General features: G+C 64.6%; 50 protein-coding genes (1 of these 50 only partly in view). 19 read left to right on the plus strand and 31 right to left on the minus strand.

The window, feature by feature from the left end; all coding sequences use genetic code 11:
• Positions 1–180: 180 nt before the first annotated feature.
• From P0D73_RS05885 to P0D73_RS05900, 4 genes are all read left to right on the plus strand, one after another.
• Positions 181–1182: an anti-sigma factor family protein gene (locus P0D73_RS05885; protein ID WP_408430284.1), complete on the plus strand. Its 1002-nt coding sequence runs from the start codon at positions 181–183 to the stop codon at positions 1180–1182.
• A gap of 69 nt (positions 1183–1251) precedes the next feature.
• Entirely contained in the window at positions 1252–2103 is an 852-nt protein-coding gene (locus P0D73_RS05890) for a hypothetical protein (protein WP_408430287.1), read from the plus strand.
• A 31-nt stretch (positions 2104–2134) separates the two neighbouring features.
• Positions 2135–3028 (plus strand): c-type heme family protein, encoded by an 894-nt coding sequence (locus P0D73_RS05895; RefSeq protein WP_408252733.1) that lies wholly within the window; start codon positions 2135–2137, stop codon positions 3026–3028.
• 3 nt (positions 3029–3031) lie between these two features.
• On the plus strand, positions 3032–4420 hold the full coding sequence (locus tag P0D73_RS05900) for a serine/threonine-protein kinase (protein WP_408430290.1): 1389 nt from the start codon (positions 3032–3034) through the stop codon (positions 4418–4420).
• On the opposite strand, the gene tagF is transcribed toward P0D73_RS05900, so the two are convergent.
• The 16 genes from tagF to P0D73_RS05980 all read right to left on the minus strand — a co-directional run bounded on the left by tagF (position 4417) and on the right by P0D73_RS05980 (position 25931).
• Positions 4417–4962 (minus strand): type VI secretion system-associated protein TagF, encoded by a 546-nt coding sequence (gene tagF, locus P0D73_RS05905; RefSeq protein ID WP_132374474.1) that lies wholly within the window; start codon positions 4960–4962, stop codon positions 4417–4419. The genes P0D73_RS05900 and tagF overlap by 4 nt on opposite strands.
• Complete coding sequence (gene tssM, locus P0D73_RS05910; protein WP_408430293.1) at positions 4959–8513, minus strand: type VI secretion system membrane subunit TssM; 3555 nt, start codon at positions 8511–8513, stop codon at positions 4959–4961. The genes tagF and tssM overlap by 4 nt, the downstream gene beginning before the upstream one ends.
• Positions 8510–9847, minus strand: coding sequence for a type VI secretion system protein TssL, long form (gene tssL / locus P0D73_RS05915; protein WP_408430296.1), 1338 nt, complete (start codon positions 9845–9847; stop codon positions 8510–8512). The genes tssM and tssL overlap by 4 nt, the downstream gene beginning before the upstream one ends.
• Before the next feature lie 65 nt (positions 9848–9912).
• Positions 9913–11247 carry a type VI secretion system baseplate subunit TssK gene (tssK, locus tag P0D73_RS05920; protein ID WP_408430299.1) on the minus strand — a complete coding sequence of 445 codons (1335 nt, stop codon included), beginning with the start codon at positions 11245–11247 and terminating at the stop codon, positions 9913–9915.
• A gap of 4 nt (positions 11248–11251) precedes the next feature.
• A complete protein-coding gene (tagH, locus tag P0D73_RS05925; protein ID WP_408430301.1) occupies positions 11252–12772 on the minus strand; it encodes a type VI secretion system-associated FHA domain protein TagH in 1521 nt (506 codons plus the stop codon).
• A gap of 9 nt (positions 12773–12781) precedes the next feature.
• On the minus strand, positions 12782–14758 hold the full coding sequence (locus P0D73_RS05930; protein WP_408311330.1) for a type VI secretion system Vgr family protein: 1977 nt from the start codon (positions 14756–14758) through the stop codon (positions 12782–12784).
• Positions 14745–17345 (minus strand): type VI secretion system ATPase TssH, encoded by a 2601-nt coding sequence (gene tssH / locus P0D73_RS05935; RefSeq protein WP_408430304.1) that lies wholly within the window; start codon positions 17343–17345, stop codon positions 14745–14747. Before tssH ends, P0D73_RS05930 begins: the two co-directional genes overlap by 14 nt.
• Before the next feature lie 4 nt (positions 17346–17349).
• Positions 17350–18378, minus strand: a complete 1029-nt coding sequence (gene tssG / locus P0D73_RS05940) for a type VI secretion system baseplate subunit TssG (protein WP_408176718.1) — start codon at positions 18376–18378, stop codon at positions 17350–17352.
• Entirely contained in the window at positions 18363–20216 is a 1854-nt protein-coding gene (gene tssF / locus P0D73_RS05945; protein ID WP_408430309.1) for a type VI secretion system baseplate subunit TssF, read from the minus strand. Before tssF ends, tssG begins: the two co-directional genes overlap by 16 nt.
• A 49-nt stretch (positions 20217–20265) precedes the next feature.
• On the minus strand, positions 20266–20772 hold the full coding sequence (gene tssE, locus P0D73_RS05950; RefSeq protein WP_408176715.1) for a type VI secretion system baseplate subunit TssE: 507 nt from the start codon (positions 20770–20772) through the stop codon (positions 20266–20268).
• Between the two features lie 6 nt (positions 20773–20778).
• The gene (locus P0D73_RS05955) at positions 20779–21270 is read right to left on the minus strand and encodes an Hcp family type VI secretion system effector (RefSeq protein ID WP_132374464.1); all 492 of its coding nucleotides are present in this window, start codon (positions 21268–21270) and stop codon (positions 20779–20781) included.
• Positions 21271–21323: 53 nt separating this feature from the next.
• The gene (gene tssC, locus P0D73_RS05960) at positions 21324–22841 is read right to left on the minus strand and encodes a type VI secretion system contractile sheath large subunit (RefSeq protein ID WP_132374463.1); all 1518 of its coding nucleotides are present in this window, start codon (positions 22839–22841) and stop codon (positions 21324–21326) included.
• A gap of 10 nt (positions 22842–22851) precedes the next feature.
• Positions 22852–23373, minus strand: a complete 522-nt coding sequence (tssB, locus tag P0D73_RS05965) for a type VI secretion system contractile sheath small subunit (RefSeq protein ID WP_408176714.1) — start codon at positions 23371–23373, stop codon at positions 22852–22854.
• Between the two features lie 47 nt (positions 23374–23420).
• On the minus strand, positions 23421–24461 hold the full coding sequence (tssA, locus tag P0D73_RS05970; RefSeq protein ID WP_408430313.1) for a type VI secretion system protein TssA: 1041 nt from the start codon (positions 24459–24461) through the stop codon (positions 23421–23423).
• A gap of 159 nt (positions 24462–24620) precedes the next feature.
• Positions 24621–25124, minus strand: a complete 504-nt coding sequence (locus tag P0D73_RS05975; protein ID WP_408311314.1) for a DUF3455 domain-containing protein — start codon at positions 25122–25124, stop codon at positions 24621–24623.
• 51 nt (positions 25125–25175) lie between these two features.
• Positions 25176–25931 carry a superoxide dismutase gene (locus tag P0D73_RS05980; RefSeq protein ID WP_408430316.1) on the minus strand — a complete coding sequence of 252 codons (756 nt, stop codon included), beginning with the start codon at positions 25929–25931 and terminating at the stop codon, positions 25176–25178.
• Between the two features lie 172 nt (positions 25932–26103).
• Here P0D73_RS05980 and P0D73_RS05985 point away from each other — a divergent pair, with 172 nt between their 5' ends.
• From P0D73_RS05985 to P0D73_RS05995, 3 genes are all read left to right on the plus strand, one after another.
• Positions 26104–26361: a hypothetical protein gene (locus P0D73_RS05985; RefSeq protein ID WP_408282305.1), complete on the plus strand. Its 258-nt coding sequence runs from the start codon at positions 26104–26106 to the stop codon at positions 26359–26361.
• Between the two features lie 10 nt (positions 26362–26371).
• Positions 26372–26821, plus strand: a complete 450-nt coding sequence (locus P0D73_RS05990) for an ester cyclase (RefSeq protein ID WP_408430318.1) — start codon at positions 26372–26374, stop codon at positions 26819–26821.
• Positions 26822–27215: 394 nt separating this feature from the next.
• Positions 27216–27596 (plus strand): DUF1090 domain-containing protein, encoded by a 381-nt coding sequence (locus tag P0D73_RS05995; RefSeq protein ID WP_408176706.1) that lies wholly within the window; start codon positions 27216–27218, stop codon positions 27594–27596.
• Positions 27597–27632: 36 nt separating this feature from the next.
• Here the strand turns inward: P0D73_RS05995 and P0D73_RS06000 are convergent, their stop codons facing one another.
• Complete coding sequence (locus tag P0D73_RS06000; protein ID WP_408176705.1) at positions 27633–28583, minus strand: GlxA family transcriptional regulator; 951 nt, start codon at positions 28581–28583, stop codon at positions 27633–27635.
• A 160-nt stretch (positions 28584–28743) separates the two neighbouring features.
• On the opposite strand from P0D73_RS06000, the gene P0D73_RS06005 reads away from it, so the two are divergent.
• On the plus strand, positions 28744–30084 hold the full coding sequence (locus P0D73_RS06005) for an epoxide hydrolase family protein (protein ID WP_408430320.1): 1341 nt from the start codon (positions 28744–28746) through the stop codon (positions 30082–30084).
• 83 nt (positions 30085–30167) lie between these two features.
• Here the strand turns inward: P0D73_RS06005 and P0D73_RS06010 are convergent, their stop codons facing one another.
• The 9 genes from P0D73_RS06010 to P0D73_RS06050 all read right to left on the minus strand — a co-directional run bounded on the left by P0D73_RS06010 (position 30168) and on the right by P0D73_RS06050 (position 39911).
• Positions 30168–30851: a hypothetical protein gene (locus P0D73_RS06010; RefSeq protein WP_408176703.1), complete on the minus strand. Its 684-nt coding sequence runs from the start codon at positions 30849–30851 to the stop codon at positions 30168–30170.
• Positions 30848–32254 carry a selenium-binding protein SBP56-related protein gene (locus P0D73_RS06015; RefSeq protein ID WP_408430322.1) on the minus strand — a complete coding sequence of 469 codons (1407 nt, stop codon included), beginning with the start codon at positions 32252–32254 and terminating at the stop codon, positions 30848–30850. The genes P0D73_RS06010 and P0D73_RS06015 overlap by 4 nt, the downstream gene beginning before the upstream one ends.
• A 327-nt stretch (positions 32255–32581) precedes the next feature.
• Positions 32582–33460 carry an ABC transporter permease gene (locus P0D73_RS06020; RefSeq protein WP_408176700.1) on the minus strand — a complete coding sequence of 293 codons (879 nt, stop codon included), beginning with the start codon at positions 33458–33460 and terminating at the stop codon, positions 32582–32584.
• Complete coding sequence (locus P0D73_RS06025; RefSeq protein ID WP_408430324.1) at positions 33457–34287, minus strand: ABC transporter ATP-binding protein; 831 nt, start codon at positions 34285–34287, stop codon at positions 33457–33459. Before P0D73_RS06025 ends, P0D73_RS06020 begins: the two co-directional genes overlap by 4 nt.
• A 70-nt stretch (positions 34288–34357) precedes the next feature.
• On the minus strand, positions 34358–35410 hold the full coding sequence (locus P0D73_RS06030) for an ABC transporter substrate-binding protein (RefSeq protein WP_408430327.1): 1053 nt from the start codon (positions 35408–35410) through the stop codon (positions 34358–34360).
• A gap of 69 nt (positions 35411–35479) precedes the next feature.
• On the minus strand, positions 35480–36388 hold the full coding sequence (locus tag P0D73_RS06035; protein WP_408252783.1) for a TauD/TfdA dioxygenase family protein: 909 nt from the start codon (positions 36386–36388) through the stop codon (positions 35480–35482).
• A 184-nt stretch (positions 36389–36572) separates the two neighbouring features.
• Entirely contained in the window at positions 36573–37151 is a 579-nt protein-coding gene (locus P0D73_RS06040) for a c-type cytochrome (RefSeq protein ID WP_408430329.1), read from the minus strand.
• Positions 37144–38421 carry a sulfite dehydrogenase gene (soxC, locus tag P0D73_RS06045; RefSeq protein ID WP_408430332.1) on the minus strand — a complete coding sequence of 426 codons (1278 nt, stop codon included), beginning with the start codon at positions 38419–38421 and terminating at the stop codon, positions 37144–37146. Before soxC ends, P0D73_RS06040 begins: the two co-directional genes overlap by 8 nt.
• The gene (locus tag P0D73_RS06050) at positions 38421–39911 is read right to left on the minus strand and encodes an MFS transporter (protein WP_408430335.1); all 1491 of its coding nucleotides are present in this window, start codon (positions 39909–39911) and stop codon (positions 38421–38423) included. The genes soxC and P0D73_RS06050 overlap by 1 nt, the downstream gene beginning before the upstream one ends.
• 291 nt (positions 39912–40202) lie before the next feature.
• Here P0D73_RS06050 and P0D73_RS06055 point away from each other — a divergent pair, with 291 nt between their 5' ends.
• The 6 genes from P0D73_RS06055 (at position 40203) to P0D73_RS06080 (ending at position 46407) form a co-directional block, all read left to right on the plus strand.
• Positions 40203–41270 (plus strand): ABC transporter substrate-binding protein, encoded by a 1068-nt coding sequence (locus P0D73_RS06055; RefSeq protein WP_132374446.1) that lies wholly within the window; start codon positions 40203–40205, stop codon positions 41268–41270.
• An 18-nt stretch (positions 41271–41288) separates the two neighbouring features.
• Positions 41289–42149 carry an ABC transporter permease gene (locus P0D73_RS06060; RefSeq protein WP_408176690.1) on the plus strand — a complete coding sequence of 287 codons (861 nt, stop codon included), beginning with the start codon at positions 41289–41291 and terminating at the stop codon, positions 42147–42149.
• 43 nt (positions 42150–42192) lie between these two features.
• Positions 42193–43071, plus strand: coding sequence for an ABC transporter permease (locus tag P0D73_RS06065; RefSeq protein ID WP_408430339.1), 879 nt, complete (start codon positions 42193–42195; stop codon positions 43069–43071).
• 34 nt (positions 43072–43105) lie between these two features.
• The gene (locus P0D73_RS06070) at positions 43106–43981 is read left to right on the plus strand and encodes an ABC transporter ATP-binding protein (RefSeq protein WP_408430342.1); all 876 of its coding nucleotides are present in this window, start codon (positions 43106–43108) and stop codon (positions 43979–43981) included.
• A 43-nt stretch (positions 43982–44024) separates the two neighbouring features.
• The gene (locus tag P0D73_RS06075; protein ID WP_132374442.1) at positions 44025–45398 is read left to right on the plus strand and encodes an LLM class flavin-dependent oxidoreductase; all 1374 of its coding nucleotides are present in this window, start codon (positions 44025–44027) and stop codon (positions 45396–45398) included.
• A gap of 61 nt (positions 45399–45459) precedes the next feature.
• Complete coding sequence (locus P0D73_RS06080) at positions 45460–46407, plus strand: TauD/TfdA dioxygenase family protein (RefSeq protein WP_408282262.1); 948 nt, start codon at positions 45460–45462, stop codon at positions 46405–46407.
• Between the two features lie 91 nt (positions 46408–46498).
• Here P0D73_RS06080 and P0D73_RS06085 read toward each other — a convergent pair whose 3' ends face one another.
• Together P0D73_RS06085 and P0D73_RS06090 are read right to left on the minus strand one after the other, a co-directional pair.
• Positions 46499–47812 carry a replication-associated recombination protein A gene (locus P0D73_RS06085; protein WP_132374440.1) on the minus strand — a complete coding sequence of 438 codons (1314 nt, stop codon included), beginning with the start codon at positions 47810–47812 and terminating at the stop codon, positions 46499–46501.
• 73 nt (positions 47813–47885) lie between these two features.
• The gene (locus tag P0D73_RS06090; RefSeq protein ID WP_132374439.1) at positions 47886–48317 is read right to left on the minus strand and encodes an Lrp/AsnC family transcriptional regulator; all 432 of its coding nucleotides are present in this window, start codon (positions 48315–48317) and stop codon (positions 47886–47888) included.
• 225 nt (positions 48318–48542) lie between these two features.
• Here P0D73_RS06090 and ocd point away from each other — a divergent pair, with 225 nt between their 5' ends.
• The 3 genes from ocd (at position 48543) to P0D73_RS06105 (ending at position 52291) form a co-directional block, all read left to right on the plus strand.
• A complete protein-coding gene (gene ocd / locus P0D73_RS06095) occupies positions 48543–49604 on the plus strand; it encodes an ornithine cyclodeaminase (protein ID WP_408430344.1) in 1062 nt (353 codons plus the stop codon).
• 52 nt (positions 49605–49656) lie between these two features.
• Entirely contained in the window at positions 49657–50601 is a 945-nt protein-coding gene (gene ctlX / locus P0D73_RS06100) for a citrulline utilization hydrolase CtlX (RefSeq protein WP_408176683.1), read from the plus strand.
• A gap of 124 nt (positions 50602–50725) precedes the next feature.
• Positions 50726–52291 (plus strand): phospholipase D family protein, encoded by a 1566-nt coding sequence (locus P0D73_RS06105; RefSeq protein WP_408430348.1) that lies wholly within the window; start codon positions 50726–50728, stop codon positions 52289–52291.
• An 81-nt stretch (positions 52292–52372) separates the two neighbouring features.
• Here P0D73_RS06105 and P0D73_RS06110 read toward each other — a convergent pair whose 3' ends face one another.
• From P0D73_RS06110 to P0D73_RS06120, 3 genes are all read right to left on the minus strand, one after another.
• Entirely contained in the window at positions 52373–53203 is an 831-nt protein-coding gene (locus tag P0D73_RS06110) for a polysaccharide deacetylase family protein (protein WP_408176680.1), read from the minus strand.
• Positions 53200–54315: a glycosyltransferase family 4 protein gene (locus tag P0D73_RS06115; protein WP_408282252.1), complete on the minus strand. Its 1116-nt coding sequence runs from the start codon at positions 54313–54315 to the stop codon at positions 53200–53202. Before P0D73_RS06115 ends, P0D73_RS06110 begins: the two co-directional genes overlap by 4 nt.
• Positions 54316–54875: 560 nt before the next feature.
• The gene (locus P0D73_RS06120; protein WP_408282492.1) at positions 54876–55493 is read right to left on the minus strand and encodes a DJ-1/PfpI family protein; all 618 of its coding nucleotides are present in this window, start codon (positions 55491–55493) and stop codon (positions 54876–54878) included.
• A gap of 166 nt (positions 55494–55659) precedes the next feature.
• Here P0D73_RS06120 and P0D73_RS06125 point away from each other — a divergent pair, with 166 nt between their 5' ends.
• Positions 55660–56994, plus strand: coding sequence for an aminotransferase-like domain-containing protein (locus P0D73_RS06125; protein WP_408176913.1), 1335 nt, complete (start codon positions 55660–55662; stop codon positions 56992–56994).
• Positions 56995–57290: 296 nt separating this feature from the next.
• Positions 57291–57381, plus strand: the start of a protein-coding gene (locus P0D73_RS06130; protein ID WP_408176912.1) for a branched-chain amino acid ABC transporter substrate-binding protein. The gene runs 1019 nt beyond the window's last position; only the first 91 of its 1110 coding nucleotides appear in the window; its start codon is at positions 57291–57293; the stop codon falls past the right edge of the window.

The following is a 57381-nucleotide window of genomic DNA, read 5'->3' on the forward strand; positions in this document are numbered from 1 at the left end:
CCGCCAATACACAGCCGCGCACCCCGCCGCTCAACGGCGAAGGCGCTCGCGTCGGCCCGAAAAAATCTTCAAGGCCCGACGGAATAATGTCGAGCCACGGGTGTTATGTCATTAGCCCTTATGGCGTCATGCAGGTTTGGGAGGGGTGTCCCATTCCCGCCAAGAGCGAAGACAGGCCTTATGAATCTGGACGACATCGAATTGATGGGCTACGTGGACGGCACACTGCCGGCCCGCGAGTGCGTAGCCGTGGAGCGCGCGCTGAGTGGCTCTCCCGAGGCCACGCGACGCGTCGCGTGGCTCATGAGGTCGCGCCTGCCGTACGCGCAAGCGTTCGCGCAGCAGACTCTGCCGCCGGTGCCCGAAAGCCTCAGCGTGCGGATCGGCGACATGGCACGCGCGGCGAAAAAGCCTGCGCAGGATTTCGCGTGGAGCGAGCCGCAGAGCCCGCAAGGCGCGGCCGCGCCGGTCGGGCGCGATGCGAGTGCCAACGACGCCGTCATGCCGCATCCTGACGGCGCCGCGGCGTCAGCGCCGATCCGCTCGCGCTTGCGTATCGCGCCCGCGTGGCTTGCCGTCGCATTCGTCGCGGGGGCGTTCGCCTGCGGCTTCGTGCTGCGCCTCGGCAGCGGCGTGGGGCCCGCGTCGACGGCAGGCGCATCGTTGGCGTCGGTGGGAACGGGGGTGTCGCCCTGGGTCGCGGCCGCCGCCAGCTATCAGCAGCTCTATTCTCGCGACACGCTCGCCAACATCGAAGCCGATCCCGCGCTGGTGGCGAAAACCACCGCGCAGATTCACGACGACGATGGCCTCGCCGTTCGCATTCCGGATCTGAGCGCCTACGGCCTCACCTTCAAGCGCGTGCAGCGCCTGCGCTTCAACAACAAGCCGCTGGTTCAGATCGTCTATCTGCCCGAACGGGGTGCGCCTGTCGCGTTGTGCGTGATGAAGGAGGCCAAGCCCGACGCGCGCACGGCAACGCAACAGGTTGCGTCGATGACGGTCGTCACGTGGCGTCAGTCCGAACTCGGTTACGCATTGATCGGCCCGCGCGAAGGCATCGATATGAATGCGCTGAGCAATAGCATTTCCAGCCACCGCGCCGCGCCGCTGTACGGTTCGCTGCCCGCGCCCATTCCGCTTGCCGCCCTCGACACGCCGCTTCTTCCCGCCACGGAATAATTTCGCCGCTTCGCTGTTGTGTTGAAGAGACCGGCGTTGCCCGGCATCGTCAACTTGCGAGCAAAGCACATGGTTTTTCGACTGCGGGCATGGACCCTGGGTATCGTCTTGCTGGCCGCGCTGTCCTCGCCGGCACGCGCGGCCTGGACGCTTGTCAGCGCGGATTCTCCCGTCACCGTGGTGCGCGCGGCCAACGTGTTCGAATTGGGCGCGGGCGAGTCCTTGCGTGCCGACGATCTGATTCTGTCGCCGCGACAAGGTGTCGTGCAGATTCAGGACGACAACGGCACACTCGTCGCACTCGGTGCGCAGTCGCGCGTGATGCTGCAGTCAGATGAACGCATCGGCTTGCTGGGCGGCTGGATGAAGATTGCCCCTGCCTGCAAGGCTGCACCGTGTCCCCAGCGGATCGTGGAGACGGAGCGCGGCGCCATTCGCCTGAGCACGAGTGCGAGCGCGGCGGCAATCGTCGCCACGCCCGGCGACGCAGGCGAGATCGCCGTGTTCAGCGAAAGCGGCGTGCAAACGCTCGCCCTCAAACCGCCACTGACGATCGACGCCGGGAGCTTCGCCGAGATTTCCGGGAACGCGCCCGCCCACGTTTTGCCGCGTCCATCGAGCGCGTTCCTTGCAGCCATGCCGGTCGCGTTTCGCGACGCGTTGCAGCCGCTCGCCATCAACGCCACGCCTGCCAGCGACGCCGCCCCCAAGCCGTTGCGCCCGGCGACCTACGACGACCTCGCGCCGTGGCTCACGAGCACGCTGCCCGCGCGCAAACGCTTCGCCGCGCGCTTTCATACGCGGCTCGCCGACAGCGCGTTTCGCGCATCGATCGAGAGTCATCTGAACGCGCTGCCCGACTGGCGCGTGTTCCTCTACCCGCCCGCGCACGCCGCTCGCAGCAAAGTCCGCTATCCATGAAACTTCGCGCCAAAACCGCTTACAGCACGCCATGAAACTCAAGCTTTCGCTCAGCGTCAAATTCAACCTCGTGTTCCTGCTCATCTTTTCGATCGGGCTCGTCGCCGCCGGTATCGTGGCGGATCGCCTTCTGCAAAAGCAGGCGCTCGAAGAAACCGTCCACGACGCCAACGTACTCATCAGCGCGGCGGGGTCGATGCAGAACTATACGGCCGCGCACATCACGCCGCTCCTCGCCACGCAGATCAAATATCGCTTCGTGCCGGAATCCATCCCCGCCTTCTCGGCGATCGAGATGCTCAATCTGCTGCAGAAGGATTTCCCGAACTTCTCGTACAGGTCGACGATGGTCAACCCGACCAATCCGCGCGACCGGCCCACCGATTGGGAAGCCGATGTGATCAGCCATCTGCATGACCGGCCCGAACTCAAGGAGCTTACCGGCCAGCGCGATTCGCCCGGCGGCCGCACCCTCTTTCTCGCGCGCCCGAGCCGCATCACCGATTCCGCCTGCATGCAATGCCATAGCACCCCAAGCGCGGCGCCCGCCACCATGCTGGACAAGTACGGTTCCGCGAACGGCTTCAACTGGCCGATGAACGAAGTGATCGGCGCGGAATTCGTGTCGGTGCCAATGGCGCAGCCGATCGAACGCGGCCGCGCGATCTGGCGCGCGTTCATGCTCTCGCTCGGCGGCGTGTTCGCAGTCGTCCTGATCGTGATGAACGTGATGATGCATCTGCTGATCACGCGGCCGATCCAGTCGCTCTCGCGCGCCGCCGATGAAATGAGCCTCGGCAAACTCGGCGCGACGCCCTTGCCGACGAGCGGATCGGACGAGATCGCCTCGCTTGCCGTATCGTTCGGACGCATGCAGACGAGTCTCGTCGAGGCGTTCAGGATTCTCGACGAAGAAGAGGCCTAAGCCATGCCCTCCCCGGCCGACTTCCCCGCGCGGCTGGGCCGCTACGTCATCGAACGGATACTTGGACGCGGTGCGATGGGCGTCGTGTATCTGGCCTTCGATCCGCATATCGAGCGCGAGGTGGCGCTGAAAACCATCCGGCGGGAGCTGACGCCGGGTGAAACGCCGGACGACTCCACGCACGATCTCACCGCCCGTTTCCTGAACGAAGCGCGGGCGGCGGGCCGTCTCGTTCATCCGAACATCGTGGCGGTGTACGACTACGGCGAAGCCGACGACACCGCCTTCATCACGATGGAATACGTGCGCGGCGAGAGCCTCGCGGCGCGTCTCGCGCAGCACGTGCGCGCCGGTTCGCGCATGGGTGCGCCGCGTGCGTTGCGATGGTTCGTGCAACTGCTCGATGCGCTCGACTACGCGCACGGCGCGGGCATCGTTCATCGCGACATCAAGCCGGCCAATCTGCTCATCGCGCAACGCGGCGAATGCAAGATCGCGGACTTCGGTATCGCGCATCTCGACACCTCGTACCTGACGCAATCCGGCACGATGCTCGGCACGCCGAGCTATATGTCGCCGGAGCAATTCACCGGGGAACCCATCGACGCGCGCGCCGACCTGTTTTCCGCCGCCGTCGTGCTGTACGAAATGCTGACCTGCGTGTGCCCGTTCACAGGAACGCCGAGCGTGGTCATGCAAAAGGTCCTCAACGACACGCCGCCTGCTCCGAGCACCATCGCGCCGGAATTGCCCGGCTATATCGACGCCATGCTGATGAAAGCATTGTCGAAGCGTTCGCAAGACCGTTTCGCCTCCGCGCGCGAATGGCGCGACACGCTGCTTGCCGAACTCGCCACCTATAACGAGAACGCCGAGGACCCAGAGCGTACCGTGCTCGCCTACGCGAGTCCCACCGCCACGCTCGATATGGCGCCCGCGTCAGAGACGTCGAAGGCGTCGAAGGCAGCGAGGAATTGGCCGCCCGAATTGATCGCGCAACTGGAGGAGCGGCTCGCCAGTCACGTGGGCCCGGTGGCGACCTTGCTGCTGCGGCGCGCGTCGGCGAGCGCCGCGGACGTCGACGCGCTACGCGAGCGGCTCGTCACGTACCTGCCCGACGGTGCCGCGCGCCGCCAGTTCGATTCGCTTTTGTCGCAACTGGAGGCCGGCTCATCACGCGCGCTACCGGCGCAAAAAATCAGTGTCGAGCAGGTGAGCGACGCCGCGCGTCATCTTACGACCTATCTGGGCCCGATCGCGCGCGTCATCGCGCGCCGTGCGGCGGCGAGTGCGCCCGATCTGCAAACGTTCCATGCGCGTCTGCTCGACGCCGTGCCGCAACAGAAGGACCGCGACGCGCTACGTCGCGAGTGGGATACGGAACGCGATTAATCGGCATCGAGCAGGCGCAGGAACAAAGCGGCATCGAACGGCCCGTCATGATGCACGACCTCACCCACATCCGACCACCAGACGCTGTCTGCCGCGCGCGACGCGGTGCCGGATAACTGCGCCCGCAATCCGGTCAATGACGCCTCCAACTCGGTCAGCGAAAAGGCCGGCTTGAGGGTGGAGAGCGCGAGTGCCGCGGCATCGGTATGCCACGATGAAGCCGACACGCATGCGTCGCCGTCGACCGGCCGCGCGATCACGAACGGGAAGTAGCGTCCCACCGCATCGATGCCCGGCATCAGCACGCCGGTGTGCGCTTCCTCGGCGATCACGCCGCGCCGCACCGCGAAGCACCACACGGGCATGGCGAGATACCGGCACAGCCAGTTGTCGGCATAGCGCGCGCGCGCGGCCACGAGGCCGCGCTGCAGCCATGCATCCCATTGCGCGACGAATCCGGCCGACAAGCCCCGCCTGACGAAATCGCCGTGCGTGCGGACTTTGCCGTAGAAGCCCGCGTCCATCCGATCGTCAGGTTTCATAGCGAGGCGGGGCAACGAAAGCGGTCGAGCACGCCCGCGCGAAACGGATTGTCCGCGCTGTTCGCAACGAGTGCGAGCGACACGCGGCCTCCATCGAAGGACACGTTGAAGTGATCGGCCTGACCGGACTGCTGGACGCGCGCGGCATCGAAGAGATGAAACAGCGCCCACGGTCCGTCCGCGTGCGGCGGCGTGCCTTGCGCCGGGTCGAGTTCGACGTGCGCCTGCGCCGTGCCTTTTCCGCTCGGCCACTGGAACGCGGCGGTGGCGTTCGGCGCGTCGCTGGTCGCGGTGAGTTGCTGTCCGTCGATATCGAACACGAAGCGCTTGAGCGACGGATCGAGCGACGCGACTTTCACCGTGAAACGCACCGAGACATCCCGGCCGCCGTCGCGGAACAATGCGTCGCGCAGCATGGCCGCGTTCTGGAATTGAACCGGCACATCGTCCGGAATGCCAAGCGATTTTGCTTCCGGCCGCCATTTCCACACCGCGCCCGAGGTATCCACGCGATTCTGCAAATTCTTCTGGAAGAAGTCGTCGATGAGACCGCCCGGCGCCAGGATGCGCGCAAAGTCGTCCGGCGCGGCGTCGCGCGTCGATGTCTTCACGAGCGGATAACGCCCGTCGAGCGCCTGCCTGCAAGCGGGAGCCACGCTCGCCGCCCACAGCGCACTCAGTTGCGCGCGCTGGCTCTGCAGCTGCACGGTGTCGGCATTGCCGGCCACGCCTTGCAGCACCGCCGCGAGCGGCGCGGGCGCGTTCTGTGAAAGCAGCTTCAGGCGATCGAGCGGGCCGGTCGCGGGCAGCGGCAACGACTGCTTGCGCGCGGTGTCGTCGGCCTGCAGCGTGGCGGCGGCATCCTTGAACGCGCCGATGGATTCATCGAGTGCCGGACCGGCCAGGTCGTGCAGCGGCTGAAAATGCGTATCGACGAGCGTGGGCGCCGGCGCTTCCCCTGCTCCCGCTCCCGTCACCAGCGCCTTGCCGAGGTTCTGCTTGAGCGCGTCCAGCTTGCCCGGCGGCGCGGGCGCCGGGGTGAACGTCGTCTCGCGCGCGGCGGCCTGAATCAGGCCGCGCAACGGCGAGGCGGGCGACCCCAGCAGATTCGCGATGCGCGCGCCCTGATCCGGCGCGGCAAACGGCACGACGCCCACATCGGCGAGCAGGCCGTCCCATTGGCGAATCGTCGCCTCGCAGTAGAGCCGCGTCAGCGCGGCGCGCAGCGCATCCGTGCCGGCGGGATCGGGACGCGCCTCCCCGCGGCCGAGCACCCAGTCGTCCTTCGACAAGTCGGCGAGCGCGGCTTCACGCAGACGCACGAACGCATCGAAGCCTGCGCGCGTGTACGCTCCATCGATGCCTTGCGTGAGCGGCGCTCCGCTCTTCCTCACGAACACCAACAGACCGCTCGGTCCGGCCGCTTTCGCGATCGTGAAGTCCGGCAGGCGAAGCTGCGCCAGTTGTTGCTCGATGCGTCCATCCAGACGCTGCGCGAGCGGCACGCGATTCAGCGTGGCCCGCGCCTGCGCGATCAGGTTCTGGTCGAGCGGCAGGTTCGCATCGAATTGCCCACGGCGGAACAAGGCTTCCAGATGCCCGTCGATGCTGGCGCGCTGCGCATCCGTCGCGTTCTGGAGCGCGCCGCGCTGCCAGGCGTGCATCGCCCAGACGCGCAGCGCGGCCGGATCGAAGTGCGTCGGATCGCCGAGCATCAAATACGCTCGCAGCGCTTCGTATTGCGTGGCGGCGTTGTCGGCGTCGCCGCGGCGCAGTTGCTCCTCCATGCGCTGCACGACGATCGGCAGCAACGTCTGGCGCAACAGGCGCTGATACACGCGCTGCGCTTCCAGCCCGAGCTTCTGCCGCTGGTCGAGGCCGAGTTTCTCCCACCACGCGTCATGGCCCGCCGCGCGCTCGGCCTCGCCGCCGGGCAGATTGCGCGCGGCGTCGAGCAGCGGCAATACCGCCAGCGGGTCGTCGCCGGCCGTCGTCTGCTGCGCGCGCTGGGTCAGCGCGGCGATCTGTTGGCGGCTTTCGTCGACGAAGCGGCGGTTCGCCCGGTCGGCCGCGAAAAGGCCTATCAGCCCCGCCGCCAGCAACACGCCGATCACACCGATCGCGACCCGCTGAAAACGCGCACGGCGGCGCTCCACGCGCGGATTGCTGCCGGCAATGCCCGCCTCCTCGAAGATCACATCACGAAGCAGGCGCTTGACGAAGTAAGCGCGCCCGCTCGATGAATCCGTCAGCAACACCTCGCGCTGAAGTCCGAGCGACGCTGCCATTGAACTCATCATCCGGTCGAGCGGCCTGCCGGTCTGCGTCCCGCTCGTGAAGTAGACGCCGCGAAGCATCGCGGCGCGGGCGAAGCGCGACTCGCCGAACGCGTCGTCGAGGAAGCGCTGCAACGCGCCTTCGATGCCCGCGAACTGCTGCGGAAAGGCATAGATCAGCGCGCGCCGCCGAACGTCGGTCTCCTGCTGCATGCGCTGCAGCACGCGATCCTGCAACTGCCGGTGCAGCAAGCGGAATTCATCGGGAAAACGCTGCAGCGGAGAGTCAGCGTTTGCCGCGTCGTCGCGCTCCGCGAGCGGGAACGTCACGCCCCAGACCTGCTCGCGCTCGTCGCGGCCCAAGTCATCGAAGAATTCGGCGAAGCCGGCGAGCAGATCGCTTTTCGTGACGACGACATAGACCGGCAATTGCACGCCCAGTTGCCGGTTCAATTCGGCGAGGCGTTCGCGCACGGACGCGGCATGTTTCGCGCGCGCCGCATCGGTCTGCTGCAACAGATCGGTGGCCGACACGACGGCCATCACACCGTTCAGCGGACGGCGCGGCCGGTACTTGCGCAGCAAGGCGAGAAAGCCGAGCCATGCGCCGCGATCGGCCTCCTCGTGACTGTCCTGGGTCGTGAAGCGGCCCGCGGTGTCGAGCAGCACGGCGTCGTCGGCGAACCACCAGTCGCAGTGGCGCGTGCCGCCCACGCCGCCGATCGCCTGCGCGCCGAGCCGGTCCGCGAGCGGAAAGCGCAGCCCCGAGTGCACGAGCGCGGTCGTCTTGCCCGCGCCCGGCGCGCCGACGAACATGTACCAGGGCAAATCGTAGAGCGTGCGGCGGCGCAGGTTCAGCCATGCAAGAACGCCGCGCATTTTGCCCTGGCCCGGGCCCTTGCCTTCCGACGGGCCCTGCACATGCCGCAGCGTTTTGATGGCCTCTTCGAAACGCGTGCGCAAGACCGCGAGGTCGGCGGCCGCGGCCTTGCGCGCCGGACTCGGTTCGCGATTCGCCGGATCGAGCGCATCGGCGACGATCCCGCGCACGAAATTCGAGCTCGCGATGCGCGTCTTCACGAAGCGGACTCCCCACCAGAGCGCCCAGCACGCGAAGATGAACGCGACGGCCAGCCAGCGGCGCGACTCGCTTTCGAGCGGCGCGTGGCCGTCGAATGCGAACAATGGGCCTTCGAACCACACGAGCGCCGACAGCGCCAGCACGCCGGCAAACGATACGGCTGCCGGTCTCCTCAATCCGTTCAACCACTTCATGGCGCCGCTCCTGGCGAAAGAATGTCGATGGTCACGCGCCGGTTCCGCGCGCGTCCGGCCGGGGTGTCGTTCGATGCGACCGGCTCGGTGTCGCCGCGGCCTTCGGCGGTGACGCGCGAAGGCATGTCGAGCTTCGCGGCGATGATGGCCCGCACCGTGTCCGCACGCGCCTGCGACAGCGCGACGTTGGAGGGGAACTGCGCCGACACGATGCGCTGGTTGTCCGTGTGCCCGATCACGACGATGTTGCCGGGCTTGTCCCGCAAGGCCAGCGCGATGCGCAGCATCAACGGCGCGAAGTGCGCGTCGAGCTCCGCGCTGCCCGAGGCGAAGAGCTGCGTGCCTTCGGCGGCGTTGTTGATCGTCACGGTGGTCCGGTCGGCGGACTCGCCGACCGAGACGAGGCCTTGCGCGATCTCCGGCGCGAGGAATCCGGCGAGCGCCGCCGAGAGCCTCGGCGCGGCGCTCGTCTTCGCCGCCAGCACCGGCGCCGGCGCGACGCGGATCGCGCGCATGGAGGCGAACACCGGGTCGGAGAAGTCATTGATGCGAATGGCGAGCACGAGGCTCGTCGCCATCAGAACCAGCCCGGCGAGCGCCAGCGCGACCCACAGCGGCACGAACTGCAGCAGCCGCTTGCGCTCGCGCGCCGCGGGCTGCCAGTGCGGCGAGAGCGCCCGTTCGATCGTGCCGCGCTGCGTGCGAATCATCTGCTCGAGCCGTTCGCGGATCACGTCGAGCTGCGTCTTGCCGCCTTCGATCAGCCGGTAGCGTCCGTCGAAGCCGAGCGCGAGCATCACGTAGATCAGCTCGAGCATGTCGATGTCGACCGCCGGGGTCTGCACGAGGCGCTGCAAAATCACGAAGAGCCGTTCGCCGCCCGACGCTTCGTTATGAAACGTCACGAGCAGGCTGCGCCGGCCCCACACGCCCGCACCCCAGGGCGTCGCCGCGATCGCCTCGTCGATGAACGTGCACAGGCAATAGCGCGCGGGGCCGAGTTGCGCATCCGGCACGCCGAAGGAACGGCCGTCGGCTTCGAAGCGGCGCATCATCTGAATCAGTTGCGTGCGCAAGGCGTCGAGGTCCGGATGACTCGCGAGCCTCCGCAGCGGCAGCGCCAGTTCAAGGAGCGGATTGGCCGCCCGCAAGAGCGGATTGCGCCCGGCGAGCGAGGCATCGAGCGGTGCAAGCGCGAGCGCGTCCGGCTTTCCCTGCTGTTTCGCCTCTGGCCTGGCGGACTCGCGCCCGCGGCCCGGCGTCGGCATTCTGATGGTGCGCGCGGCGTCGAGAAACTCCGCGTCGTCAAGCGTCGGATCGGTGTTGTCGGTCATGGAAGAGTCCTTGTTTCGGCGCCTTCGATTGGCGTGGCGTCATGGGCGTGGCGTCGTCGGCATGGTCAGCGGCGGATGGCCCAACATTCCATTGCGAGTCCGGGGAATTCCCCCGCCACGTGCAGCGCCATGCCGGCCGATGAGCCGAGCGAAGCCCACGCATCGCTCTTGTCGTCGAGCTCGAAATAGGTGTAGCCCGCGTGAAACGGCAACTGACGCGGCGCTACAGGCAGCGCGCGCAAGCCAATGCCGGGCAACTGCAGATTGACGAGATCGCGGATCTTCTCGATGCTGCCGATCTTCACCTGGCTGCCGAACGCCGAGAGCAGCGTCTCGGTGGGCACTTGCGCGCGCACGGCGAGCACGAACGTCGCGCTCGTGAAGAGCGACCGATCCGCGACCTGCGCCACCCGCAAACCGTATTTGCGCTCCTCGAGCGGGATCGACACGACCTGCGGGTCCGCCACGCGGCTCAACGCAAGCCGCAACGCGTCGATCACCGGCGCGAAGGTCTCCTTCAGGCGCTCGTGACGATACGCCGGAAACAGCGGCGGCCGCCGCTCGCGCTGGCTGAAGGTCGCGAGCTCGCCGGCGAGCGCGACGCACGCCTGATACAGCGTTTCGGGATGCAAGCCGGTCATCGCGCCGAAATGCGCGACGAGCGGTTGCGCGCGGTTGACGATCTGCAGCAGCAGAAAGTCCGAAATCTCCGCCATGCCAGCGCCGTCGGGCTGCGCAAGCCTGCCCGCGAGCGCTTCGCCGCGTTGCTGCAAGAGCCCGCTCAGTTCCGCCGCGAAGCGCCCGAGCCCGTCCGCGACGCGATAGTCGAGGCACGGCGGGCAATAGTCGCCGTCGAGCAGAATGCGCGAGTCGCTCAGGCGTTCGGTCACCCGCGCGACGCCCGCATATGCGTGCGCGTGCGCCACGTCGGGTTCGAGCGCGAGACGCAGGCGCAGCTTGCCGATCTGCAACAGCGTGGCGAGCGCGTCCGGGTCGTTGCTGTCGTGAACCTCGAAATCGCCGGCGCCGTAGCGGGCCAGATTCTCCGCGCTGTCGGCGCCGCCGGACTCCGGCGCGCCCGGCCGGCGCACCGGCAACGCCAGCACGACTAGCTGGTTCGAGGTGCCTTCCGGAATATCGAGCGGCGCCGGCAAATCGCCGTCGGCAGGCAGGTTGAACGGCGTGCCATCGGGCAACACGCCGGCAGCCGAGCGCAGCGCGAGCTTGCCGAGCTTCAGGAGCGCCTCGTCGAGCTCCAGCTTCGTGAAGCCCCAGCCATACGCGCGCAGACCGCCCGCGCGGCCTTCGAGTTGCGTCTCGATGTGGCGGTCGTGCTGCTGCAGATGCTGCGGCTGAAGGAACATGCCTTCCGACCAGATAACCTTGTTGTTCCAGTACATGGCGTCAGTTTTTTGAGGATTTCAGTGCGTCGAGCTGCGCCTGATAGGCACGGCCGAACGGTTCGCCGAAGCTGCGCTGGAGGTCGTCGCCCGCGTCGCGCGCCACGTGCTCCCAGGTCTCGACGAAGCGTTGCCACAGCCGCGCGCGGCGGTTGCCGATAAGCGCGTCGAAACCGCTCGGCGCGTCGAGCGAACGTTCGATGGCGCTCGGATCGATGCGCTCCATCGCGTGAGCGAGCGCGGCGCGCATGCCGGCGACCATCGCGAGTTCGTGCGCCTGGATATCCCGGAACGCCGCACGCATGGCTTCCTGCGGCGGCAGATAGCCGTTGCCGCGCGCGCCGAGCATTTGCGCGAGGGCCCGGTCCGCATCGGGGAAGAACTTGAGCGGGTTGTTGTCGCGCTCTTCGATCATCGTCATCGCCATGCGTGTCTCGCGCTTGGTCATGGCGCGCGAGCGCAAGGCCGTCATGGCGCCTTGCGTCGCTTCGCGCAGCATCGTGCCCGCGAGGCGCGCAAGCTCCGCGGCCTCGACGTGGCTCACGGCGGCGGGCTCGATGCCGAGTCCTTCGATCAGCGCGTCGAGCAACGAGGCGTGATCGGCGTGCGGGTTGGCGTGCGGGTTGGCGTGGGGTTTGGCGTGCGGGTTGGCGTGCGGGTTGGCGTGCTGGTTGGCGTGCTGGTTGACATGCGGCTCGCGGCGCTCGCGCGCTTCATGAACCGGCAAGCGCGTTGGCATCGACGTGAATTCGGGATTCGGCAGAGGCAGGCCGGGCATATCGTCATCTCGCGCCAGCGAAGGCGGCTCCGGCACCGCGGGCATCACCGAGAAAGCCTGTTCCGGCGACACATGCTCGAAGCTGCGCGACAACGGCACGGGCTTCGCCACCGCACGCGCGCCGATATCGCGCAGCGGATCGCCGGGACTGAGCGCGTCGATCAGCGCCTGATCGGCGTCGCCGCGGAAGTGGCCGGGCTCGCGCAGAAGCGGCGTCGCGGCCAGCGGGTCGGGCAGGAACAGCGCGTGCGCGCCATCAACCGGTGCCGCATCGTGCGGCCCGTTCCAGTCGTCGGGGATCAGGGGGGCGGGCGGCGGCGCTTCGAACTCCGGCGTACCCGGCATGCCCTGCACGCTCGACGACGGCAGTGCGTCGGGCCACGACTGCGTCATGATGGTCTGGTCGACCACGAAGCCGCTGCCTGCTTCGCCGGTTGTGTCGCCGGTTGCCGAGACAACGAGCGTGTACGCGCCGATCCTCAGGCAATCGCCCTCCTTCAGCGGCGCCTCGTGCGTGCCGTCCAGCGCGCGATCGTTGAGCAGCGTCGGATTGCTGCCCGCATCGATGAGCACATACGCGTTCTCACGCCGTTCGATGCGCGCCTGGATGCGCGAGATGCCGCGCTGCCCGTCGCTCAGCACCATCGTGCAATCCGGCGCGCGGCCGATCGTGGCGCCCTCGCCTTCGATCTCGATCGCGCGTGGCGACGCGCCTTCGCCGCTTTGCACCGTCAATGTCATTCTCATTGGGTTCTCCTATTTGCGGACCTTGCGCGTGCCGTCGTCAGCGTCGCGCGGCGGCGTGGGCGGCGGCGGCGGTGTCGTCAACGGCACGGGGGGCACGCCCGGACCGAGCGGAATCGGGAAGCTCGACATCTCGATCGTTTCGGGACCGATGAGGATGTACGACGCCCCGGCTCGCAGCGCGATGGTCGCGCTCGACTCGATCTCGACCGCCACGCCCGCCTTGATCTGCACCGCCACGCCCGCGTTGAGCGCATAGGCTTCGCCGACGAACTGGTTGTGCGTGGTCATGGTCGCGGCCGACACGCTGCCGAGCACGCTGGACTTGCTGCTGCCGCGCACCGCGTCGTTGCGCGTGCCGCGCGTCTCGCGGAATTCGTTGCCATCGATGCGCACGTGGCGCTCGCCGGATACGTTCATCAGCGCGTCGTGCCGGACCCAGGTCTCGTGATCGCGCTCGGCGTGGAAGAACAACTGTTCGTCGCCCTTGCGGTCGTCGAAGCGCACCTCGTTGTAGCCATTGCCGCCCTTGGTGGACTGGCTCTTCATCGTCGATACCGCGCTCCCGGCCGGCAACTCGTAGGGCGGCATGTTCGTCGAGTTGTAGACCGCGCCCGTGATGACCGGCCGGTCCGGATCGCCCTCGATAAACTCGACCAGCACCTCCTGCCCGACGCGCGGCAGGAACATCGCGCCCCAGCGCCGGTTCGCCCAGCTTTGCGCGACGCGCACCCAGCACCGGTCGAGCCGGTTCGCGCCGTCCGGCTGCGTGAGCTGCTCCCAGTGAAACTGCACCTTCACACGGCCGTACTGGTCCGTGAGAATCTCCTCGCCCGGCGGACCGATCACGACAGCAGTCTGCGGGCCGCCCACGCGCGGAACCGGCGTGGTCTTCGGCGTGCGGAACGTGTTGTCGCTGCGAATCGCGCGGAAGCTGCAATCGAAGATGGGCAGCGTGGAATCGCTTGTCGACACATACGCGTCGGAGACGATTTCCGCGCGATTCTCGATCACGAGGTACTGCCGGTTCTGCGCGCCGCCCGGATGATCCCGAAGCCGGAACAGTCCGCCCGCCGCCATGCCGCGCGACGTGGAGCGCCCTTCGATGGCATCGTTCTGCGCCTGGTGAATCTCGACGTTGACGCGGGCAAGCCGTTCTCCATCGCCTGCCTTGACGTGCCCCGTCAGGTGCTCCTGCATCAGATAGCGCGGCGGATCGAAGGGCGCGCTGCGCGTCGCGCGCGCGACCATCCCTTCGCTGTTGCTGACCGAGGCCTTCTCGAAGTCGTAGTCGTTCACTTCGTAGCGGCCGGTCTGCAGCGTCGCGCCCGACATCCAGCGGTACACGCATTCTTCATCCTGCTCGGGCGTATCCCAGGCCTGAAACGGAATCGACTCGTAGTGCGCGATCGGCCGATGCTCGGCGCTCGAATCCGTGAGTACGAGTGTGTGCTTGCCGCCCGCATGCTCGAAGAAATAGTGGATGCCTTCGCGTTCCAGAAGCCGGCTGACGAAATCGAAATCGGTCTCCCGGTACTGCACGCAATGCTCGAGCGCCGGATAGCTCGCCGTGCAGGCATTGCGAAAGTCGATGTCGAACGACTCCAGCACCTGCGTGACGATCTGCGGGACCGTGCGCTGGTAGAAGAACCGCCGGTGCGACGCCTGCGTGAGCAGCCATAGCCGCGGGTGCACGACGGCGTCGTAGCGCGCCATGCGGTTGTGGGTGGTGTCGCCTGGCGCGATCAGACGCAGTGTCGTCACGATGCCGTTGAACTGGCGCTCGCCGCCGGCCGGATAGTCGAGCGTGACGGACAGGTTCTCGCCCAGCACCGTGCCGGGGTCGATATCGTTGCGCGTGCTCAGGAACACTAGCTCGAAACGGCTCAGGCGGCCCAGGGCTTCGCTCGCGGACATCCGCAGGAAGATGGCCTCGTCGCCGAGCGGCGCGCACTGCATGCGCACGTGGCGCGTGCTAGTCGAAGGCATAGGTGAACTCCTCTTGCTCGACGCCGACGTGCACGCGCGCGAGCGAGCGGCCGTCCATCACGCGTGTCAGGAACTCCGTGCTGATGCGCGGCAGCACACTGTTGGTGAGAATCGCGTCGATCATGCGGCCGCCGCTTTCGAGGCGCGTGCACCGCAGCGCAATCTGGGCGATGACCGCTTCGTCGTAGGTGAACGGCACCTGGTGCGTGCGCGTTACGCGGTCGGCCACGCGTCCGAGTTGCAGGCGGATGATCGCGCGCAGCATGTCGTCGGAGAGCGGGTAATACGGGATCGTCACCATGCGCCCGAGCAACGCGGGCGGGAACGTGTGCAGCAATTGCGCGTGCAGTTCCTGTTCGATGACGTCCAGCGGCGGCCAATCGTTCGGATCGCGGCACAGTTCGGCAATGCAGTCGGTGCCCGCATTGGTGGTCAACAGGATCAGCGTGTTGCGAAAGTCGATGGAGCGGCCTTCGCTGTCCTCCATCCGGCCTTTGTCGAAAACCTGAAAGAACAGCTCGTGGACGTCGGGATGCGCCTTCTCGACTTCATCGAGCAACACGACGCTATGCGGGCGGCGGCGCACGGCTTCGGTGAGCACGCCGCCTTCGCCGAAACCGACATAGCCGGGCGGCGCGCCCTTCAACAGCGAGACCGTGTGCGCCTCCTGGTACTCGCTCATGTTGATCGTGATCAGATTCTGTTCGCCGCCGTACAACACCTCGGCCAGCGCCAGCGCGGTCTCGGTCTTGCCGACGCCGGACGTGCCGGCGAGCAGGAATACGCCCACGGGCTTGTCCGGATTGTCCAACCCCGCGCGGGAGGTCTGCACGCGCCGGGCGATCATCTGCGTCGCATGCTGCTGGCCGATGATGCGGCCGTCGAGCAGTTCGTTCAGCCGCAACACGTTGCCTATTTCGTTCTTCAGCATGTTCAGCACGGGCACGCCCGTCCAGTCCTGCACGACCGCCGCGACCGCGTGACGATCGACGCCCGGCAGAATCAGCGGCGCGTCGCCTTGATGCTGCGCGAGGCGCGCCTGCTGCTCCCGCAGCGCGGCGAGATCGGCCTCGGGCGCGCCATCGCGAAGCTGGGCGCGGCGCGCGAGAATGTCCTTCACCATCTCGCGCTCGATGCGCCAGCGCGCGTCGAGTTCGGCGAGGCGCTCCGTTTCGCGCTGCAACGCAGCCGATGCCGCCTCATGACGCGCCGTCGTGTCGATACCAATCGCACTTTCGCGCGCGATCACTTCGAGTTCCGTGTTCAGCGCGTCGATGCGCTTGCGGGCGTCGTCCACTTCCGGCGGCGTGGCATGCTGGCTGACCGCGACGCGGGCGCATGCTGTATCGAGCAGGCTCACGGACTTGTCGGGCAACTGCCGCGCCGGAAGATACCGATGCGAAAGCCGCACGGCCGCCTCGACGGCCTCGTCGAGAATCTGCACGCCGTGATGCGCCTCCAGCGCAAGCGCGATGCCGCGCATCATCGTGACCGCGCGCGCCTCGTCGGGCTCGCGGACCTGCACGACCTGGAAACGCCGCGTGAGCGCCGGATCCTTTTCGATGTGCCGCCGATACTCCGACCATGTCGTCGCCGCGATCGTGCGCACGCTGCCGCGCGCGAGCGCCGGCTTCAGCAGGTTCGCGGCGTCGCCCGTGCCGGCCGCGCCGCCCGCGCCGATCAACGTGTGGGCTTCGTCGATGAAGAGAATCACCGCTCGCTCGGCCGACTGCACTTCCTCCAGCACCTGGCGCAAGCGCGCCTCGAACTCGCCCTTCATGCCCGCGCCGGCCTGGAGCAGCGCGACATCGAGCGTGCGCAGCGTCACGTCGCGCAGCGCGGGGGGCACGTCGCCCGCCACGATGCGATGCGCGAGACCTTCCACCACCGCCGTCTTGCCCACGCCGGCCTCGCCCGCCAGCAGCGGATTGTTCTGCCGGCGGCGCATGAGAATGTCGATCACCTGACGAATCTCGTCGTCGCGGCCGACGATCGGATCGAGCTTGCCCGCGCGCGCCTGTTCGGTCAGGTCGAGCGTGAAGCGCTGCAACGCGTCCTGCGTGCCGGGTGACGTGTCCAACGTGCGCGTCACGGCGGGCTCCAGTGCCGCTTCGGGCGAACCGTCGAGCACGCTGGCGAAATCGTCGACCAGTTCGTCGAGCTTCACGCGATCGAATTCGCGCGAGATGCCGCGCAGCGCATTACGCAATGCCGGCGTCTGTAGCGCCCCGATCAGCACATGCGCGCTGCGGACCTTTTGCGCGTCGAACAGCAGCGAGCCGTAGACCCAGCCGCGCTCGACGGCCTCCTCCATCTGCGACGAGATATCCGTGATCGACGTCGAGCCGCGCGGCAGACGATCGAGCGCATCGGTCAAATCGCGCGCGAGCACGGCGGTCTCGACGTCGAAATGCCGGATCACGCGATGCAGGTCCGAATCCGGCAACTGCAACAACTGATGCAGCCAGTGCACGAACTCCACATACGGATTGCCGCGCAGCCGGCAGAACGTGGTTGCGCTTTCCATTGCGCGAAAGCTGAGCGTGTCGAGTTTGCCGAACATGACGGCGCGGCTGATGTCTGCCATTGAATTAGTCCTCTGCGCGATGTGAAGTGGAGTGTGAGGCGGGTGGTTTGAGCATCAGCTGCCTTGCGTCGGCGGTCGCCGCGCGAGCATGCAGCCAGGTGGTGTAGCCCAGACGCTGACGGCGGCCGAGCGCGAGGCGCGGCACTTCGGATTGACGCAACTGGAGATTGACGTCCCAGTCGAGCGGATCGCGCACGTAGAGACGCACCCAGTCGGTCAGGCGCACGAGGCTCGCGCCACCCGGAAGGAAGCGCTGATAGTCGCGCATGGAGAGCGGCCCGAGCACCACGCGAAACTTGTGTTGCCGGTCGAAGATGCGCGCGCCGAGCATCGTGCCGACACCCAGTCGTGCGCTCTCGTCGCGCGTGCCCAGACGGCTCATCGAATGCGCGGGCAAATTCATCCAGTGGCCGACGTTTTCGAGCACGTCGACCTGCAGACCGAAGAAACGCGCCAGGACGAGCCGCAAACCCGCGGCGTGCCGCGTGCCGCCGGCAAGCAGTCCCGCGAAGTGCAGCTTGGCGAAATCGGGCACGCTGTCGCGCTTGCGCAGCGCGGGCTCGCCGAGACCGAAGGTCGTGCCCACATAAGCGGAAAAACGGTCGCCGTTGTCGCGATCGAGGCTCACGACCGGCTGCGCCACCGCCCACGCGCGATAGAACAACGACGCCATCCGATGATGAAACACGTCGAGAAAGCGCGCGAACGTAGGATCGCCGGCATTGCGCGCACGGTCACGCACGTATTCGGTCAGGTGCGTCGGCATCGGGCCATTCGGTCCGAGCAAGCCCAGGAAATTCACGACGAGTTTCGGCGCAGCCTCGCCCGCGGTCGCGAAATGGCGCAGCGTAGTCGGGAAGAATATCAGTTCGGGCTCCTGTCCGAAGCGCACGGCATCTTCGCGCGGACGCAGCGACGAACCGACGCGCGGCAAGCCCGGATACGCACATTCGACGAGACGTACCGCCTGAAAGAAGTCGAAGCGGTTCGCATCGGCTGAGAAACGATCGAGCAAGGTCAGAGCGTCCGGCATTGCCCGCTCCCTGGCGCCCAGCGCATGAGTTCACCGCGCGTCACACTGGACACGATCGTTTCGGTGAACGAGTTCATCGACACGTACTGCGTGAAAAACTGCGCGAGCACCGCGCCGAACAGGAATGCGCCCGCGCCTTCAAAGCCGCTTTCGTCGAGCAGCACCTCGATCGCGAGGCCGCGGCCGAACACGATCGGCCCTCGCGAAGGCAAGCGCCGCGTGACCGGCGCCGAACGGATGGAGCGCAAGCCGTCGATCTGCCGCGCCGCGGCGCTGTCGCCGGTGGGCGCGTACAGCCCGAGGAGATCGCGCATGGCGCGCGCGCCGCTGCCGTCGGCATCGTCCACGAGCGACGCATAGTTGAGCGACAGATGGCTCAGCAGACGCCAGGCAACCGGCCCTTCCGCATACGACGGCAGCGGACGGCTGGGACCGCCGATGCATCGCACGCTCGACACGGGCGCCTCGAGTTCGAGCGTGAAGTCCGTCTCGCCCTGCCCGCGCGGCATGCTCAGCGTCAGGTCGCGATTCGTGCACAGCACGCTCAAACCCAGTTGCTGAAGGTCCGCCGGATACGGCGCCTCGCGCGTATCGACCAGCGCGAGCCAGGTTTCGCTGCCGGTATAGGACGAGCGGGCGCCACGCTCGTCCCGCTGCGCGGGAAGCAGCCGCTTTTCGCGCCGTACCTGATAGAAGGCGTGTCCCGGCTCGTCGCTTCCCAGATCGCGTGCACGATAGAACGGCTGAAACTCGATCGGCCCGCCGCCGCCCGACCGATAGCCGGTGACGCTTTCCACCCGGTACACCTCGAAGTCCCGCGGGCGCGTGCGATCCACCACGACGTGGTGCTCGAATTGTTCACCCGTGACCGGAATGCGATCGGTGCGACGCGCGAACAGATTGATCGCGGGCGTGCAATGCAGCGCGAAATTGGCCTCGTCGACGATCTGTTCGAGCGCCGGGTCGATCTTCGACAGCAGCACGATCAACTCGATTTCATCACGCTCGCAGCGCTGGAAATGCAGGCGCAAGCCGTCGATGCCGATGAACATGAAGCGTTGCGCGAACGCAAAATACTCCTGCAGCAAGCGATAGCCGGGAAACGACTGCTCGCTCACGGGCAACAAGGCTTCGTCGTCGGAGAATCCGAGGGGGCGCAGGGCCGAGGGCGGCAATACCGCATCGGGCAGCGCCACGCCGAGCGCCGAGCCCAGCAGCAATTCATATAGCCGCGCGGCCAGACCGTCGCCGCCGCGCAGATGGATCGGCAGATGATCGAATGCAAGGTCGCTGAATTTCAGCTTGTTCAGCGCGCGCAGCTTGAGGCGCAGGCCGGCCTTCACGCCCTGCGGCAGCCTTGCGTCGACACCGGGCAGCGTGCCGCTGTGCGTAAAGAGACGCGCCTCGACGAGTTGGATTGGAGACAGCGTGAGCGCGTGCGCGGTGCGGAATTCGCAACGCGTGGAGCGCTCGCCGTCGAGCCTGCCGAACAGCGCCGTGCCGCGCGGAATCACCACGCCGTCGGCAAGCGCGGGATGCGTCATGTCGGGCTGCATTTCGACGATCGTCATTGCCGGCGTGGGCGCGAGGTAATGCGGGTAGACCAGCTCGGCCAGATGCTCCGTGAAACGCGGGAACTCGGCGGCGATCTTCATCTGCACGCGCGCGGCGAGAAAGCCGAAGCCTTCCAGCAGCCGCTCCACGTAGGGATCGGCGCACTCGAAGCCTTCCAGCCCGAGCCGGCTCGCGATCTTCGGAAACGCCTTCGCGAACTCGCCGCCCATCTCGCGGACGTGCTGAAGCTCCTCGCTGTAGTACTGAATCAGGTCCGGGTTCATGGCGTGGGATTTCCTGGTATGGCTTCGATGCAACGACGCGCCGGCGGGGTCACGCGCGCGTCCCTTCCGAGACGTCGACCTTGCCCGCTTCGAGGTCGAGTTCCGTGCGCAGATAGAGGCGCTCCGGCACGGGATGCGCGTGAAGATCGCCTTCGACGATGAACGCAATCGCGTTGTGCTGGCCACTCGTTTCGCCCGTCTGGATCGCGCGAACGCGCAGCGTGCCCGGCAGAATGCGTGGCTCGAATGCGCGGATCGCATCGGCCATCAGGCGTTCGATCCGCGCGACATCGACATTCGACGCGCTCTTGCCCGCGAGGTCGGAAAAGCCGAAATTCAGCACCGACTCCGCGACGCCCGGATAGCGGGCGACGTCCTGCGACGACGCGATACCCTGCGCATTGAGCAGCCAACCGAGGTCGCGCATGACGCTGCGGCGCAGCGAGCGCGCCGAACTCGACCGATGCTCACGCACTTCGCGCGTCGCATCGGGCTCGTGATCGGTCAGCCTCTCCAGCAGCGAAGGCTGCACACGTTCGGCGTTTTTCAGGCGCATAGCCGCTTACGCCGTCGCGTTCGCCGGGATGTTCCACTTGCTCTCGACGACCCCGCCGAGCGCCGAGCCCGAGGTCGGGTCCTGCTGCTGATAGGTCACATGGAACTTCTCGAAGTTGAGCGTCACGGTTTCGGTGAAGCGGTCCTCGCCATCCGAGCCGCCGGTCGAGTAGTTCGTCACCAGCACCTTCTCCATTTCGATCGTGTAGTACTCGAGCGGCTTCGTGCCGCCGGCCTTGCGCACGGTGAGCTTGCCGGTGGGGAAATGCTTGCCGGTCGAACAGGCCGTGATGATCGACGGCGTGGCCCGGTCGGTGTACTTGGTGACAGACAGATCGTGGACCGCCACCTTGCCGCCTCCGCCGCCCGTGCCGAGGTGCATCGTGCCGGACTGGGAGAGACCCCAGCTCCACGAGAGCACATCGATTTCGTCCTTATGCGTGGAATCGAGCGATTCGCCCTTGACGGTGCCCAGATCCAGAAAAATATCGACTGCCATGGTGTATCCCTATGTAGATGACTGCGGTGAAAAGAATCGTGTACTCGTGTGCGTCAGGCGGCTTTGGCCGACGGCAGCTTCGAGACGAGCCGCAGCGACACGGTCAGCCCTTCGAGCTGATAGTGCGGACGCAGAAAGAATTTCGACGTGTAATAACCCGGATTGCCCTCGACTTCCTCGACCACGACTTCCGCCGCCGCGAGCGGACGACGGGCCTTGGTCTCTTCGGACGAGTTCGCGGGGTCGCCATCGACGTACTGAAGAATCCAGTCCTGCAGCCAGCGCTGCATATCGTCCTTTTCCTTGAAGCTGCCGACCTTGTCGCGCGCGATGCACTTGAGGTAATGCGCGAAACGGCTGCATGCGAACAGGTAAGGCAGCCGCGCGGCCAGATTCGCGTTGGCGGTCGCATCCGGATCTTCATATTCGATCGGTTTGTTCAGCGACTGCGCGCCGATAAAGGCCGCAAAATCCGAGTTCTTCTTGTGAACCAGCGGCATGAAGCCGTTCTTCGCCAACTCCGCTTCGCGCCGGTCGCTGATCGCTATTTCGGTCGGGCATTTCATGTCGACGCCGCCGTCATCGGTGGGGAACGCATGCACCGGCAAGTTCTCCACCGCGCCGCCCGACTCGATGCCGCGAATGCGCGAGCACCAGCCATAGGTCTTGAAAGAGCGATTGATATTGACCGCCATCGCGTACGCGGCGTTCGACCACGCGTACCGGGACGCATCGGTGCCGGCAGTGTCTTCCTCGAAGTCGAATTCCTCGACCGGGCTCGTCTTGGCCCCATACGGCAGGCGCGCAAGAAAGCGCGGCATGGCGAGGCCGATATAGCGCGAATCCTCGGAGTCGCGCAGCGAGCGCCACGCGGCGTGCTCGGGCGTCTGGAATATCTTCGTCAGATCGCGCGGATTCGCCAGCTCCTGCCAGGAATCCATCAGCATCACCGCAGGGTCAGCGCCCGCGATGAACGGTGCATGCGCCGCAGCGGAAATCTTGCCCATCTGGGTCAGAAAATCGACATCGGGGCTGCTATTGTCGAAGTAGTAGTCCGCGACCAGCGCGCCGTATGGCTCGCCGCCGAACTGGCCGTACTCCTCTTCGTAGAGCTTCTTGAAGAGCGGGCTCTGATCCCACGCGACGCCTTTGTATTTGCGCAACGAGCGATGCAGATCGGACTTCGAGATGTTCATTACCCGCAGCTTCAGGCTTTCGTCGCTTTCCGTATTCGTGACCAGATAGTGCAGGCCGCGCCATGCGCTCTCCAGCTTCTGGAATTGATCGGTGTGCAGGATCACGTTGATCTGCGCGCTGAGCTTTTCATCGATTTTCGCAATCAACGATTCGATACTCGCAAGCGCATCGTCCGACACGCGCTGGGTGTCGAGCAATGCCTGCTCCGCCAGCGTGCGCACCGCGTTCTCGACGGCCTCGCGGGCCTTGTCGGTGCGCGGGCGAAACGCCTTTTGCAGCAGCTTCTGAAACTCGCCGGATGAACTGGTGTCGTCGACCTGCTGCTCGGCCGGCTGCTGCGTGCTCGTGGATTGCTCCAGGTTGGTATCTGCCATGGTGGCTCCTTTATTCCGAATCGTCGGTTTGGCTCGTTTGCGGCTTGGGCGCGGCGGCGAGCGCGCTCAACAGCGCCGGGTCTTCGAGCAACTGGCCGACGAGTTTTTCGGCGTCGGTCTTGCCATCCATGTAGGTGAGCAGGTTCTGCAGCTGGCTGCGCGCCTCGAGCAGCTTCGCGAGCGGCTCGACCTTGCGGGCGATCGCAGCCGGCGAGAAGTCGTCCATGCTCTCGAAGGTCATGTCCACGCCGATCTTTCCTTCGCCCGTCAGCGTGTTGTCGACGTGCATCGCGACGCGCGGCTTCATCGAGCGCAGCCGCTCGTCGAAGTTATCGATATCGATCTCGACGAACTTGCGCTCGGTAACCGGCGGCAGCGGCTCTTGCGTCTGACCCGACAGGTCCGACAGCACGCCCATCACGAAAGGCAGATTGACCTTCTTCTCCGAGCCATAGACTTCGACGTCGTATTCGATCTGCACGCGCGGCGCACGATTGCGCGCAATGAACTTCTGACTGCTTTCCTTGGCCATCCTGTGATCCTCCTCAGTGAAAACAATGTGATGCGACGCGATTCGAATCAGGTGGCCGGCAAATCGGCGGCCGCCGTTCCAATCACCTGAGTCAATTGCGCGAGCCCTTCCGGCGCGAGTTCCTTGAGCAGATCGACGAACGACTTGTCGATCAGGCCGCGCGCACGTGCGAGCAGGAGCGGCACCGGGCTCGCGGGCTCGTGCCTGGCGTAATACGTGCACAGGCGGTCCAGCGTCGCCGCGACGTCGGCGCGGCTCGAGATAACGTCACCGGCCGCCGCGGACCTCGTTTCGGTTGCGCGATCGCCCGCCGGCGCGGCTGGCTCCGCCGCGATGCCCTGCTCCTTCAGGCATCCGCCCAGCAGTGCTCCCGCCCGGCGAAGCAAGGTCTTGAGCGCGTGCAGTTCGAGCGCCTGCGTCACGCCCACGCGCTCCGTCAACACGCGTTCGAGCGCCTCGGCGTTGGCGAGCGCCATGTCGGATGCGGTCTTCGCGCGCAGCGCCGCTTCCGGCGACGAGGCCGTGGCGGCTTCGATCTCCGCAAGGCTCATGACCCCACGGCCGTCGGGGGCAACGGTCTCGCCATTCGCATACGACCACTCGCGCAAGGTGACAGGCACGTCATGCGGCACGAGCCGGCAATCCATGAGCTCGGCGAGCAGACCGGCTGCATCCACGAATGCGGCGAGTGCGTTGATCCGCACGGTGGGATCGTTGCCGTCGCTCGCGTCGAGTTGCGGATGGACGTGATCCCAGTTGCGATCGAGAAGCGCCGCGGCAAGCGTGAGGCCATCCGCGAGACCGGCAATACCCTCGTGAGCAAGCCGCGCTCGCGCAAGCCACGCGACCACACGCAGGTCTCGCGTGCGCGCCATCAACTCGACGCACAAGGCGTCCGTCGCCGCCCAGTCGGGCGGTACGGCGGCGACGAGCGTGGCGCCATATTCCACTTCAGGACGTCCGCCGACGGCTTCCTCGAGTTCGCGGAATCGCGGGTCGTATTCGAGATCAGGGCCGCACGGCGCTTCATCCGACAGCCTGTCCAGCCATTCCGTCCAATCTTGATGAGCGATGAATTCAGTTTTCATGGTCTGCGTTGTGCGTTGAAACCAGGCGGTCCGTTCATTTGCCTCTTGCTTCATAAAACACGCGAACGGCCCCTCTATTCCATCGACTTTTAAACTGTAGTAATCCGAATTAATTTGACCGGTCACCATGCGCGAGAGGCCAACGTCTTCCGCCGCTTGCTACTTAAAAAAAGTATAAGTGGCGATGTACGGCGAGTTGCCCGCCGCGTGTTCGACGGTGCAAGGCGCTGTTGGCGCCGCGCCGCCTGCGGTCATCGTGCGTTGCACGTAGCGCACCTCGCTCAACATGCCCTGCGCGCCCGTCGAACGTGTTTCCAGCAGGAGCTGCGGTACGCCGTTCGGCGTGTCGCTCGGCATCTGCGCGAGAACATGGCCCACGATCCGGCTGCCGTCGCGGGCTTCCCAGGACGGTCCCGCCGAATGCTCGATCACCGCGGCCCCGCTGGAGTCAAACAACGTGGCGCGCGGACTGCGGAACACCCAGCCGAGCGTGTGCTTCGCATCGTATTCACACGAGTAAATCTGCACGCCGGATGCGGTCGCGCTCAGGAGCGCTCGCGCATCGGGTGGGTCGATCGGCGCGGCGCCGGCTGACGTGCCGACTACCGCCAACAACCATACGGCGCTGATCGAATGGCGCGTTCTGCGTGACAAGCGAATCATGGCGATGCTCCTTGTTGACCCGATATGATGAAAGCCTGCAACCGCCCCTCGTCAGACGCGGTCGAGATTGGCCGAGGCGAACGCCCAGTTCAGGTGGCGCGAGACCGTTGCAACGAGATAGTCCGGCCGGCGGTTCTGGTAGTCCAGGTAGTACGCGTGCTCCCATACATCGACGGTGAGCAGCGGCACGAGTCCGCGCGTGAACGGCGTCTCCGCGTTGCTCGTCTTGACGACCGCGAGTTCTCCGCGATCGAGCACGAGCCATCCCCAGCCACTGCCGAACTGCGAGGCCGAAGTCGCAACGAGCGTCTTGCCGAGCGCATCGACGGAACCGAACTTGCGCACGATCGCCGCCTGAAGCTTCGCGCTCGGCGCGCTCGGCGCCGGGCTCAGCGAGTTCCAGTAGAAGTTGTGGTTCCATGCTTGCGCGGCGTTGTTGAAGACGTCGGCGAGCGCGGGCTGGTCATGCGACTGCATGATGACCTGCTCGAGCGATGCCTGTTCGAGCGGCGTGCCGGCAAGGAGCTTGTGCAGATTGCCGAAATACGCCCGGTGGTGCTTGCCGTGATGAATGCCGATGGTGCGCGCCGAAATGGTCGGTTCGAGCGCATTGTCGGCCCATGGCAGGGCCGGCAGCGTTTGCGGCGACGAGCCGAGAAATGCCGGAACGACACTCGTCGCCATGCTTGCGGCGGGCTCGGCGTCGGGAGTGGTCGCGCCGGACGCAAGCTTCGAGAACAGCACGCCGAATGAGGCCATGGACCCCGCCGCCATCAGACGCCGCCGGGAAATGAAGGAGTTGAGCATGTTTGAGCCTGTTGTTGTGTGGGCGACCAGTTCACCCGGTCTGCTGACACAACACCTCGTCATTGCGATCTATTCCACGCCGCTTTGAAATCTCCGCGCGCGGCTGCCGGCGGGATAACAGTCGTTACCTGACTATTCCTTGCACGTGAAGAAACCGCCAGCCGGAGATGCGATGAAAGCGAGAATGACCATTGAAAAATGGTCGATTCCCTACGAAAAAATTACGACGGTCGGAGGGCGCCCGTTTCGACTGCGGCCGGCACGCGTGTCGATGGATGGGCGCATCCGTTATCCCCTGTCCAATGCTCAACTGGAATTGCGCGCAACGCGAGTATTGCAGCAAGAAACGGAAGGCGGCCGACTGCTTGCGCCCATATTGTTCAGGCAGAGGGAAGCGATTGCGTTTTCCTCGTTCAACCACAGTCAATGAGGAATTCACCATGTCCAAAGAAGATGACAACAAGGCCGTCGTGGGCCGCTGGTTTACGGATTTCTGGGGCAAGACCTGCAACCTCGGCATCGTCGACGAACTCGCCGCTCCTGACATGCATCTTCAATACTCGCTGCACGAGCCGCGCCGTGGCCGCGAAGACATCAAGGCCTTCATGACCGGTTTCCGCGAAGCGTTCCCGGACCTCAACTTCTGGGGCGCGGCCGATCTCATCGCCGAAGGGGACTATGTCGTGGGCCGTTGGGAGGGTGGCGGCACGCATACCGGTCCGGCATTCCGCGATTTCCTCGTCGGCTCGTTGCCTGCGGCGACCGGCCGGACCATGCGCTTCACCGGCACGACCGTGTTGCGGCTCAAGGACGGCATGATCGTTGAAGAAATCGGCCTGGACGATGGCGTCACCGCCCTGCAGCAACTCGGACTCATCAAGCCAGTGTGATCGAAGACGCGGCGCTGCCGGTATCGCTCGACGTCGCCGTGTGCCGATAACGGGCGTCGACCGTGAATGTCAACCTTGAGTTTGCGGCGCAGTCATTCAACGCGACGACGTTGACCTTTGCTTCGATTGACTGCGCCGTAACGCAATCAAAGTCTGATCAACCAGCTAAAGTCTGCCACCGGCAACAAGCAAATCCATGAGCCGTGCAAGAAGGATAAACTGGTCGGCCGAAAAGTCACTGCTCAAGCTGAAACGTCCAAGAACAAGCAATGCATTTTGAGTTAGACGCTCTCGCCGATCAGACTTGCATTGATCAATTCCGGATGACGAAAGCGCCAGCATCGCTGCAAAACGCACGATGGAAGAACAACAAACCACGATTGTGAGGTCTCTCATGAAAACGGCGGTCAAGGTATTCCTGCTCGGCATGGTTGTCTATCCGATGGTTTGTTCTGCTCAAGCAAACGGCTGCGATGCGAAGCGCAGTTCGATCGAAAAAGAAATCACCTACGCGCAAACGCACGGCAATGCGAAGCGCGTCGATGGTCTGGAAACCGCCCTCGCCCAAATGAACGCGAACTGCACGGATGCCGTGCTGCGCAGCGAGGCGCAACGCAAGGTGGTCGCGTCGCAAAAGAAACTGGCTGAACGCGAGCACGACCTGCAGGAAGCGAAGGCCAACGGCAAGAGCGCGAAGAAAATCGCCGAGCGGCAACGCAAGGCCGATGAGGCGCATGCGGAGCTTGAACGGGTGCAACTGGAAGCGTCGCAGTAAGCCGACGTGCTCGGCACCGTCTACAGAGTGGTCGTCTTATCGCTCACCCGGCCGGGCCTCACGCCGCATCTCCCGCGGCGGCACGCCAAATCCGCGCATGAACACTTCGCGCATATGCCGGCGATCGCGAAACCCCGTCTCTTTCGCGATCACCTCCAGCGAGTGCCGGCTCTTTTCGATCATCAACCGCGCGGCTTCGAGCCGCAGCCCCTCGATCGCCTTGGCAGGCGACTGTCCCGTCTCCAGGGTGAACACCCGGCTGAACTGCCGCGGGCTTAGGTGCGCCTGACTCGCGAGTTCCTCGACGGTGAGCGGCCGGCTGAGATGCTTGCGCGCATAGTTGAGCGCGTCCTGGATGCGGTCGGACTTGGGTGCGAGATCGAGCATTTCCGAATGCTGCGACTGGCCACCCGAGCGCCGCTGATGCATCACCAGCTTGTGCGCGACTGAACGCGCGATATCGGCGCCGAGGTCCTTCTCGACCATCCCGAGTGCGAGATCGAGTCCAGCAGTCATGCCGGCCGAGGTCCAGATCGGGCCATCGACCACGTAGATGCGATCTTCGTCGAGCTGGATGTCCGGAAACCGGCCCATCATCTCGCGGGCATACGCCCAATGCGTGGTCGCGCGCCGGTTCGCGAGCAGCCCTGCTTCGGCCAGTACGAAACCACCTGTGCAGATGCCCGCGATGCGCCGCGCGCGCATCGCCGCCTTGCGCAGGAACTTGAGCACTTCGGCAGACGGCGGCGCGGTGAGCGGGTTGTTGACGCCCGCGGCGATCCACGTGTCGATCGCCATGCGCCCGCCAAGCGGTCGCGTGCCCACCGCCATGCCGAGCGACGAACGCACCTCGCCACCCGCTACCGAAAAGTTCTCGATGCTGTAGAAGGTTTCGCCCGCCGCAATGTTCGCGTACTCGAAAACCGACTGTGACGCGAGCGCCATCACCTGAAAACGATCGCCCAACAAATATCCGATCCGGTGCATGGCGGCCTCCGCGCTTCGTCAAGTCAAACATCCGATGAATTCGATGTCCTTAATCATGACCCTATCCGTCATTTGAGCCACCGTCAATCCGTACCACAATGGTCTTACGCACATTGTGCACGGTTGCAAATTGCGCACTTTTATTCAAGGAGACATCCCCATGCCCATGGTTTCGACGGCGCCAATCCGGCGCGGCTCGTTCGCCACTTCAGCCGCCGCCCTGGCGCTTTCCGTGGCCGCGGCCTTCAGCTACACCGAGCCGGCTTCGGCCGCGGATCAGCCTTCCGCGAGCCCGCGCGTCGCGGCTGAAGACGACTCGATCCGCCCGTTCCACATCCATGTCCCGGACGACACGCTCGTCGACCTCCGCCACCGCATTGCGGCGACGCGGTGGCCCGACAGGGAGACGGTTGCCGATCAATCGCAAGGCGTGCAGGAAGCCAGAATTCAGGCGCTGGTGCAGCACTGGGGGACGAACTACGACTGGCGCAAGGCGGAGGCCAGGCTGAATGCCTTGCCGATGTTCGTGACCACGATCGACGGCGTGGATATCCAGTTCATCCACGTGAAATCGCGCAATCCGCACGCGCTGCCGCTGATCATCACCCACGGCTGGCCAGGCTCGCCGCTAGAGATCGAAAAGGCCATCGGTCCGCTGACCGATCCAACCGCTCACGGCGGCCGTGCGGAGGACGCCTTCGATGTCGTCATTCCCTCAATGCCGGGCTACGGCTTTTCCGGCAAACCCATGGGGGTCGGCTGGGGTCCCGATCACATCGCGCGGGCGTGGGACGTCCTGATGAAGCGCCTCGGCTACAAGCAGTACGTGTCTCAAGGCGGCGACTGGGGTTCCGTGATCGCGGATGCGATGGGGCGTCAGGCTCCCGCCGGCCTGCTCGGCATTCACGTCAACATGCCCGCGACGGTGCCGCCGGATGTCGCGAAGGCACTCAACAGCGGCGAGCCGGCGCCGGCCGGGCTGTCGAATGGGGAGAAGGCGGCGTACCAATCGCTCGCCAACTTGTACAAAAAGGGTGGCGGGTATGCCGCCATGATGGTCACGCGCCCGCAAACCGAGGGCTACGGCCTGGCTGATTCGCCCGCGGGCCAGGCCGCCTGGATGTACGACAAATTCGCGGCGTGGACCTATAGCGGCGGCGATCCCGAGCGCTCGCTCACCAAGGACGAGATGCTCGACGACATCACGCTGTACTGGGTCACGAACACGTCGACCTCATCGGCGCGGCTTTACTGGGAGAACAACAATAACAACTTCAACGCGCTGGAACAGCGTACCGCTGAGATATCGGTTCCGGTTGCCGTCACGGTTTTTCCCGGCGAGATCTATCGGGCGCCGCGAAGCTGGACCGAGCGCGCCTATCCCAAGCTCACTTATTTCCATGAGGTGAACAAGGGCGGTCACTTCGCTGCATGGGAACAGCCGCAACTCTTCACCGAGGAGCTTCGCGCGGCGTTCAGACCGCTGCGGCAATATCAATGATGTCCCGCCGGTTGCCGCCGCACGCGAATGCACGGCGGCAACCGGCGGCAAGAGCCGGCCTGGCGAAACGCACACGCGCCCGATCACACCTCGCCGCTGACCACCGCGGCATTAAGCGCCAACGAGAGCGCGCCAACCAGGACAAGACTCAACGCCCAGACCGCATCCAGATTGAACCAGCTCCGCGACACGAACTTCAACCCCAGGTAGCGGTAGACCAGCCAGGCCAGAAGCCCACCGGCAACCATCATCGCGCACGCATGCACACCCGAGACAAGCAGCGCCATCCCCAGATTCGCTTCGATCAGAGTCTGCGCGGCCCGATGTCCTCGATCCATGTCGTAAGCGCTGCACAGTCCGAGGTAAATCGGTACGAGCATCAGTCCCGCACCGTGCGCAATGGCAACGGCGAACGACCACAGCGCGAGCCGTGACGGCGGAATCCGCACGAGGACACGCGGATGACGTCGCCGGATCAGCAGGACAACGCCAAAGCCGATCACGAGCACGCTGGCGCCGATCTGGATCTCGCGCTGCCAGGCAAGCAGGATGGCCAGCATGGCGAACGGCAGCATCACCAATAACACCGCCAGCACGTGTCCAACCGCAAGATAGATGAGCGCGCTGAACAGCGCCCGCGCGCGCCGCTCCATCAAGCCGCTCGACACGGCGAGCGGCCATCCCATCGCCGGGTTGATCCCGTGATAGAGACCGCTCGCCAGAATGGCCAACCACAGGCCGGTCTGCGACCAGCCTCCCCCGATCAAACGCCCACCGACGGGTAACAGAACGAATCGGTCGAGCAGTCTCCGCCTTCGAGCCGGATCTGGTGGGCCCGGTATCCGTCTGGAAACGACACCCAATAGTCATCGGCCAACGCGAGCCCGCCGCCGGGCTCGGCCCGCGCCATGACCTGCGCACCCGGCACGCCGTCCGGATAGAACTGGTTGTCCCAGGTCGAATAGAGCGAGTTGGTCCAGTAGACCCGCTTGCCGTCGCGGCTGATCTCCACCATCTGCGGGCCACCCGCAAAGGTCTTGCCGTTCGGATGAGGCGTGCGCCGCACGATCCCGCCGATGTGAACCGATCCCGTGAGCTTCGGCTTGCGCGGTTCCGTCACGTCGTACTGGCGCATCTCACCGGTGCCCCAACAGGCGACATAGAGGAATTTGTCGTCGATGGAGAGATCGATGTCGGTGACGAGCGGCGGCACCGCGCCGAAACCCTGCAGCAGCGGCGGCAACTGTTCGGTGGCCGCGGGTTCGGGCGGAATGGTGGCGGTCTTCTCGATGTGAAACTCGCCCCCTTCGCGCCACCACGTCCAGATCGACCCTTCCAGGTTCGTCGTATCGACCACGACGCCGATGAAGCCGTACTCCCGGCTCGGATCGTGCGCGGGCCGCACTTCTAGCGCCATCTGATGGTTCGCGCCGAGGTCAAGCGTCTGCACGTTGCGCCGGCCCCGCAAGTCCCAGAAGTGGATGCGGTGCCCGTATTTGTTCGACAGCAGATCCTCGGGGACGATGCCGTTCTCGAATTGCGGCGGCAACGCCCATTCGCTCGACACCATATAGTCGCGCGGCAGGTTCCACCAGAAATCGTAGTGCTTCTCCTGCATCCCGCGGTCGATCTCCCAGCGGCCCAGGACCTCGAACGTTTCGCAGTCCATGATGAAGATGCCCGGCGGCCCGTCGGTGCCATCTTTGCCTGCGCCGCCGAGCGTGCTGACGTAAATCCCTTCCGGCCCGCAGTGAACCGTGTGCGGGCGCGAGTAGCCCGTTTTGCGGAAAATCTCCTCGGGCTCGATGATCTTGTGAATCTTCGCCTGGGTCGGATGCGGATCGGTGTCGACGATGTAAATGCGTGAAGAACGCATGCCCGGAATGATCAGATAGCGTCGCTCGAGGAATGCGTGGCCGGTCAGCGGCGAGAGCGACGACGAACAGGCATTCCAGCCGAAATGATGGAATTCGTCCCCCTTGTACGGCACCGGCACGGTGTGAACCACCTGGCTGTAAGTGGGCGAACCGGGCTTCACGTCGATGACGGCGAGCGCGTCGGGCTGCGAGAAATCGGGGCTGAGAAGCACGGTGTAGGCGTACTCCTCCGCGGGCGCATCCATCGCGAGTTTCGGTGATGCATGGAACGTGGGATCTGGGCGCATACCCATGGCGGGAGTCTCCTTGTCTATCTGATTCGGGGCCAGGGCTTTTGCGTATTCACCGTCACGGACGGCCCGCTTGCCTTGTTACGAAACATCGTGTGTCAATGAGAAGCACGGCCCGATGGTGGCGAACCGTGGCGCACCCTTAGATTTGTAGTTCACGGCGGCAGCGACAGCAACCGGGAGTTTCGTCAGGTTTTGTGCAGCGCACCTTTCGTCATACTTAGGCGCCTTCTACACTAGAGTAGTCGCCAGCACCAGATAGTTCGACAGGATCGTTGCGCAACCGTTCAGTTCTTGCGGCGCGCGCAGGTGGCGCCATGATTGCGGCCGTCAGTGCTGCACGCCCCAGCGCCGTACGGTCACGCGTTCGAGCGTATCGAACACCAGATGCTCGATCAGCAGGCCGATTACGATTACCGCGGCGAGGCCCGCGAAAACGCGGTCGGTGTACAGTTCGTTGCGATTCTGGAAGATGTACCAGCCGAGACCGCCGCTGCCGGAACTCGCGCCGAACACGAGTTCGGCCGCAATCAGCGTACGCCAGGCAAACGCCCAACCTACCCGCAAGCCCGCCAGAATCGCCGGCAACGCCGCCGGCACCAGAATCAACAGCACATGGCGCATGCCGGTGAGCCCGTAGTTGCGGCCGGTCATGCGCAGCGTCGCCGGCACCGACTGAAAACCGGAATAGGTGTTCAGCGCCAGCGGCCAAAGCACCGAATGGACCAGCACGAACAACAGGCTCCCGGTACCGAGGCCGAACCAGAGCAACGCGAGCGGCAACAGCGCGATAGACGGCAGCGGGTTGAACATCGCGGTCAGCATCGACAGGACATCGCGGCCCAGACGCGTCGACACGGCGAGCGACGTCAGCACGAAGGCGAGCGCCGCGCCCAGCAGATAGCCGCGCAGCAGCACGGACATCGACACCGCCGTTTTTTGCAGCAGTTCGCCCGACCACACGCCTTGTACGAACGCACTGAACGTCGCGCCGAACGTCGGCAACAGCAGATCGTTGTCGATCGCGCGCGCGGCGATTTCCCAGATACCGATCAACACCAGCGCAATCAGCGTCTTGCGCAACCAGCTCTGCGCGAAGAGGCGCTTGCCGAGCGGCAGCGGGGCTTCGAGCACGAGCTCGCCGAGCGGTTCGAGCGGACGCTCGTACTCCTCGCGAACCGGCGGCAGCAAGGTGGCGGGAGAACTCATTGCACGGCCTCCGCCTCTTCGAACAACAGGTGATGAATACGCGCGACGCTGCGCTGAAAATCGCTGCGCCCAAAACTGTCCTGCGAAAATTGATGGCTGTTGAGCTCCGCACGCACGCGGCCCGGATGGGGCGACAACAGCAGAATGCGGTTGCCCACCACCAGCGCTTCTTCGATCGAATGCGTGACGAACAGCAGTGTGAAGTTCACCTCTTCCCACAGACGCAATAGCTCTTCCTGCATCTTGCGGCGAGTCAGCGCGTCGAGCGCGGCGAAGGGCTCGTCCATCAGCAGCACGCGCGGCTGCATCGCCAGCGCGCGCGCAATCGCGACGCGCTGCTTCATGCCGCCCGACAACGTATGCGGATAAGCGTTGGCAAATGACGCAAGCCCCACCTTCTCCAGATAATGCAGCGCCCGTTCGTTGGCCTCCGCACGCGAGAGCTTCTTCGCGACACGCAGCGGAAAGGCCACGTTCTGCAATACGGTCTTCCACGGCGGCAACTGGTCAAATTCCTGAAACACGACAATGCGATCGGCGCCGGGGCCTCGGATAGTCTGACCGTCGAGCGAGATGCTGCCGGATGTCGGCTCGATAAAGCCGGCCACCGCCTTGAGCAACGTCGACTTGCCGCAACCGGACGGTCCCAGCAGCACGAAACGGTCGCCGCCGTAGACGTCGAAACTCACGTCATGGGTCGCGCGCACGATCCGCTCACGCGTGCGGTATTCGAGGTTGACGTTTTCGACCGCAAGCAATTTTTCGCTGGTCGCCGGCGCGGTTGCTTCAGCGCGGTTCGGAAACAGCACAGTAGGATTGGCCACCATCAGATCGCTCCCTGTAAGCCGACCACTCGGGCCGATAGATATCCAGCGATGCTCGCGTATGCACTCATGTTCAGCTTCCGGTGGCGGTCGCCGGGTCGTCGAAGAAGTAATCCTTCCAGGACTTCGGTTCGTTCCTGATCACGCCGACGCGATGCATGAACTGCGCGAGTCCGAACGTGTTCTGCGGTGCGACCTTGAACTGCACTTGCGGATCCTTGATGACTTTCAGCAGCAGATTGCGGTCGATCTTCGACTGATTCGTGCGGATATAGATATCGGCCGCGGCATCGGGATTCGCCGTGATGAAGCGCGCCGCGTCGGCGAGCGCGTCGACGAATGCGCGGTACGTCTTCGGATTGTTGTCGCGGAATTTTTCCGTTGCGTACAGGACGGTCGCCGAACTCGGGCCGCCCAGCACGTCGTATGAATTGAGCACGATGTGCGCCTTCGGATTGCCCGCCAGTTCCTGCTCCTGAAACGGCGGATTGCCGAAGTGTCCGGTGATTTCCGTGCCGCCCGCGATGATCGCCGCGGCCGCGTCGGGATGCGGCAAAGCCTGCGTGAACTTGTCGAGGCGGTTGTAATCCTTGTCGCCCCAACGTTTCGCCGCCGCATATTGCAGCACGCGCGATTGCACCGACACGTTGACGGCCGGCACCGCGATGCGGTCCTTCTCGCTGAAGTCGGCAATCGTCTTGACGTCGGGATTGTTGCTGATGAGGTAATACGGCAGATTGCCGAGCGACGCCACGCCCTTCACGTTCTGCTTGCCATGCGTACGATCCCAGATCGTGAGCAACGGGCCCACGCCCGCGCCGGCGATATCCACCGCGCCGGAGAGCAGCGCGTCGTTGACGGCGGCGCCGCCCGAGAGCTTCACCCAGTCGACCTTGATATCGAGCCCCTGCTTACGCCCTTCCTTCTCGACGAACTGCTGATCTCGCGCCACGTTCAGCAGCAGATAGACGATGCCGAACTGCTCGGCCACGCGAATCTGCCCTTCGGCATGCGCGGGCGTGGCTGCGCCGAGACCGGCCGCAGCCGTCGACAGAGTCAGCAGCGTCGCGGTCAAACGGCGAGCGAAAGACGACCGCGCGGCGGTCGGGCGAAACATGGCGAGCATCGGAACTCCGGTCAGCGTGTGAGCGTGTAGTTTTGGTAAAAGCAGTGGTCAAAGCGGGCCACGTTGCCGTCAGAACGGCACGTCGCCTTCAATCGTCGTGCGATACAGTTTGCGGCGCAGATGATCCGGCGTGCCGGCCGCGAGATGCATCAATGAGCGGTTGTCCCAGAACACCATGTCGTGTTCGGCCCACTGATGGCGGTACAGATGCTCGGGCCGCACGCTATGCGCGAATATTTCGTCGAGCAACTGCTTGCTCTCGTCTTCGGGCAAGCCGATCACGCGGGTCGTGAAATGCTCGCCGACAAAGAGCGCCTTGCGTCCGGTCTCCGGATGCGTGCGCACGATCGGATGCACGACCGGCTTCACCTGCGCGATCTGCTCGGCGGAGAGATTCGGGCGCCACGGGCTGCGCTTTTGCAGCTCGGCGTATTTCGCGAGATACGTGTGCTCCGCCGAACGCCCTTCCACCGCGGCGCGCAAATGCGCGGGCAACGTGTCGTACGCCAGGTGCATGTTGGCGAACAGCGTGTCGCCGCCTTCTGCCGGCAGTTCCTGCGCGTGCAGCAGCGAGCCGAGGCTCGGCTTCTCCTTGTACGACAGGTCGGAATGCCAGTAGTGACCGGCATCGCCGAGACCGATCGGCTGGCCATTCTCGACGATGTTCGAGACGACCAGCACCTCCGGATAGCCAATCAGCTGGAACTGATGCAGCACATGAATCTGCAGCGGACCGAAGCGGCGGCTGAAGGCGATCTGCTGATCCGGTGTGATGCGTTGGTCGCGAAACACCAGCACGTGATGATCCAGATGCGCGCGGTGAATGCGGCGGAAATCGTCGTCGCTCAGCGGCTGGCCGAGATCGAGGCCCAGCACTTCCGCGCCGACGGGGCCGTCGAAAGCGCGAATTTCGATGGGCTGAGCTTGATGAACGCGGCCAGTCTCGCTGGCGGCGGTAGGTGCAAAGGCAGTCGTCACAGGAAACTCTTCGTCGAATCTGTTCGGAAACGCCGGCTAGGGCGCAGTCAGACGAATTTACCGGCGCGGGCGCGCGCCGACAACGAAGCAAATCCGATACTGTTATCTGCTGGAGTGATAAACCCGATGCTTTAACGCGTTCCGGGCAGTTGATCGCCTCTGGATGCATCCATGCATCGAGCCTTTAAAGTCGCCCAAGACGTGGATCGGCAACGAAACCATCGCGATTAGGCATGACCACGCGCGGCAGCGACGCCGCGTCAAGCCGCGTATTCGCCGGCACGATGCCGTTCTGGTTGAGCAGGAATGCGCTCACCGCATACACCTCGTCGGCGGAAAGCGATTCGGGCGCGTTGTAGGGCATCGCGCGGCGGATATAGTCGAACAGCGTGGTCGCGTACGGCCAATAGCTGCCCACCGTGCGCTTCGGCTTTGCGCTCGTCAACGTGCCCTGCCCGCCTATGAGCTGATCGCCGAGACCGCCTTGGCCCTGCGCGCCGTGACAGGCCGCGCATTTCGCGGCAAAGATGTGCGCGCCCGTGGCGACGTCGCCGCTGCCCGCCGGCAGGCCGCGGCCATTCGGCGCGATGTCGATGTTCCATGCGGCGAGGTCTTGCTCGGTAAGCGGCGTGCCGATGTCGTGACTCGCATCAGCGCTGCGCGCGCCCGGCGTCACCGATGAACACGACGTCAGCGCCGTCAGCGCCAGCAGCACGGCCAGCGCCGCACGAGCAAGCGTGTATCGCGAAAGCCTCTCACGCATTACGCACCTCGCCGCTTGCGTCCACGCGCCACTGCTGAATCGCGTTGTAGTGGTACTGCGAATTCAGCCCGCGCGCGGCGACGAGTTCGGCACGCGTCGGCTGCACATAACCGGTCGAATCCGTAGCGCGCGACAGAACCGCGGCGGCGCCGCCGTCCCACCGCCAGTCCGCCTCGAAGCGCGTCAACGCGCGATCATGGATCGCGCCGACGAGACGCGCGGCGCGCCACGTCGTCCCGCCATCGGTCGAGACCTCGACCTTGCGGACCGTGCCGCGCCCGGACCAGGCCAGACCGGTGATCGGGTAATAACCGTGCGTGGTGAGCCGATGCCCCGGTGACGGCCGCGTGATCACCGACTTCGCGTCCATCTCGAACGCGAACTGACGCGCGGTGCCGTTCGCGAGCAGGCTGGTGTACTTCGAGGTTTCCTCGCGCGTTTGCAGTGGTGCGTCGACCACCTTCAGCCGACGCAGCCACTTGACGTTGGTATTGCCCTCGAATCCGGGGACGATCAGACGCAACGGATAACCATTCTCCGGACGCAAGCGTTCACCGTTTTGCGCGTACACCACGAGCGCGCGATCGAGTATCCGTTCGAGCGGCAAACTGCGGGTCATTGCAGAGGCGTCGGCGCCTTCCGCGATTAACCAGCCGCCCTGTGTTCCGTTGCCGGACACCGATACACCGCCGACCTCTTCCAGCAAGGTGGAAAGACGCACGCCGGTCCATTCGCAACACGACAGCAGACCATGTGTGAGTTGCACGGGCATGCCGCTGGGCCCGTTCCATTCATTGCCGGTATTCCCGGAACATTCGAGAAAATGAATCCGCGATTCGGATGGCAGGCGCAGCAGGTCGTCCATCGTGAACAGTTTCGGCGTCCGCACGAGTCCGTGAATCGCGAGCCTGTGTTGATCGGGATCGATATCGGGCACGCCGCCGTGATGACGTTCGTAGACGAGACCGTTGGGCGTGAGCGTGCCGTGCAAATCGGCGAGCGGGGTCATCGACGAAGCCGCGCCGGGCAGCGGCCATGCGCGTGCGCTGCGCCGCACGACATCCGCCTCATGCGGCGACGGCACGCCGTACGGATGCTCGAGTATGGGCGCGCCGGGCACGCGGCTCGACGGCGCGACCTCGAGCGGCTTGAGCAATTCGCTCGCTGCCGCAGCTTGCGAAGCAACGAGGCTGCCGAGTGCCAAACGGCCAAGCACGCGACGGCGACCGCGCGACGGCGGCGTATCCGGTTGAGCGATACGCGCAGGCATTATCGCGTTCCCGTCACGGCTGGCTCCGCGTAATCCTCGCCGTCGATGTCATAGCCCGACGGCTCCCACCGAATCACCAGCAACGTGAGCAGCGAACTCAGCGGCGCGATCGCGATCAGCCAGAACACCTTCGTGCCGAGCGCGGCGGCCAGCACCGGAAAGAGAAACAGCGAGACCGTCGAGGCGGAGCGCACCAGCGTCTGGTTGAAACCCACGCCGATCCCGCGCAATGAGGTGGGATAGCTCAGCGACGCATACGTCATCGAATGAGAGCCCGGTCCGAAACCTTGCCCGAACAGATAGCCGCCGAGCAGCAGGATCGCCACCACGACGAGCGCACCACTGCCCGGTTTGCCGATCAGCGCGAGTCCGATCAGCGAGGCGAACTGCAGCGCGTGTCCGAGCACCGTCATTTTCCATGCGCCGACCGTCGGCGCGGTGCGCACGCCGATCAGGCCGCCGACGAATGCGAACGCCAGATTCAGCGCCAGCGCGGCGATGATCGTCGTGAGCGGCCCCTGCTGGAAGAAGCTGGTGATGATCACCGGCAAGCCGAAGATGATCGCGTTGTAGCCGAACGAGGAAGCACTGCCGATCACCGCGGCGAGAATCGTGCGGCGGCGATACGTTGCGTTGAAGAGCACACCGTAGTTGCGCCATGAAGCGGCACGCGGCGCTTTAACCGGCGTGTCGCTTTTCTCGACCACAGCATCCACGCCATACGAGCGTTTCAGGATGCGGGCGGCTTCGTCGAGATTGCCCTGATTCGCGGCCCACACCGGCGATTCGCTGATATAACGGCTGCGCACGAGAATGATCGCGATGGCGGGCACGGCGCCAAAGGCCAGCGTCAGACGCCACAGCCAGCCAAGCTGATGCTCGGGCAAAATCGCGTAGAGGCCGAGGATCAGCAGATAGCAGGTACTCGTGGCCGCATACCACGCCGGGCACCACGCGGCGACGCTGGCCGCCTTGTTGCCCTTGCCCGCCACGCGCGAGAACTCCGCGAGAAACGCCATCGCCACCGGCAGATCGAGACCGACGCCGAAACCCATCAGAAACCGCGCGCCGCCGAGCACCCACGCATTCGGCGCGAGACCGGCCGCGATCGCGGCGACCACGAAGAACAGCATGTCGGCCATGAACACACGATAGCGGCCGATGCGATCCGTCAGATAACCGCCGAACAGCGCGCCGAGAATCGCGCCGAAGGTAATGGCCGATGAAACGAAACCCACCTGGACCGGCGACAGCGAGAACTGACGCGCGATGTCCTTGATCCCATAAGCAAGCGAGGTCAGATCGTAAGCATCCAGAAAGACACCGCCGAGCGCGATGGCAATCACGATGCGCGCATTGCTGCCCTTCGCGGCGCCGGCATTGACGATGCGCGAAACGTCTTGCGCGCTACGGATGATAGCGGGCCGCGCCGCGCTGTCGGCGGGCGTTTGAGCGTCGACGGCGGTCGACGGAAAAGCAACAGTGGACATGATCCGGGCTTCACATGAATGGCTGAAGCGTTGCATGGTAGCCATGCGATTCACGCCGGCAAAACGACGAATTCAACTATGCAAATCGGGATTTCCGCGCTGGCTTCATGGCGCGCCACGCAGTGGCGCTGCCCGTCGCACGGTTCGCACTTCTGCAGATTTTCTTATCTGCAATGATTGGTTGGATTCGAGCGCACGCGAATCTAACGTGTAGTTCCGGCGACCGGCGCGCCGGTTATCCGCCAACCCGAGCTTTTACACCGCTCTCCAACCCTCGATTGGTATTTGCGCATGCGCTATTTCCGTCTGCTGAAGTCTTTCGTCGCCGTGGCGACCCTCTCGCTTGCCGCGGCTCACGCCTATGCCGACAAGCCCGCGGTGATCCGCATCGGCGTCGCGCAGCAAGGCACGGGCGATCCGCCCTCCTTCGGCGGCTCGCCGGCGGCGACCGTGCAATTGCAGCAGTCACTCGAAAAGGAATTCGCCGCCGACGGCATCAAGGTCGAGTGGCTGTTCTTCAAGGGCGCGGGCCCGGCGGTCAATGAAGCGATCGCCGACAAATCGCTCGACTTCGCTTTCCAGGGCGATCTCCCGGCGGTGCTCGCCCGCGCCAATGGCCTGAAAACGCACTTGCTGCTCGCCTCGGGCGTGCGCACCGGCATCAAGGTCGCGGTGCCTGCCGATTCGGATGTGCGTTCGATCAAGGACCTGAAGGGCCGGCGCGTGTCGATCTTTCGCGGCACCAATCTGCAGCTCGTCGCCGACAACGCGCTCGCCGCGAATCAGCTAAACGAGCGCGACCTGCGCGTGATCAATCTCGACACCGCCAGTTCGCTCGCGGCGCTCGCCTCCAAGGGCATCGACGCGTCGGTCAACGATTACCACGTCTACAAGCTGCGCGATCAGGGCCTTGCGAAGGTGGTCTACGAATCGCAGAACGACGGTCCGCAATTCACGCGGCAGTCGCACCTGCTTGTGGTCGATGACTTCGATCATGCGCATCCGGACATCGTGCAGCGTGTCGTCAACGTGTTCGTGCAAGGCGCGCAATGGTCCTCCGACGAAGCGAACCGCGATGCCCTCTTCAAGCTATGGGCCAAAAGCGGCGTGCCCTATTCGTCGTGGCAGGCCGAGTTCGCCAATCAGAAGCTGAAGGATCGCAACTCACCGTTGATCGATCCGTTCATCGTGGGTCGCTACAAAGCCGTCGCGACGGATGCGCTGAACCTCAAACTGATCCGCCAGCCGGTCGAGGTCGATGGCTGGTTCGAAACGAAATATCTCGACAATGCGCTGCGCACGCAAAAGCTCGACCACTACTGGACGCGTTACGACGCTGCGGGCAAACCGCTCAGCTAATCCACCGGAGCGATCACGATGAGCGACACCGCAATCCAGGTCGAACGCGAACGGCTCGCGTCGTCCACCACGCCGCACGCGCCTCACGTTCCGCTGTTTCGCGAGCCGCGCCTGCGCGCGCTCGCGTGGCGGCTCGCGCCGTGGGTCTTGCCCGCGCTGCTGTTCGCGCTGTGGGCCGTGGGTTGCGAACGCGGCTGGATCGCGCCGCAGATTCTGCCGCCACCCGAGCGCGTGTTCGGGACGCTGCTCGAACTGGCAAAGAGCGGCGACCTCGCGCGCAATACGCTGGTCAGCCTGCAACGCGTGCTGCTCGGTTTCGGCGCGGGCACGCTGCTCGGCTTCGCGCTCGGCGCGGCGCTGGGGTTGTCGCGCACGCTCGAGGCTTACGTGCTGCCGAGCTTCAATGCGCTGGTGCAGATTCCGGTGCTCGGCTGGCTGCCGTTCCTGCTGTTGCTCGTGGGCGTGGGCGAGCCGCTCAAATACATCCTGATCGCGCATGCGGCGCTCGTGCCTGTCACGTTGAGCACGCTGCAGGGATTCCGCCAGACACCCGCCGCGCTCGATGAAGTCGCGCGCGTATTCGAATACAGCGGCTGGCAGCGGATTGTCTATCTCATACTGCCCGCGGCTGTACCGACGCTCGCCACGGGCGTGCGGCTCGCGTTCACCAAAGCCTGGCTCGCGCTGGTGGTCGTCGAACTGGTGGCGTCTTCCGAAGGGCTCGGCTATCTGATCGTCTACGGGCGGCAACTTTTTCAGCTCGATCTGGTGATGGCGTCGGTGGTCGTGGTCGGCGCGATTGGCTATGCGGTGAACCGTGCGCTCGATGCGCTCGAAGCGCGTTTGCGGCGCGGACAGCCGTCGGCGTTTCGCGAGTGATCGCATCAATCGCACCCATGGCGCTACACGTGAGGTAACTACGATGAGTCTCGCCCTCTTCAAGCGTTCCAGTCAGTCGCAACAGTCCGCCGACGCGTCCTGCGATTGCGGCGCGCCCGCTTCCTTCCGGCGCGCCGCCCAACCGCGCCGCCCGCTGCTGACACGCGTCGACTGGCGCGGCGCCGTCTTGCCCGTCATCGCAATCGTGATCTGGTGGGCCGTCTCGGAAGCGCACGTGGTCAAAAGCGGATTGCTCGTGAGTCCCGCGCAAGTCCTCGCGACCGCATGGCAGCAGATCGAGAGCGGCGCGCTGCTGAAGGCGCTCTCGGCATCGCTCGCGCGCGAAGCGAGCGGCTTCGTGATCGGCACGCTGGGCGGTTTGCTGCTCGGCAGCGCGCTCGGCTTTTCGCGGCTCGCCACACGCATGGTCGGACCGAGCTTCGACACCTTCAAACAGATCTCGCTGTTTGCATGGATCCCGTTGATCTCCGTGTGGTTCGGTCTCGGCGATGCCGCGAAAGTCGTGTTCCTCTCGCTCGCCGCGCTCCTGCCCGTCACCGCGCATACCTGCGACGGCATCCACGCCGTGCCGCGCGCCTATATCGAAGTCGCGCGCGCGTTCCGCTACTCGCGATGGCAACTCATCCGCGCGGTGATTCTGCCGGCCGCGCTGCCGTCGATCTTTACCGGCATCTACCTCGCGCTGATCTATTCGTGGCTCGCCACGCTCGGCGCCGGATATCTGCTGGTGGCCGGCAGCGGCATCGGCAACACCTTGATCGACGGCAGCGAGCAATTCCGCATGGACCTGGTGCTGTTCGGCGTGATCGTGGTCGGTGTCACGGGCTGGGCGTTGAATGCGCTGGCGCGGGCCGTCGAACGGGCGATCCTTGCGCGCCGGTTCCAGTCGGCCACGCGCTGAACCCGCACCTGAACTCTCACACACCGGACCGCCCATGACTGCTTCCACGCTCTCCGACAGCATCGACATTCTTCACGTCAGCAAGCGCTACGCGCAGCAAGACGGCGCGCCGCTCGCGGTGCTCGACGACATCAGCCTGCGCGTGCGCGCGGGCGAGTTCGTCAGCGTGCTCGGCTCGAGCGGCTGCGGCAAATCCACCTTGCTGCGGCTGATCGCGGGACTCGACACCGACTATAGCGGCGACATCGTCGTCGCCGGCGACAAGGTCCGCGATACGTCGCTCGAACGCGGCATCGTGTTCCAGGACCACCGGCTCTTTCCGTGGCTCACGGCGTCGCAAAACATTCTCGCCGCACTGCGTAACGCGCCGCTTTCCGCACGCGAGAAACGCGAAGCCGTGGCCGAACATATCGCGCTGGTCGGACTCAAGGGTTTTGAAAATGCTTACCCGCATCAATTGTCGGGCGGCATGGCGCAGCGCGTGGCGATCGCGCGCGGCCTCGTCAATCGTCCGCGCGTGCTGCTGCTCGACGAGCCGTTCGGCGCGCTCGACGCGCTCACGCGTGGCCGTTTGCAGAACGAGTTGCAGCGCATCTGGGAACACGAGCGCATCACGATGATCCTCGTGACGCACGATGTCGACGAAGCGCTTTACCTCGGCGACCGCGTCGTCACGATGGCGCCGCGGCCGGGCCGCATCAAGCGGATCGTCGACGTCGCATTGCCGCGGCCACGCGAGCGCAACAATCCGCGCTTCATCCGTTTGCGCGACGAAGTGCTGGCCGACTTCGCCGAGCAGGATGGCACGCGACGCGAACCGCAAGAGGACCGCGATGATGACAGGCCGAACGGAGGCACGCGCGTTCCAGTAGCAAGTCCCCCGATCACGGAATGGCGGCTTGCATGGTGACGCACGCGTTCTCCCCAAACAACAAACCTTCATGGAGCAGACGATGAGCGGCGAAACACAGCGGAAGCGGCAGATCAAACTGGGGGCCTTCCTGATGGAGACGGGCCATCACATTGCCGCATGGCGCCACCCCGATGCGCATGCGACGGGTGGACTCGACTTCGCACACTACGCGGAACTCGCGCAGATCGCCGAGCGCGCCAAATTCGACGCGATTTTTTTCGCCGACAGCGTGAGCGTGCGCGACACGAATCTGCCTTCCCTATCCCGCACCGCGCGCGCCGATCATTTCGAACCGCTGACCTTGCTTTCCGCACTCTCGGTTGTCACGAAACACGTCGGCCTGATCGCGACAGTCTCCACGACATTCAACGAACCGTACAACCTCGCGCGCAAATTCGCATCGCTCGATCATCTGAGCGGCGGCCGCTCGGGTTGGAATCTCGTCACGTCGAGCACGGAATCCGAGGCGCTCAATTTCAGTTTCGATCGGCATCCGGATCACGCGGTCCGCTACGAGCGCGCTCGCGAGTTCTACGACGTGGTGGCAGGGCTGTGGGATAGCTGGGAAGACGATGCGTTTATCCGCGACAAGGAGAGCGGCGTCTACTTCGACCCGGACAAGCTGCACGTGCTCGGCCATGCGGGCAAGCATTTCAAGGTGCGCGGGCCGCTGAACGTCGCGCGTTCGCCGCAGGGCTGGCCGGTCGTCGTGCAGGCCGGCGCGTCCGAGGCCGGGCGCGAGCTCGCCGCGCAGACCGCGGAGGTGATCTTCGTCGCGCATCAGACGCTCGACGAAGCGCAGTCGTTCTATCGCGACGTCAAAGGGCGTCTGGCGAAGTATGGGCGCGCGCCGGATCATCTGAAGATCATGCCGGGCATTTTCCCGATTGTCGGCCGCACGCAGGAGGAAGCCGAGGAGAAATTCGCCAAGCTGCAGGACCTGATTCATCCGACCGTGGGTCTCTCGCTGCTGTCGAACATGTCGGGCGGCGTGGACCTCTCCCAGTATCCCGTCGACGGGCCGCTGCCCGAATTGCCGGAAACCAATGGCGGCAAGAGCCGTCAACGGCTGCTGTTCGATCTCGCGCGGCGCGAGAACCTGACGATCCGCGATCTGTATCTGCGCATCGCGGGCGCGCGCGGCCATCAACAGGTGGTCGGCACGCCGACGAGCATTGCGGACCAGTTGCAACAGTGGTTCGAAGAAGAAGGCGCGGATGGGTTCAACATCATGTCGCCGTGGTTGCCGGGCGGCTTGACGGAATTCGCCGACCAGGTCGTGCCGGAGTTGCAACGGCGTGGACTGTTCCGCACGGAATACGAGGGCAGCACGCTGCGCGACAACCTCGGGCTGCCGCGCCCCGTGAATCGCCATGCGTCAGCGACGCAGCAAGTCGCCGCCCTGGCAAGCTGATCAAGCGGCGGCTTTCGCGCCGCCGGACACGTTCTCTTCATCAGGACATCAGGAGCTTTTCATGAGTGCAGCCGCAGTGCAGGACGTACAGTCGATTCAGGTCACGCCGCTTTCCGCGCATATCGGCGCGGAAATTCATGGTGTCGATCTCACGCAAAAGCTGGATACGCGCCAGATCGCGGAGATTCGCGCCGCGCTTCTGAAGTGGCGGGTCGTCTTCTTTCGCGAGCAGTTTCTCACGCACGAGCAGCACGTCGCGTTCTCGGCGCAGTTCGGCGAACTGACCTTGGGGCATCCGGTGTTCGGCCACGTGGACGGTCATCCGGAGATCTACTCGATTTCGAAGTACCGCAAAGCGACGCGTTTCGAGGGGCAAACGCTGCAACGCCCGTGGACCGGCTGGCATACGGACGTGACGGCCGCGCTCAATCCGCCCTGGGCGTCGATCCTGCGTGGGGTGACGATTCCGCCTTACGGCGGCGACACGCAGTGGACCAACCTGGTGGCCGCCTATCAGAAGCTGTCCGCACCGCTGCGTGCGTTCGTCGATGGTCTGCGCGGGCTGCACCGATTCACGCCGCCGGCCGGCGCGAGCGGCACGGAGGCGTTCAACAAAGCCGTCGAGCAACGCACGCTCGTCACCGAACATCCGCTTGTCAGAGTTCATCCGGAAACGGGCGAGCGGGCGCTCTATGTCAGCCCGAGCTTCCTGAAGTCGATCGTCGGCGTGGGCCCGCGTGAAAGCCAGGTGTTGCTCGAACTGCTCTGGGAACATGTGACGCGGCCGGAGTTCACCGTGCGCTTCAAATGGGAGGCCGGCAGCATCGCGTTCTGGGACAACCGGGCGACGGCCCACCTCGCGCCCACGGACATTTTCGATCTCGACTTCGACCGCCAACTGTATCGCACGACACTCGTCGGCGACGTGCCCGTTGGCCCGGACGGCACGCAGTCGGTGGCGATAGAAGGCTCGCCGGTGAGCGCCGCGGCGGCGGTTGCGTTGAACTGAGGACGAGGGCCCGGCGAGCAGAAAACCGGCAGCGGGCGCAGCAAAAAGATATCGCCGCCCTGACCCGCGCTGTCGATCAGATCGACAGCGCCTACCGCTTCAGTTTCCCGCGCGCCTGCGCGTCGAGTTCGCGCAGATGAGCGAGCTTGTCGCCGATTTTTGATTCCAGTCCGCGCGGCACCGGCTGATACCAGCGTTGTTCGGCGACGTCTTCTGGAAAGTAGTGTTCGCCCGCCGCGTACGCATCCGGTTCGTCATGCGCGTAGCGGTAGTCCTTTTTGTAGCCGAGATCCTTCATGAGTTGCGTCGGCGCATTCCGAAGATGCAGCGGCACCGCCCGCGTGCGGTCACCGCGCACGAATGACAGCGCCTGATGCCACGCCATGCTGAGCGCATTCGACTTCGGCGCGACGGCGATATACACGAGGGCCTGGGCGAGCGCCAGTTCGCCTTCGGGCGAACCGAGCCGTTCATAGGCCTCGGCCGCGTTCACTGCGACCTGCAACGCTCGCGGATCCGCATTACCCACCTCCTCGCTCGCCAGGATGATGATGCGGCGCGCGAGATAACGCACGTCGACACCGCCGTCGATCATTCGCGCCATCCAGTACAACGCCGCATCCGGATCGGAGCCGCGGGCGGATTTGATCAGCGCGGAAATCTGGTCGTAGAACTCCTCGCCCCCTTTGTCGAAACGCCGCGTCGTTGTCGCGGACGCGGTGCTGACGAAGCTCGCGTCGATGCGTGTGAGCCCGGCTGCGGTAGCGGCATTGGCGAGCTGCTCGACGAGGTTCAGAAACTTGCGGCCGTCGCCGTCGGCAAAGCCGATGACGGCATCGAGCGCGGATGGCTCGAACTCGAGTTCGCCCAACACCGCCTGCGCTCGCCGGAAGAGCTGCCGCAATTCCTCGTCGGATAGCGGCTTGAGCACGTACACCTGCGCCCGCGACAGCAGCGCGCTGTTGACCTCGAAGCTGGGATTCTCCGTGGTCGCGCCGATGAGCGTCAGCCGGCCCGTTTCCACGTGCGGCAGCAAGGCGTCTTGCTGACTCTTGTTGAGCCGGTGAATTTCATCGAGGAACAGGACGGTCGAGCGGCCCCGGTGGTCGAGCATCTGCTGGGCACGCGCGGCGGCCTCCCTCAGTTCCTTGACGCCGGCGGCGACGGCCGACTCGGCGATGAACTCGTAGTCGAAAGCCCGCGCGGCAAGCCGCGCAATCGTCGTCTTGCCGACGCCGGGCGGCCCCCACAGAATGAACGAGTGCAGTCGTTGGGAGTCGAGTGCGAGCCGCAGCGGCTTACCCGGGCCCAGCAGATGAGACTGCCCGACGACATCGTCGAGCGATTCGGGCCGGAGCTGCTCGGCGAGCGGCGCGCGAGGTTGAGTGGCAAAGAGGTCGGTCATGGTGCGGATGTGAGCGGCTTTCCCTTGGCGGACGTGCGGGCTCACGGAATTGAGTGGCCGCAATAAAACGCCCTTATATCTTGTGAGTCGACAGCAGAATACTCGTTTCAGTACTCGCGATGCCGTCAATCAGACGGATCGCGCCAAGCACCCGATCGAAGTTTTCCAGTGAATCCGCCCGCAGCTCCGCGATCAGGTCCCAACGCCCGTTGGTACTGTGGATCGTCGCGACGTTGGGGTGGCCACGAAGCACTTTGAGCACATCGGCCGCGCGGTTGCCTTCAACCGCAATCGACATCAACGCCCGGATCCGGTGCGCCTCTGCCGCGGGTTTCAGGCGCACGGTATAGCCCACGATCACGCCGCTCTTTTCCAGCCGCGTCAGCCGGTTCTGCACCGTGGCGCGAGCAACCCGCAAGTGCTTCGCCAGTGTCACAACGGACATGCGCGCGTCATCGCGCAGTAAGGCAATCAACTGCCTGTCGATGTCGTCGAGATCGATCATTTTTTGTGCCTACACCGGTTTCCGGCCGGGTTCCGTTCAGGCTGCGTCGAGCAAACCTGGGTCAGATAGAAGCGCGGACAGTACAAAACGCGCATTCGGAGTGCGCATCTTGACACTTCCGAGCACCAAACTGCAATGTTTGTTGTCTTTTTGTTGGCGCGGAGGCACGGAATAATTTCGCTATCGCTCCGCTTCGGAGCCTGCAACAACAACGGAGACATCACCATGACCCGCTTCCTCGACGTACCCGCAACGTACCGGCTCGTCGCCGATATCGGCGTACCGCGCTTTCTCGACGAACTTGCCGAGATCATCCGTGCCGACTATCTGCGCTGGAGCGAGTTCGACAAGTCGCCGCGCGTCGCCTGCCATTCGCGACTCGGCGTCATCGAGTTGATGCCTGTGGCCGACGCGGAGCTGTTTGCCTTCAAGTACGTGAACGGTCATCCCATCAATGCCGAGCGCGGCATGCAAACCGTCATGGCGTTTGGCGCACTGGCCTCGGTGGATACCGGTTACCCGCTGTTCCTTTCCGAACTCACCTTGACCACGGCGCTGCGTACCGCGGCGACTTCCGCGCCGGCGGCGAAAGCACTGGCTCGGCCCGATTCGCGACGCATGGCCTTGATCGGCAATGGCGCGCAAAGCGAGTTTCAGGCCATTGCGTTCCATACACTTGTGGGCATCGACGAGCTTCGCGTGTTCGACATCGACAACCGCGCCACGGACAAACTCATTCGCAATCTCGCGGCGTGGCCGCAATTGCGCATCGTCCGCGCGACGTCGGTTGCGCAGGCCGTGCGCGGCGCCGATATCGTCACAACCGTGACCGCCGACAAGGCCTACGCGACGATCATCACGCCGGACATGATCGAACCGGGCATGCATCTGAACGCCGTGGGCGGCGACTGTCCGGGCAAGACCGAACTGCATGCGGATGTGCTGAACATGAGCCGCGTGATCGTGGAGTACGAACCGCAGACCCGTATTGAAGGCGAGATTCAGCAATTGGCCGCCGACTCGCCCGTGATCGAACTGTGGCGCGTGTTGCGTGGCGAAATCGCCGGACGCGAAAATGCAGAGCAGGTCACCGTATTCGACTCCGTCGGCTTCGCGCTCGAAGACTATTCGGCACTGCGCTTTTTGCATGAGCTCGCGCGGACACACAAAGTCGGAATCGAAGTCGCGCTGATTCCGCCTGCCGCGGATCCGAAGGATCTGTTCGGCGAACTCGCACTGGCCGCCATCGAGCGGGCAGGTGCCGACCAGGTATTGGCGCCGGTCTGACGCGCAGCCCGCTATCGACGCGCACGTTCTCTTACTCCCGCGATCCCTATCCATGAGCCTTCTGTCGATTCAGGCGCCGTCCGCTGTCGTCGTGATCCGCCCGCACTGTTTTTATCCCAACCCCGAGACGGCAAGCGACAACGCGTTTCAGCGCACCGGCGGCTTCACAGATCCCAATGAAGCGGGATCGCTAGCGGCCGCCGCCTATGACGAAGTGACGGCCGCTGCGGCGGCGTTGGAAGCCGCGGGCGTGCGCGTTCATCTCTTCGAGGACCACGGAACACGGGGCACGCCCGATTCCGTGTTCCCGAACAACTGGTTCTCGACGCATCCTGGCGGGCACATCGCGTTGTATCCGATGCACTGCGTCAACCGCCGGCGTGAGCGCAGAAGCGATGTGATCGAGATGTTCAAGGCACAGTATCGCGTGCAGGACGTCATCGACTATTCAGGACTCGAATACGACCACGTGTTTCTCGAAGGCACGGGAGCCATGGTGCTGGACCACATCGCGCGCATCGCGTATGCCGTGCGCTCGCGCCGCGCGGATCCGGTGGCGCTCGAACGGTTCTGCACGAACTTCAACTTCGAGCCGGTATGCTTCGACGCCGTCGACTCAGCAGGTCTTGCGGTGTATCACACCAACGTCATGATGAGCGTCGCAACAGAGTTCGCGTTGATCGGGCTCGACCTGATTGCCGATGAACGTCGGCGCGCCGAAGTGAGGGCGCGTCTGATGGAAAGCGGACGCGTCGTGATCGATCTCGACGCCTCGCAGGTCGGCAACTTTGCCGCGAACGCGCTTGAACTATCCGGCAGCGGCGGACGCGTGCTCGCGCTTTCGGAGCGGGCCGCGTCATGCCTGACGGCCAGGCAGAAGGCGCTGATCGAACGCTCTGCCCGACTGCTGCCACTGCGCGTGCCCACCATCGAAATGGCCGGGGGCTCGGTCCGCTGCATGCTGGGGGGCATTCATTTGTCGCGGCGACCCGTCTGAACGGCGCGAAGCCGGATGCAAGCCGGGATGGACGCGTTCCGGATGGCGGCGCAACTGACGCCGCACTCGACGCGCCTCACGCTTGCCGCTATCTTACGGACACGCACGTTCGAAGGGTACAACCATGGCGACGTTCCGCGGTCTCGTTGCAGTCTTGCTGATCACGCTGCTGTCCGCCTGCGCGAGCCTGCCGCCGCAGACCGGCCGTACCGCGACGCACGCACTGACGGATACGGACGGCACGCGCCTCGCCGTCGCCTTCATCCCGCAGGAGCGCAAGCATCCCGACAACAGCGCGTTCCATCTGCTGCCCAACGGCGTCGATGCCCTGCTCGCCCGCATCGTGCTGACTGAAGCCGCCGAGCGCACACTCGACCTGCAGTACTACATCTGGCACGACGATCTGACGGGCCGTCATCTGGCCGACGCGGTGCTCAAAGCCGCCGATCGCGGCGTCAGGGTTCGCGTTCTGCTGGACGATCTGGGCACGGCCGGCGACGACAAGGTTCTGCTCGCGCTCAGCTCGCACCCCAACATCGAAATACGGCTCTTCAATCCGATCGCCAATCGGTCCTTCAAGAAGCTGGGCATGGCGCTCGAGTTCAGACGGATCAATCGGCGCATGCACAACAAGGCATTGATCGCGGACAATCAGGCCGCCATTCTCGGCGGCCGCAATATCGGCGACGAGTACTTCGGCGCATCCAGCGAGGTCGACTTTGGCGACCTCGACGTGCTGACTTTCGGGCCCGTCGTCCACAAGGTCTCCAATGCTTTCGACGAATTCTGGAACTCGGATGCCGCCTATCCGATCGCCAGCCTGACCGGACATCCAGCCGAGCCGGACTCGCTGCCGGCTTATCGTGCCAAGCTTACGGCGTTCATCGCCTCCGAGCGCGATTCGCCGTACGTCACGCAGGTCAAGGTACGCCTCGGCGAAACGCTGAACGCGCGCGACACCGACTTCTCCTGGGGCAAGGCGACCCTCCTGTACGACGATCCCGCGAAAATCACACGCTCGCCCGACGATCCACAGGGACATCTGCTGTCGCAGTTCAATGCGTTGAGTATCGAGCCCGCGAAAGAAGTGCTGATCATCTCGCCGTACTTCGTCCCCGGCAAAAAGGGCGTGGAATGGATGCGCGCGCAAACACGGCGCGGCGTACGCGTGACCGTGCTGACGAACTCGCTCGCCGCGACCGACGTCGCGGCGGTTCACGCGGGATATCAACGTTATCGCAAGGATCTGCTCGACGCGGGCGTGCATCTGTATGAATTGAAGCCCGTTGTCGACAAGAACGCCGGCGAAGACGCCGGCCAGAAAAAGAAATCGATCCTGGGTTCTTCAAAGGCCTCGCTGCATGCGAAGACCTATGTGTTCGACAGAACCAGCATCTTCATCGGCTCGATGAATCTCGATCCTCGTTCGATCACGCTCAACACGGAAATCGGCGTGTACTGCGAAAGCGCCCCACTCGCCGCACAAGTCGCGGATGGGGTCGAGCCGAAGCTCGATCAGATCGCGTGGCGGCTCGAAACCCGCACGGATGCGAATGGCACGAGCCGGATCGTATGGATCGACACCGCGCCGGATGGCAAGGTCAGCGAACTCGACGAACCCGGCGTGTCCAGCATGAAGCGCGTCGGCATCTGGTTCCTCGGTTTGTTGCCGATCGAGTCGCAGTTGTGATGAAGCGGCCCGGCTGTGGGCGCCATAGCGACGGCGCAGAGGTGGGAAGGTTGCGCCTGCGAAAAGTCAGACGCCAGCGCGTTACCGTTTGATCCTCAAATACGCCCGGCTGATCGCGGGCCGCGTATGCACCCATAACCGCGAGGCGAGCCACGAGGCCGGCCGGTCACGCACTTCCAGGCGAGTGATCGAGCGAGCCGCGCCGTCATGACGTCCAGCATAGTTCGAACCCGTCTCGCACGTGTAAAAGTGACGGAAGCCGGCCTGAGCCGCAATGCGCCGATAGTCGTCGTCGTGGTATCCCTGTGGCCAGCACAGATGATCCGATACGGCGCCCAGTCTTTGCTCCAGCATGGCGCGCGCGCTGGCGAGATCGCGTGTCAGCCCGGCGCACTTCTCCTCTGCGTTGGCGGAGACTCGATCCCACCGCACATGGCTATGCGTATGACTGTGAAATTCGAACGTGCCGGCTTCACGCATCGCGTCGATCTCCGACCATCGAAGAATGGCGCGATCGGCTTCACCGTTTTCGATCGCCACCTCGCCATCGCGGTGATTGAGCAATGCAGGCAGCGCGTCGCCCGAACGCGCGTGCGCACGCACCGGTCCTTCGCCGATCCAGCTCGTCACCAGAAAGCACAACGCGGTCAATCCATGTGCCTGTAGGACCGGGTGCGCATGCACCCAGTTGTCGAGGTAGCCGTCGTCGAAAGTCAGCACGACGGACTTCTTCGGCAATGGCTCGCCCGCCAGATAGGTCGACAGTTGCGCGCTGCCGACGGTCGTGTACCCCGCCTCGGCCAGATACGCCATTTGCGCGGCAAAGTGTTCCGGCGACACCGTGATCATGCCTGGCGAGGTGCTGATGTGGTGATACATCAGCACGGGCACCGCGCGTGCGAACTTCGTCATGCCGCCGCCCGCCGTTCGCCGTAGTAAGCCCGCCGGGCATAGATGCCACGCATATAACAGTCGATGGTCTCGTTCGCCATGGCGTCCACCGTGAAGCGGTTATCGGTCTTCAGACGCGCGGCAAGCCCCAGGCGCTCGCGCAGCGGCGCATCGTCGATCAGACGCGCCAGCGCGCTCCTCAATGCATCGATGTCGTGCGCCGGCACGAGCAGGCCATTCACGCCGTCGTCGATCAACTCGGGCACGCCGTCGACGCGCGTGCCGATCACCGGCAAACCCACCGCCATCGCTTCGATAAACGATTGTCCGAGCGCTTCCTGATGCGTCGGCAAAACGAACAGATCGCAGCCGCGCAGCACGTTGGTAATGTCCGTGCGAAAGCCGAGCAGATGGATACGCTGGGACAAGCCCATGTTATCGACAATCGTCTTGATCTTCTCGAACCACACGCCGTCGCCCGCCATCACGACATGCAGATTGGGACGCTCGGCCAGCATCGGCCTGACCGCCGCGATCAGGTCTTCGTGGCCTTTCTTCTCGCGGACGATCGCCACCATGCCGGCGACAACCGTGTCGGCGTCCAGTCCGAGTTCATCGCGCAACGTGGAGCAGGTCCCCGCTTCCGGCTTCAGGATGCCGTCGTAAATCGTCTCGACGCGGTGTTCCTGCACGCCCGCGGAGATCAGGTACTTCCGCACATGATGGCTGACCGCGACGACGCGATGAGGAATCCAGTTGTACGTGGCAAGCGATGTGATCGGCAACGCCAGATGCCGCGTGCGCACGATGAACGGCGTCCGCGCGAGCCGCCCCGCCATGCCGGCGACGAGGCTGTCATGGCCGCTGTGCGTATTCAGCACATTGAAGCGACGACGCTCGAGCAGCGACCGGATCGTGAGCATGGAGCGCAGATCCGCGCCCGCCCGCATGCGCGCGTAATGCACCTGAAAGCCTTCAGCGTGCGCGCGAATCCCAAGGCGCGCGTCTTCCGGACAAACCAGTTCGACGTTATGACCCAGCGCTCGCAACGCGATCATTTCCTTGAGCGTGCGAACCTCCTGGCCTCCCCATCCCCGTGACGACTCACTATGGAGAACACTTAATGCTTTCATGCGCTGACAGTCTCCCCGGACCCTTCCTGTGTACGACGACCCGGTTTGTAATCGTTGGTAATATTTACCCCGGACCGCTGCGACCTTAGGGCAAACGCAGTGTTCATGGGGGGAAGCGAATGTGAAGTTGCGTCAGCCGATGACGGCTGACGTCCGTGTTAAACGGACTGGCATGACTTCTCGTTGACACTCGACTTTCAAGTTGTGGCGGGAGTATTTGGCTAGCCTCCCATTTTGTAAATAGCCAAACTCACCGACCCCGACGGATTGAATCGGCGCAAACGTTGTCGCCGGGTAAGTGTTGGTTTTTGCGCAGTTGAAGCGGCGGGGAAAAGGAGAGAACGCAGAAAGCGCTTGACTGGGAATGACGTTTAGCGTGGGTTGAAGGCATCGGCGATGCCTTCAGTTTTTGCCGTGGTAGCGACTGCGGTTTCGACCGATCGAAGCCGGTCGTATTGCGGCGGATCGGACCGCCGCGATGTGCCAGGCGACCTCACTCAAATGACCGATTTTCTAAGAGGAATAGTCAATAGGCCGCGCTGGCGTTTTAGTTTGTTCGCTTACACCGTCGTCAGGTTCGCTTCCAGGAACGGCATGATATTGGCCATCGCGCGGGACACGTAGGCCTCTTTCTCTCCGACGGGAGCGACGTAATGCAGTGCGCTCTGCGCCGCGTCGATCCCCTCCAGACGGGCGATGATCCAGGCGGCGAGGTAAGCCGAAGCCAGACAGCCCCCGGCGGTCGCCACGTTGCCGCTGGCGAAAATGGGCTGATTCAACACGTCGATACCCGCTTCCTGAACCCACGGCCTGGTGGTGAGATCGGTACATGCCGGCACGCCATCGAGCAGGCCCAACCTGGCGAGAACAAGCGTGCCGGAACACTGCGCGGCCAGCAGCTGTTTTGACGGGTCGAGCTGCAACTGCGCCATCAACGCACTATCGGCGACGACTTCACGCGTCTGTCTGCCGCTGCCCACGATCACCGCATCGGCAGTACAGGCCTCTTGCAATGAAGCCTGGGCTTCGATGACCACGCCATTCATCGACTTGACCCGCGCGGTGGGACAAGCGATCGACACCCGCCAGCCTGGCTTCTTGACGCGATTGAGGACGCCGAGCGCGATAAGCGAGTCGAGTTCGTTGAAGCCTTCGAAGGTAAGAATGGCGATGTGCATGATGTTGTCGTCCATGAGCCCAAGGGGCGCTTATTGTTGGCGGCCGCTTCATGAGGCCGCGCCACTAAAGCCGGCAGGTCCCGCGACGGCGCAAACAGAGTTGCGATGTGACATCGTATGGCCGAGAATTAATACAATCAAATAATTGTCATGGATACATTTGCGCATGCCCACCTCGCGGTACAAATTGCTGGTCGACAGAATGGCGACCGAGATTCGGACGGGACGCCTCGCGCCCGGCACGCGCTTGCCGACTCACCGGCAGCTCGCCGCCAAGGAGGGACTTGCGCTGGTCACCGCATCGCGGGTCTATGCCGAACTCGGGGCGATGGGATTGGTCAGCGGCGAAACCGGCCGCGGCACCTTCGTGCGAGAAATATCCCTGCCTCCGCGCCTGGGCGTCGACCAGCATGCCGGCGACGCGGGTTTGACGGACCTCAATTTCAACAATCCGTCCCTCCCCGGTCAGGCCGAACTTCTCAGAAGCGCCCTGCGCCAACTCGCGTCCTCCGGCGACCTGGATGCGCTATTGCGCTATCAGCCGCACGGCGGCCGGACGCATGAACGGGAGATCGTCGCGCGTCACCTGGCGTGTCGGGGGCTCGCTGTCAAAGGCGATCAGGTCGTGATCGTGAACGGCGCGCAGCATGGTTTGACAGCAACCGTTCTAGCGCTCCTGAAGCCCGGCGATGTGGTCGCGGTCGACGCGTTGACCTATCCGGGGTTCAAGGTGCTAGCCGAAACGATCCGGCTCGAACTGGCGCCCATTCCGGTTTCCGACCAGGGCCCCGACCTGAACGCGCTCGAACGCTTGTGCCGAAGCAGAAAAGTGCGTGCCATCTACACGATGCCGACACTCCATAACCCGCTAGGCTGGGTCATGAACGCGCATTGTCGGCACGAGTTGGTGGCGCTTGCCCGAAAGCACGGATTGCTCATCATCGAGGACGCCGCGTATGCCTTCCTCGCGGAAGACCCGCCGCCCCCGTTGGCAGCGCTCGCACCTGAGACGACGGTGTACGTCTCGGGGTTGTCGAAAAGCATCGCCACCGGCTTGCGAGTCGGTTTCGTTGCCGCCCCCGATCGCTGGGTCGCGCCGATCGAGCGTGCGATCCGGGCCACCACCTGGAACACGGCCGCGGTGATGACCGCCATTGCCTGCGGCTGGCTCGACGATGGCACCGTCACACGTCTGGAGATAGAGAAGCGCGAGGATGCGAGGCTCCGGCAATCGATGGCCGCCGAGGTCCTCGCCGGACTGCGACGCGTTTGTCATCCCGTGTCCTACTTCCTCTGGCTTCCTCTCGCAGAGGAAGTTCGCGCCGACGTGGTTGCGATGGCGCTCGTGCGCGAGGGAATTTCAGTCTCGACTGCCGAGCCTTTCTCGACTTCGGAACATGTACCGCATGCGATTCGCGTGGCGCTTGGTTCTGTTGAATTGACCACGCTCCGGGAGTCGTTGGAAAAGATTAAACGCGTGATCGCCTCTTACACCTATTGAGTGGCTTAAGCGGAAGCGCTCCTTTCGTCGGAAATAGCGAACGGCCGTTGTCACGTCGACCCGACGCCTCGCCGGTGCGCCAACACCGCCGAGAAAAATTATCGATCCGCAGGCTGTTTTCGATCAGCAATTTCACGAGCGGCACCTCACGCGATTTTGGCTACCACGCGGGCACCGTACGATTTCCATCAGCCTGCGCGACAAGCAAAAGGCCCCGAGTCGTGCCTCCGATGCATCAGCCCCGTCTCCATTTCTGCGAGTACCTGATCGTGAAAACACTGAAGTGCACCACCGCCATGTTTGCTCTGGCATTAGCGACGTCGCCGTTTTCGGCTCGCGCGGACGTCACCGTGAAAATCGGCCAGGTGTCGCCGCTGACCGGCGAAC

It is taken from the genome of Paraburkholderia sp. RL18-101-BIB-B (genome assembly GCF_046026985.1).
Lineage (GTDB): Bacteria > Pseudomonadota > Gammaproteobacteria > Burkholderiales > Burkholderiaceae > Paraburkholderia.

What these genes read in the sequence shown, in the direction of transcription:
- tssK (WP_408430299.1), bottom strand. Translation starts at nt 11,247, where the DNA reads ATGTACTGGAACAACAAGGTTATCTGGTCGGAAGGCATGTTCCTTCAG.
- P0D73_RS06085 (WP_132374440.1), bottom strand. Translation starts at nt 47,812, where the DNA reads ATGACCGACCTCTTTGCCACTCAACCTCGCGCGCCGCTCGCCGAGCAG.
- tssE (WP_408176715.1), bottom strand. Translation starts at nt 20,772, where the DNA reads ATGCGCCTGAAAAACGCCGAACGTGTGCAGCCTTCGCTGCTGGAGAGG.
- P0D73_RS06110 (WP_408176680.1), bottom strand. Translation starts at nt 53,203, where the DNA reads ATGACGAAGTTCGCACGCGCGGTGCCCGTGCTGATGTATCACCACATC.
- tssH (WP_408430304.1), bottom strand. Translation starts at nt 17,345, where the DNA reads ATGGCAGACATCAGCCGCGCCGTCATGTTCGGCAAACTCGACACGCTC.
- P0D73_RS06020 (WP_408176700.1), bottom strand. Translation starts at nt 33,460, where the DNA reads ATGAGTTCTCCCGCCACCTTGCTGCCGCCGGTTCGCGAGGAGTACGAG.
- P0D73_RS06080 (WP_408282262.1), top strand. Translation starts at nt 45,460, where the DNA reads ATGAGTGCAGCCGCAGTGCAGGACGTACAGTCGATTCAGGTCACGCCG.
- tssF (WP_408430309.1), bottom strand. Translation starts at nt 20,216, where the DNA reads ATGAACCCGGACCTGATTCAGTACTACAGCGAGGAGCTTCAGCACGTC.
- P0D73_RS05980 (WP_408430316.1), bottom strand. Translation starts at nt 25,931, where the DNA reads ATGCTCAACTCCTTCATTTCCCGGCGGCGTCTGATGGCGGCGGGGTCC.
- tssG (WP_408176718.1), bottom strand. Translation starts at nt 18,378, where the DNA reads ATGCCGGACGCTCTGACCTTGCTCGATCGTTTCTCAGCCGATGCGAAC.
- P0D73_RS05890 (WP_408430287.1), top strand. Translation starts at nt 1,252, where the DNA reads ATGGTTTTTCGACTGCGGGCATGGACCCTGGGTATCGTCTTGCTGGCC.
- P0D73_RS06075 (WP_132374442.1), top strand. Translation starts at nt 44,025, where the DNA reads ATGAGCGGCGAAACACAGCGGAAGCGGCAGATCAAACTGGGGGCCTTC.
- tssM (WP_408430293.1), bottom strand. Translation starts at nt 8,513, where the DNA reads ATGAAGTGGTTGAACGGATTGAGGAGACCGGCAGCCGTATCGTTTGCC.
- P0D73_RS06025 (WP_408430324.1), bottom strand. Translation starts at nt 34,287, where the DNA reads ATGGTGGCCAATCCTACTGTGCTGTTTCCGAACCGCGCTGAAGCAACC.
- P0D73_RS06030 (WP_408430327.1), bottom strand. Translation starts at nt 35,410, where the DNA reads ATGCTCGCCATGTTTCGCCCGACCGCCGCGCGGTCGTCTTTCGCTCGC.
- P0D73_RS05895 (WP_408252733.1), top strand. Translation starts at nt 2,135, where the DNA reads ATGAAACTCAAGCTTTCGCTCAGCGTCAAATTCAACCTCGTGTTCCTG.
- P0D73_RS05900 (WP_408430290.1), top strand. Translation starts at nt 3,032, where the DNA reads ATGCCCTCCCCGGCCGACTTCCCCGCGCGGCTGGGCCGCTACGTCATC.
- P0D73_RS06105 (WP_408430348.1), top strand. Translation starts at nt 50,726, where the DNA reads ATGGCGACGTTCCGCGGTCTCGTTGCAGTCTTGCTGATCACGCTGCTG.
- P0D73_RS05930 (WP_408311330.1), bottom strand. Translation starts at nt 14,758, where the DNA reads ATGCCTTCGACTAGCACGCGCCACGTGCGCATGCAGTGCGCGCCGCTC.
- ocd (WP_408430344.1), top strand. Translation starts at nt 48,543, where the DNA reads ATGACCCGCTTCCTCGACGTACCCGCAACGTACCGGCTCGTCGCCGAT.
- P0D73_RS05975 (WP_408311314.1), bottom strand. Translation starts at nt 25,124, where the DNA reads ATGATTCGCTTGTCACGCAGAACGCGCCATTCGATCAGCGCCGTATGG.
- P0D73_RS06005 (WP_408430320.1), top strand. Translation starts at nt 28,744, where the DNA reads ATGCCCATGGTTTCGACGGCGCCAATCCGGCGCGGCTCGTTCGCCACT.
- tagH (WP_408430301.1), bottom strand. Translation starts at nt 12,772, where the DNA reads ATGAGAATGACATTGACGGTGCAAAGCGGCGAAGGCGCGTCGCCACGC.
- P0D73_RS06120 (WP_408282492.1), bottom strand. Translation starts at nt 55,493, where the DNA reads ATGCACATCGCCATTCTTACCTTCGAAGGCTTCAACGAACTCGACTCG.
- P0D73_RS06015 (WP_408430322.1), bottom strand. Translation starts at nt 32,254, where the DNA reads ATGGGTATGCGCCCAGATCCCACGTTCCATGCATCACCGAAACTCGCG.
- P0D73_RS06040 (WP_408430329.1), bottom strand. Translation starts at nt 37,151, where the DNA reads ATGCGTGAGAGGCTTTCGCGATACACGCTTGCTCGTGCGGCGCTGGCC.
- tssL (WP_408430296.1), bottom strand. Translation starts at nt 9,847, where the DNA reads ATGACCGACAACACCGATCCGACGCTTGACGACGCGGAGTTTCTCGAC.
- P0D73_RS05990 (WP_408430318.1), top strand. Translation starts at nt 26,372, where the DNA reads ATGTCCAAAGAAGATGACAACAAGGCCGTCGTGGGCCGCTGGTTTACG.
- P0D73_RS06065 (WP_408430339.1), top strand. Translation starts at nt 42,193, where the DNA reads ATGAGTCTCGCCCTCTTCAAGCGTTCCAGTCAGTCGCAACAGTCCGCC.
- tssA (WP_408430313.1), bottom strand. Translation starts at nt 24,461, where the DNA reads ATGAAAACTGAATTCATCGCTCATCAAGATTGGACGGAATGGCTGGAC.
- P0D73_RS06060 (WP_408176690.1), top strand. Translation starts at nt 41,289, where the DNA reads ATGAGCGACACCGCAATCCAGGTCGAACGCGAACGGCTCGCGTCGTCC.
- P0D73_RS06050 (WP_408430335.1), bottom strand. Translation starts at nt 39,911, where the DNA reads ATGTCCACTGTTGCTTTTCCGTCGACCGCCGTCGACGCTCAAACGCCC.
- P0D73_RS06000 (WP_408176705.1), bottom strand. Translation starts at nt 28,583, where the DNA reads ATGCACCGGATCGGATATTTGTTGGGCGATCGTTTTCAGGTGATGGCG.
- tagF (WP_132374474.1), bottom strand. Translation starts at nt 4,962, where the DNA reads ATGAAACCTGACGATCGGATGGACGCGGGCTTCTACGGCAAAGTCCGC.
- soxC (WP_408430332.1), bottom strand. Translation starts at nt 38,421, where the DNA reads ATGCCTGCGCGTATCGCTCAACCGGATACGCCGCCGTCGCGCGGTCGC.
- P0D73_RS05955 (WP_132374464.1), bottom strand. Translation starts at nt 21,270, where the DNA reads ATGGCAGTCGATATTTTTCTGGATCTGGGCACCGTCAAGGGCGAATCG.
- ctlX (WP_408176683.1), top strand. Translation starts at nt 49,657, where the DNA reads ATGAGCCTTCTGTCGATTCAGGCGCCGTCCGCTGTCGTCGTGATCCGC.
- P0D73_RS05985 (WP_408282305.1), top strand. Translation starts at nt 26,104, where the DNA reads ATGAAAGCGAGAATGACCATTGAAAAATGGTCGATTCCCTACGAAAAA.
- P0D73_RS05995 (WP_408176706.1), top strand. Translation starts at nt 27,216, where the DNA reads ATGAAAACGGCGGTCAAGGTATTCCTGCTCGGCATGGTTGTCTATCCG.
- P0D73_RS06090 (WP_132374439.1), bottom strand. Translation starts at nt 48,317, where the DNA reads ATGATCGATCTCGACGACATCGACAGGCAGTTGATTGCCTTACTGCGC.
- P0D73_RS05885 (WP_408430284.1), top strand. Translation starts at nt 181, where the DNA reads ATGAATCTGGACGACATCGAATTGATGGGCTACGTGGACGGCACACTG.
- P0D73_RS06115 (WP_408282252.1), bottom strand. Translation starts at nt 54,315, where the DNA reads ATGAAAGCATTAAGTGTTCTCCATAGTGAGTCGTCACGGGGATGGGGA.
- P0D73_RS06070 (WP_408430342.1), top strand. Translation starts at nt 43,106, where the DNA reads ATGACTGCTTCCACGCTCTCCGACAGCATCGACATTCTTCACGTCAGC.
- tssC (WP_132374463.1), bottom strand. Translation starts at nt 22,841, where the DNA reads ATGGCAGATACCAACCTGGAGCAATCCACGAGCACGCAGCAGCCGGCC.
- tssB (WP_408176714.1), bottom strand. Translation starts at nt 23,373, where the DNA reads ATGGCCAAGGAAAGCAGTCAGAAGTTCATTGCGCGCAATCGTGCGCCG.
- P0D73_RS06055 (WP_132374446.1), top strand. Translation starts at nt 40,203, where the DNA reads ATGCGCTATTTCCGTCTGCTGAAGTCTTTCGTCGCCGTGGCGACCCTC.
- P0D73_RS06125 (WP_408176913.1), top strand. Translation starts at nt 55,660, where the DNA reads ATGCCCACCTCGCGGTACAAATTGCTGGTCGACAGAATGGCGACCGAG.